52 protein-coding genes and 1 pseudogene (1 of these 53 only partly in view) are annotated in these 56,095 nt (G+C 72.2%); 12 read left to right on the plus strand and 41 right to left on the minus strand.

All coding sequences use genetic code 11. The features are described from left to right. The 6 genes and pseudogenes from IEZ01_RS35105 to IEZ01_RS21495 form a co-directional block, all read right to left on the minus strand. Window positions 1–797 (minus strand): annotated as a pseudogene (locus IEZ01_RS35105) (nicotinate-nucleotide--dimethylbenzimidazole phosphoribosyltransferase); the annotation flags it as partial. A 336-nt stretch (window positions 798–1,133) separates the two neighbouring features. Next, complete coding sequence (cbiE, locus tag IEZ01_RS21475) at window positions 1,134–2,360, minus strand: precorrin-6y C5,15-methyltransferase (decarboxylating) subunit CbiE (RefSeq protein WP_019884898.1); 1,227 nt, start codon at window positions 2,358–2,360, stop codon at window positions 1,134–1,136. A gap of 57 nt (window positions 2,361–2,417) precedes the next feature. Continuing rightward, window positions 2,418–3,083 (minus strand): GNAT family N-acetyltransferase, encoded by a 666-nt coding sequence (locus IEZ01_RS21480; RefSeq protein WP_019884899.1) that lies wholly within the window; start codon window positions 3,081–3,083, stop codon window positions 2,418–2,420. A 176-nt stretch (window positions 3,084–3,259) separates the two neighbouring features. After that, window positions 3,260–4,117: a MetQ/NlpA family ABC transporter substrate-binding protein gene (locus IEZ01_RS21485; protein ID WP_019884900.1), complete on the minus strand. Its 858-nt coding sequence runs from the start codon at window positions 4,115–4,117 to the stop codon at window positions 3,260–3,262. Between the two features lie 69 nt (window positions 4,118–4,186). Beyond that, window positions 4,187–4,855 (minus strand): methionine ABC transporter permease, encoded by a 669-nt coding sequence (locus IEZ01_RS21490; RefSeq protein WP_019884901.1) that lies wholly within the window; start codon window positions 4,853–4,855, stop codon window positions 4,187–4,189. Then, window positions 4,852–5,916: a methionine ABC transporter ATP-binding protein gene (locus tag IEZ01_RS21495; RefSeq protein WP_189203241.1), complete on the minus strand. Its 1,065-nt coding sequence runs from the start codon at window positions 5,914–5,916 to the stop codon at window positions 4,852–4,854. Before IEZ01_RS21495 ends, IEZ01_RS21490 begins: the two co-directional genes overlap by 4 nt. Before the next feature lie 644 nt (window positions 5,917–6,560). Between IEZ01_RS21495 and IEZ01_RS21500 the strand changes: the two genes are divergently transcribed. Then, on the plus strand, window positions 6,561–6,929 hold the full coding sequence (locus IEZ01_RS21500; RefSeq protein ID WP_019884905.1) for a hypothetical protein: 369 nt from the start codon (window positions 6,561–6,563) through the stop codon (window positions 6,927–6,929). Continuing rightward, window positions 6,922–7,344, plus strand: a complete 423-nt coding sequence (locus IEZ01_RS21505; RefSeq protein ID WP_019884908.1) for a hypothetical protein — start codon at window positions 6,922–6,924, stop codon at window positions 7,342–7,344. The genes IEZ01_RS21500 and IEZ01_RS21505 overlap by 8 nt, the downstream gene beginning before the upstream one ends. A gap of 7 nt (window positions 7,345–7,351) precedes the next feature. On the opposite strand, the gene IEZ01_RS21510 is transcribed toward IEZ01_RS21505, so the two are convergent. The 3 genes from IEZ01_RS21510 to IEZ01_RS21520 all read right to left on the minus strand — a co-directional run bounded on the left by IEZ01_RS21510 (window position 7,352) and on the right by IEZ01_RS21520 (window position 9,695). Continuing rightward, window positions 7,352–7,834 (minus strand): GNAT family N-acetyltransferase, encoded by a 483-nt coding sequence (locus IEZ01_RS21510; protein ID WP_019884909.1) that lies wholly within the window; start codon window positions 7,832–7,834, stop codon window positions 7,352–7,354. 38 nt (window positions 7,835–7,872) lie between these two features. Continuing rightward, window positions 7,873–8,424, minus strand: a complete 552-nt coding sequence (locus IEZ01_RS21515) for a sigma-70 RNA polymerase sigma factor region 4 domain-containing protein (RefSeq protein ID WP_052185739.1) — start codon at window positions 8,422–8,424, stop codon at window positions 7,873–7,875. A 113-nt stretch (window positions 8,425–8,537) separates the two neighbouring features. Beyond that, complete coding sequence (locus IEZ01_RS21520) at window positions 8,538–9,695, minus strand: glycerophosphodiester phosphodiesterase (protein ID WP_189203243.1); 1,158 nt, start codon at window positions 9,693–9,695, stop codon at window positions 8,538–8,540. Window positions 9,696–9,924: 229 nt separating this feature from the next. On the opposite strand from IEZ01_RS21520, the gene IEZ01_RS21525 reads away from it, so the two are divergent. Then, window positions 9,925–10,599 carry a lysophospholipid acyltransferase family protein gene (locus IEZ01_RS21525; RefSeq protein WP_019884912.1) on the plus strand — a complete coding sequence of 225 codons (675 nt, stop codon included), beginning with the start codon at window positions 9,925–9,927 and terminating at the stop codon, window positions 10,597–10,599. A gap of 131 nt (window positions 10,600–10,730) precedes the next feature. On the opposite strand, the gene IEZ01_RS21530 is transcribed toward IEZ01_RS21525, so the two are convergent. From IEZ01_RS21530 to IEZ01_RS21590, 13 genes are all read right to left on the minus strand, one after another. After that, window positions 10,731–12,275 carry an MFS transporter gene (locus IEZ01_RS21530; RefSeq protein ID WP_189203245.1) on the minus strand — a complete coding sequence of 515 codons (1,545 nt, stop codon included), beginning with the start codon at window positions 12,273–12,275 and terminating at the stop codon, window positions 10,731–10,733. Continuing rightward, window positions 12,272–12,823: a TetR/AcrR family transcriptional regulator gene (locus tag IEZ01_RS21535; protein ID WP_019884914.1), complete on the minus strand. Its 552-nt coding sequence runs from the start codon at window positions 12,821–12,823 to the stop codon at window positions 12,272–12,274. Before IEZ01_RS21535 ends, IEZ01_RS21530 begins: the two co-directional genes overlap by 4 nt. Before the next feature lie 135 nt (window positions 12,824–12,958). Continuing rightward, the gene (argH, locus tag IEZ01_RS21540) at window positions 12,959–14,386 is read right to left on the minus strand and encodes an argininosuccinate lyase (RefSeq protein ID WP_019884915.1); all 1,428 of its coding nucleotides are present in this window, start codon (window positions 14,384–14,386) and stop codon (window positions 12,959–12,961) included. 98 nt (window positions 14,387–14,484) lie between these two features. Further along, entirely contained in the window at window positions 14,485–15,678 is a 1,194-nt protein-coding gene (locus IEZ01_RS21545) for an argininosuccinate synthase (RefSeq protein ID WP_019884916.1), read from the minus strand. Between the two features lie 149 nt (window positions 15,679–15,827). Further along, complete coding sequence (locus IEZ01_RS21550; RefSeq protein ID WP_019884917.1) at window positions 15,828–16,400, minus strand: arginine repressor; 573 nt, start codon at window positions 16,398–16,400, stop codon at window positions 15,828–15,830. Window positions 16,401–16,407: 7 nt separating this feature from the next. Then, on the minus strand, window positions 16,408–17,607 hold the full coding sequence (locus IEZ01_RS21555) for an acetylornithine transaminase (RefSeq protein ID WP_019884918.1): 1,200 nt from the start codon (window positions 17,605–17,607) through the stop codon (window positions 16,408–16,410). Beyond that, the gene (gene argB, locus IEZ01_RS21560; RefSeq protein ID WP_019884920.1) at window positions 17,604–18,515 is read right to left on the minus strand and encodes an acetylglutamate kinase; all 912 of its coding nucleotides are present in this window, start codon (window positions 18,513–18,515) and stop codon (window positions 17,604–17,606) included. Before argB ends, IEZ01_RS21555 begins: the two co-directional genes overlap by 4 nt. Beyond that, complete coding sequence (gene argJ, locus IEZ01_RS21565; RefSeq protein WP_189203247.1) at window positions 18,512–19,663, minus strand: bifunctional glutamate N-acetyltransferase/amino-acid acetyltransferase ArgJ; 1,152 nt, start codon at window positions 19,661–19,663, stop codon at window positions 18,512–18,514. Before argJ ends, argB begins: the two co-directional genes overlap by 4 nt. Window positions 19,664–19,751: 88 nt before the next feature. Continuing rightward, complete coding sequence (gene argC, locus IEZ01_RS21570) at window positions 19,752–20,780, minus strand: N-acetyl-gamma-glutamyl-phosphate reductase (RefSeq protein WP_028797325.1); 1,029 nt, start codon at window positions 20,778–20,780, stop codon at window positions 19,752–19,754. A gap of 136 nt (window positions 20,781–20,916) precedes the next feature. Beyond that, window positions 20,917–23,139, minus strand: a complete 2,223-nt coding sequence (locus IEZ01_RS21575; RefSeq protein WP_019884924.1) for an NADP-dependent isocitrate dehydrogenase — start codon at window positions 23,137–23,139, stop codon at window positions 20,917–20,919. Window positions 23,140–23,244: 105 nt separating this feature from the next. Further along, a complete protein-coding gene (locus IEZ01_RS21580; RefSeq protein WP_189203249.1) occupies window positions 23,245–24,378 on the minus strand; it encodes a methyltransferase in 1,134 nt (377 codons plus the stop codon). 79 nt (window positions 24,379–24,457) lie between these two features. Then, window positions 24,458–25,042 (minus strand): histidine phosphatase family protein, encoded by a 585-nt coding sequence (locus IEZ01_RS21585; protein ID WP_189203251.1) that lies wholly within the window; start codon window positions 25,040–25,042, stop codon window positions 24,458–24,460. 189 nt (window positions 25,043–25,231) lie between these two features. Then, window positions 25,232–26,671 (minus strand): aminotransferase-like domain-containing protein, encoded by a 1,440-nt coding sequence (locus IEZ01_RS21590; RefSeq protein WP_028797327.1) that lies wholly within the window; start codon window positions 26,669–26,671, stop codon window positions 25,232–25,234. Between IEZ01_RS21590 and IEZ01_RS21595 the strand changes: the two genes are divergently transcribed. Next, window positions 26,670–27,566 (plus strand): DMT family transporter, encoded by an 897-nt coding sequence (locus tag IEZ01_RS21595; RefSeq protein WP_019884928.1) that lies wholly within the window; start codon window positions 26,670–26,672, stop codon window positions 27,564–27,566. The genes IEZ01_RS21590 and IEZ01_RS21595 overlap by 2 nt on opposite strands. An 86-nt stretch (window positions 27,567–27,652) precedes the next feature. After that, window positions 27,653–27,856: a DUF1918 domain-containing protein gene (locus IEZ01_RS21600; RefSeq protein ID WP_019884930.1), complete on the plus strand. Its 204-nt coding sequence runs from the start codon at window positions 27,653–27,655 to the stop codon at window positions 27,854–27,856. A gap of 29 nt (window positions 27,857–27,885) precedes the next feature. Here IEZ01_RS21600 and IEZ01_RS21605 read toward each other — a convergent pair whose 3' ends face one another. Further along, entirely contained in the window at window positions 27,886–29,175 is a 1,290-nt protein-coding gene (locus IEZ01_RS21605) for a glycoside hydrolase family 10-like protein (protein ID WP_040875103.1), read from the minus strand. A 168-nt stretch (window positions 29,176–29,343) separates the two neighbouring features. Here IEZ01_RS21605 and IEZ01_RS21610 point away from each other — a divergent pair, with 168 nt between their 5' ends. After that, window positions 29,344–30,204, plus strand: coding sequence for a 3-hydroxybutyryl-CoA dehydrogenase (locus IEZ01_RS21610; protein ID WP_106959780.1), 861 nt, complete (start codon window positions 29,344–29,346; stop codon window positions 30,202–30,204). Here IEZ01_RS21610 and IEZ01_RS21615 read toward each other — a convergent pair. The 10 genes from IEZ01_RS21615 to infC form a co-directional block, all read right to left on the minus strand. Next, window positions 30,189–30,719, minus strand: coding sequence for an NUDIX hydrolase (locus IEZ01_RS21615; RefSeq protein WP_078513255.1), 531 nt, complete (start codon window positions 30,717–30,719; stop codon window positions 30,189–30,191). The genes IEZ01_RS21610 and IEZ01_RS21615 overlap by 16 nt on opposite strands. A 66-nt stretch (window positions 30,720–30,785) precedes the next feature. After that, window positions 30,786–32,126 carry an NsdA family TPR-like regulatory protein gene (locus IEZ01_RS21620; RefSeq protein ID WP_019884934.1) on the minus strand — a complete coding sequence of 447 codons (1,341 nt, stop codon included), beginning with the start codon at window positions 32,124–32,126 and terminating at the stop codon, window positions 30,786–30,788. A gap of 309 nt (window positions 32,127–32,435) precedes the next feature. Then, window positions 32,436–33,485 (minus strand): PP2C family protein-serine/threonine phosphatase, encoded by a 1,050-nt coding sequence (locus IEZ01_RS21625; RefSeq protein ID WP_019884935.1) that lies wholly within the window; start codon window positions 33,483–33,485, stop codon window positions 32,436–32,438. 590 nt (window positions 33,486–34,075) lie between these two features. Further along, complete coding sequence (pheT, locus tag IEZ01_RS21630) at window positions 34,076–36,589, minus strand: phenylalanine--tRNA ligase subunit beta (RefSeq protein ID WP_019884936.1); 2,514 nt, start codon at window positions 36,587–36,589, stop codon at window positions 34,076–34,078. Further along, on the minus strand, window positions 36,589–37,728 hold the full coding sequence (gene pheS, locus IEZ01_RS21635) for a phenylalanine--tRNA ligase subunit alpha (RefSeq protein ID WP_019884937.1): 1,140 nt from the start codon (window positions 37,726–37,728) through the stop codon (window positions 36,589–36,591). Before pheS ends, pheT begins: the two co-directional genes overlap by 1 nt. 127 nt (window positions 37,729–37,855) lie before the next feature. Next, window positions 37,856–39,007: a sensor histidine kinase gene (locus IEZ01_RS21640; RefSeq protein ID WP_019884938.1), complete on the minus strand. Its 1,152-nt coding sequence runs from the start codon at window positions 39,005–39,007 to the stop codon at window positions 37,856–37,858. 54 nt (window positions 39,008–39,061) lie between these two features. Further along, window positions 39,062–39,919, minus strand: coding sequence for a TrmH family RNA methyltransferase (locus IEZ01_RS21645; RefSeq protein WP_019884939.1), 858 nt, complete (start codon window positions 39,917–39,919; stop codon window positions 39,062–39,064). A 133-nt stretch (window positions 39,920–40,052) separates the two neighbouring features. Beyond that, window positions 40,053–40,439: a 50S ribosomal protein L20 gene (rplT, locus tag IEZ01_RS21650; RefSeq protein ID WP_019884941.1), complete on the minus strand. Its 387-nt coding sequence runs from the start codon at window positions 40,437–40,439 to the stop codon at window positions 40,053–40,055. 105 nt (window positions 40,440–40,544) lie between these two features. After that, window positions 40,545–40,739: a 50S ribosomal protein L35 gene (rpmI, locus tag IEZ01_RS21655; RefSeq protein ID WP_019884943.1), complete on the minus strand. Its 195-nt coding sequence runs from the start codon at window positions 40,737–40,739 to the stop codon at window positions 40,545–40,547. A gap of 124 nt (window positions 40,740–40,863) precedes the next feature. Continuing rightward, the gene (gene infC / locus IEZ01_RS21660; RefSeq protein WP_019884944.1) at window positions 40,864–41,565 is read right to left on the minus strand and encodes a translation initiation factor IF-3; all 702 of its coding nucleotides are present in this window, start codon (window positions 41,563–41,565) and stop codon (window positions 40,864–40,866) included. Between the two features lie 331 nt (window positions 41,566–41,896). Between infC and IEZ01_RS21665 the strand changes: the two genes are divergently transcribed. Then, window positions 41,897–42,274: a DUF1844 domain-containing protein gene (locus IEZ01_RS21665; protein WP_028797332.1), complete on the plus strand. Its 378-nt coding sequence runs from the start codon at window positions 41,897–41,899 to the stop codon at window positions 42,272–42,274. Here IEZ01_RS21665 and IEZ01_RS21670 read toward each other — a convergent pair. Genes IEZ01_RS21670 through IEZ01_RS21680 form a run of 3 tightly spaced genes read right to left on the minus strand, consistent with a single transcriptional unit; the run spans window position 42,271 to window position 45,073 of the window. Next, entirely contained in the window at window positions 42,271–43,017 is a 747-nt protein-coding gene (locus IEZ01_RS21670; RefSeq protein WP_019884946.1) for an SseB family protein, read from the minus strand. The two genes, IEZ01_RS21665 and IEZ01_RS21670, sit on opposite strands and share 4 nt — an antisense overlap. Before the next feature lie 29 nt (window positions 43,018–43,046). After that, window positions 43,047–44,207, minus strand: coding sequence for a type VII secretion-associated serine protease mycosin (gene mycP, locus IEZ01_RS21675; RefSeq protein ID WP_189203253.1), 1,161 nt, complete (start codon window positions 44,205–44,207; stop codon window positions 43,047–43,049). Then, window positions 44,204–45,073 carry a hypothetical protein gene (locus tag IEZ01_RS21680; protein ID WP_019884948.1) on the minus strand — a complete coding sequence of 290 codons (870 nt, stop codon included), beginning with the start codon at window positions 45,071–45,073 and terminating at the stop codon, window positions 44,204–44,206. Before IEZ01_RS21680 ends, mycP begins: the two co-directional genes overlap by 4 nt. 749 nt (window positions 45,074–45,822) lie before the next feature. Between IEZ01_RS21680 and IEZ01_RS21685 the strand changes: the two genes are divergently transcribed. Then, window positions 45,823–47,025, plus strand: a complete 1,203-nt coding sequence (locus IEZ01_RS21685) for an alanine racemase (protein WP_189203254.1) — start codon at window positions 45,823–45,825, stop codon at window positions 47,023–47,025. A gap of 24 nt (window positions 47,026–47,049) precedes the next feature. Here the strand turns inward: IEZ01_RS21685 and IEZ01_RS21690 are convergent, their stop codons facing one another. The 4 genes from IEZ01_RS21690 to IEZ01_RS21705 form a co-directional block, all read right to left on the minus strand. Further along, window positions 47,050–47,940: a DUF2510 domain-containing protein gene (locus IEZ01_RS21690; RefSeq protein ID WP_019884951.1), complete on the minus strand. Its 891-nt coding sequence runs from the start codon at window positions 47,938–47,940 to the stop codon at window positions 47,050–47,052. 175 nt (window positions 47,941–48,115) lie between these two features. Further along, complete coding sequence (locus tag IEZ01_RS21695) at window positions 48,116–48,907, minus strand: 3-oxoacyl-ACP reductase (protein ID WP_189203255.1); 792 nt, start codon at window positions 48,905–48,907, stop codon at window positions 48,116–48,118. Window positions 48,908–48,912: 5 nt separating this feature from the next. Next, window positions 48,913–50,292 (minus strand): aldehyde dehydrogenase family protein, encoded by a 1,380-nt coding sequence (locus tag IEZ01_RS21700; RefSeq protein ID WP_019884953.1) that lies wholly within the window; start codon window positions 50,290–50,292, stop codon window positions 48,913–48,915. 8 nt (window positions 50,293–50,300) lie between these two features. Continuing rightward, window positions 50,301–51,665 carry a glutamine synthetase family protein gene (locus IEZ01_RS21705; RefSeq protein ID WP_189203256.1) on the minus strand — a complete coding sequence of 455 codons (1,365 nt, stop codon included), beginning with the start codon at window positions 51,663–51,665 and terminating at the stop codon, window positions 50,301–50,303. A 78-nt stretch (window positions 51,666–51,743) separates the two neighbouring features. Between IEZ01_RS21705 and IEZ01_RS21710 the strand changes: the two genes are divergently transcribed. The 3 genes from IEZ01_RS21710 (at window position 51,744) to IEZ01_RS21720 (ending at window position 54,880) form a co-directional block, all read left to right on the plus strand. After that, window positions 51,744–52,517, plus strand: a complete 774-nt coding sequence (locus IEZ01_RS21710) for a FadR/GntR family transcriptional regulator (RefSeq protein WP_019884955.1) — start codon at window positions 51,744–51,746, stop codon at window positions 52,515–52,517. Window positions 52,518–52,708: 191 nt separating this feature from the next. Then, entirely contained in the window at window positions 52,709–54,151 is a 1,443-nt protein-coding gene (eat, locus tag IEZ01_RS21715; RefSeq protein ID WP_019884956.1) for an ethanolamine permease, read from the plus strand. A gap of 42 nt (window positions 54,152–54,193) precedes the next feature. Then, window positions 54,194–54,880, plus strand: coding sequence for a gamma-glutamyl-gamma-aminobutyrate hydrolase family protein (locus IEZ01_RS21720; protein WP_189203257.1), 687 nt, complete (start codon window positions 54,194–54,196; stop codon window positions 54,878–54,880). 173 nt (window positions 54,881–55,053) lie between these two features. On the opposite strand, the gene IEZ01_RS21725 is transcribed toward IEZ01_RS21720, so the two are convergent. Further along, window positions 55,054–55,965 (minus strand): LysR family transcriptional regulator, encoded by a 912-nt coding sequence (locus IEZ01_RS21725; RefSeq protein ID WP_019884958.1) that lies wholly within the window; start codon window positions 55,963–55,965, stop codon window positions 55,054–55,056. A gap of 70 nt (window positions 55,966–56,035) precedes the next feature. Between IEZ01_RS21725 and IEZ01_RS21730 the strand changes: the two genes are divergently transcribed. After that, a protein-coding gene (locus tag IEZ01_RS21730) for a TDT family transporter (RefSeq protein WP_189203258.1) crosses the window boundary here: on the plus strand, window positions 56,036–56,095 show its 5' end (the start). It continues 1,086 nt past the right edge of the window; only the first 60 of its 1,146 coding nucleotides appear in the window; the start codon lies at window positions 56,036–56,038; its stop codon lies beyond the right edge, outside the window.

The following is a 56,095-nucleotide window of genomic DNA, read 5'->3' on the forward strand; positions in this document are numbered from 1 at the left end:
TCGACGGCTGCCACGGGCGCCATCGGTGCCACCGCCTCGACCGGCTGCGACGGCTGGGCGTCCCACGGGATGCCGCCCTGCGGCGGGATCTCGCCCAGCTGCGGACCGGGCAATACCGGCGCCTCCGGCGCGGGCGCGGGCGCGGCGGCCGGAACCGGGGCGACGGTCTGGACCGGGGCGGGCGCCGGAGCGGGTGCGGTGGCCTGGGCGGGCTGGGCCTCGCGGGGCACGTCCAGGTACTCGGATCCGACGGTCGCGGATCCGGCGACCCGTACGGGCGTCGGAGCGGCCGGGGTGCCGGCGGGGCCGCGGTCGGCCAGGGAGCGGACCACGCCGCCGGAGCCCTCGGCGACCGGCGGGCCCATGTGCAGCGGACGGCGGGCGGGCGGCGCCTGCGCGGCCGCCGGCGGCGGGACACGTACACCGCTGAGGTCGACGGAGCCGGAGTCCCGGCCGCCGGTCTCGTGAACGCCCGGCTCGTACGTCTCGTACACAGGGGTGGGCTGCGCCATGGCCTCGGGGGCCTGCGGGGCGGGCTGCTCGGCCGGGATCCCGCCGGCCACCGGCGGCACGGGCGCGGGAGCCATGGGGGCGGGCGCCTGCGGGGACACCATGCCGGGCTGCTGCTCGCTCCAGGCGCCCTGGGCGCCCGGCATCAGGAGCAGGTCGTCGTCCTCTGCTGCGTTCTCGGAGGGGTCCAGGAAGGTGTACGCGCCCGGTGCGGGGATGCCCGGCTGCTCGACCATGCCTGCGTTCTCCGGCAGCCCCTCGCCCGGGATCTGGCCGGTGTCGGTCATGCGTACCCCTCGCCCATCGGTTGTGCTCCTTCAGATCGCCCGTCAACAACAACGAGCATGCGCGCCGCGCGGCACGAACGGCTCGCGGACTTCCAGCATTGTCGCGGCCTTTCGCCCCCGTGGCAGCGAGATCCGCCACGGTGCGCTGTGGACTGCGCCACGTCGCGCGTCCCCCGGTTCTGCCGTCTTACACGCCGTATCACACCAGGGGTTCAAAAAGGGCCCCTTTTCCGGATATTGACCGGGGGCAGCCCCGGCTGAGCTGGGGCGAACCACCGAACACCGGGGCGCGGTACAACAATCGGCCAGCCTACCTGGCGTTGTGTGCCGTCACGGTCACGGGGCGCGGTCCGGACGGTGGCCGGAGAGGAGGAAGACGACCGCGCGTTCCCGCTCCGACCAGGCTTCCGGGTCGAGGGTGACGTGCTGGAGGAGCACGCATTCGACGGCGTAGCCGCCGTCCGCAAGAGCGGTTCCGATGGCCTCTGCCTCGTCGCGGGTGGTGGCGTGGGTGACGATCCGTTCGGGGCGGCGGTCGGCGCAGGCGGTGACGACGGGTACTCCCCCGCCGCCGATCCGTACGACGTCCGGTTCGGGCAGCCGCTCCAGGACGTGCGGGGCGCGGCCGGGGACGGCCTGGAGCTGTACGCCGAAGCGGCGGGCGGCGGCCTCGGTGCGGGCGCAGGCGGCGGGGTCGGCGTCGACGGCGATGACGGCGGCGCCGAAGCGGGCGGCTTCGACGGCGAAGGCGCCGCCGCCGCAGCCGATGTCCCAGACGAGGTCGCCGGTGCGGGGCCCGAGGCGGGCGAGCTGGGCGGCGCGCAGGCCTACGGAACGGCCGGGCTCCTGGGCGTCGGTGGAGTCGGAGCCGTACGCGTCCTCGGGGAGAGCCCAGCCGCGGGTTCCGGTGGGTCCTGGTTCATGGCCCATCAGCCAGGCGCCGCCCGGGCCGGTGGCCGCGGCGCCGCCGATGACGAGGACCACGTTGGGGTCGCGCCAGGCGTGGTCGGCGGCCTTGTCGGAGGTGAGGACGGTGACCTGTTCGCGTGCGGTGCCGAGCTCCTCGCAGATGACGAAGGTGCGGTGGACCCCGTCGAGGAGGAGGGCGAGTTCGGCGGGGCCGGCGCCGGGAGAGGTGAGGACCGCGACCTTGGGGTGGGCGCGGCAGACGTTGACGGCGCGGCGCAGGGTGCGCTGGTGGGCGACGACGATCCGGGCGTCGTCCCAGGGCATGGCGGCGCGGGCGAAAGCGGCGGCGACGGAGGAGACGGCGGGGACGACTTCGACCTCGAGGCCGTGTTCGGGGGCGCGCAGGGTGCGGACGACGCCGAAGAAGCCGGGGTCGCCGTCGGCGAGGACGACGGCGGTGCCGCGGTGGCCGGCGATGCGGCGGGCGGCCAGGTCGACGCTGCCGAGGCGGATCCGTTCGGCGGTGGGCGGTACCTCGGGCAGGGCGAGGTGGTGGCCGGCGCCGGCCACCAGGGTGGCGGCGGAGAGCGCGGACCGCGCGGCCTCGGTGAGGGGCGATCCGTCCCAGCCGATCACCGTGACCCGGTCGGCCATCGTCGCTGTCTCCTGAAAGTGTTGTCGCTGGTCGGGCCAGGCCGAGGTTACCCGGCCTCAGCTCCAGTCGGTGAAGGAGGAGTAGCCGGCGTCTGCCATCTGGTCGGTGACGCCTTCGAGGTCCTCGGGGAGCAGGCTCCAGACGATCAGGTCGGTCCTGATGTCGCTCCAGCCGCCGTCCGTGACGTCGTCGGGGCGGGTGCGGGCTATCCAGGCGTTGCGCAGGACGCCCTCGCTGATGCAGCCGATCTTCTGGGCGACCTGCTGGGCGGCGGTGTTGTCGGCGGCGGTGCGCAGTTCCAGGCGTTCGAACTTCTGGTCGCGGAAGAGCCATTGGGCGGCGGCGAGGACGGATTCGGTGGCGTATCCCTCGCCGCGGGCCCAGGGGGCGGTGACATAGGTGACTTCGGTGCTGAGGGTGCGCCAGTTGGTGTTCTTGAGGTGGATGGTGCCGACGAGGCGCTGGGTGAGGAACTCGGTGACGGCAAGGACCACACCGCGGCCTTCGGTGCGCTCCGCAGGAGCGATCCTGCTGACCCATTCCCGGGCGTCGGCCTCGGTGTAGGGGTACGGGACGGAGGTCCAGGCGGTGACCAGCTCGTCGTTCATCATCTCGACGTACGCGGGGATGTCGGCCTCTTCGTACGGGCGTAGCACCAGCCGGTCCGTGCTGATGGAGATGTCCGGGAACGCCGGAGAGGGGGTAGTCATGCGCAGCTCCATACCGAGGACCGTCCGTTAAGACCGTGAACGCACAGCATGCAACATGGGGCTGCCGGTGCGCATGGCCGGGTCCGGGGCGGGTGGGACGCGGCGGAGGCCCCGCGCATCGGACGGGATGCGGGGGGCCTCCTTCACAAGGACTGTACTGCGGGGCCTACTTGGCGATCGTGGCGGCCTTACTTGGCGACCGTGCCGAAGGCCGGGACGACGGCACCGTTCTTGTAGGTGTCCTCGATGTACTTCTTCACCTCGGGCGAGTTGAGGAGCTTGGTGAGCTTCTCCACGCGCGCGTCCTTCTCGTTGCCCTCCTTGACGGCGAGGAAGTTGGCGTACGGGTTGCCCTCCGCCTTCTCCAGGGCGAGGGCGTCGGCGGCGGGGCTGAGCTTGGCCTCGATCGCGTAGTTGCCGTTGATGACGGCGGCGTCGACGTCGTTCAGGGCACGGGGCACGGTGGCGGCCTCCAGCTCCTTGAACTCCAGGCCCTTCTTGTCGGTGATGTCGGAGAGCTTGCCGTTCGAGCCGACGCCGTCCTTGAGGGTGATCAGACCGACGTCGGAGAGCAGCTTGAGCGCACGGCCGCCGTTGGTGGTGTCGTTCGGGACGGCGATGGTCTGGCCGGCCTTGATCTCCTTGAGGTCCTTCAGCTTCTTGGAGTAGAGGCCGAGAGGCTCCAGGTGGACGTTGACGACGGGGACGATGGTCGTCCTGTTCTTCTTGTTGAAGTCGTCCAGGTAGGGCTTGTGCTGGAAGAAGTTGGCGTCGACCTGGCCGGACTGGGTGGCGGTGTTCGGCAGGACGTAGTCGGTGAACTCCTTCACCTCCAGCTTCAGGCCGGCCTTCTCGGCGAGGTTGTCCTTGACGAAGTTGAGGATGTCGGCGTGCGGCGTCGGGGACGCGGCGACGACGAGCGCCTTGGAGGAGTCTGAGCCGCCCTTGGCGGAGGACGGGTCGGAGGCCGTGCCGCAGGCGGTGAGGCCGAGGGCGAGAGCGGCGGAGGCGGCGGCGGCCGCGGTGAGCTTGATGTTCTTACGCACGAAAAGTGCCTCTTTCTGGTGATGCGGGTGGCGCCCGGACAAGGAGTGCGGGCTCTTTGGTGCCAGGTGTCAGGCGGTGCGGCCGCGGCGCGCGAGGAGCCGTACGGCGAGGTCACCGATGAGCTGGACAACGGTGACGATCGCGATCAGGACGACGACCGTGATCAGCATGAACTGGGTGTCGAACCGCTGGTATCCGTAGGTGATGGCCTTGGAGCCGAGGCCTTCGCCGCCGACCGCGCCGGCCATCGCCGAGTAGCCGATGAGCACGATGACGGTGGTGGTGACGCCGGACACGAGTGAGGGCAGGGCCTGCGGGAGCAGCACCTTGCGGATGATCGTCGGGATGGATCCGCCCATGGACTGGACGGCTTCGACCAGGCCGTGGTCGACCTCGCGGACCGCCGTCTCGACGAGTCGCGCGAAGAAGGGGATGGCCCCGACGGCCAGCGGCACGATCATCGCGGTGGGGCCGATGAAGGTGCCGACGACGAGGGTGGTGAAGGGGATCAGGGCGATCAGCAGGATGATGAACGGCAGCGAGCGGCCGATGTTCACGATCACGCCGACGACCTTGTTGAGGGGCCGGTTCTGCAGGAGGCCGCCCTTGTCCGTGAGGACGAGGAGGATGCCGAGCGGGAGTCCGCCGAGGACGGTGACCACCGTGGACCACAGCACCATGTAGAGGGTGTCGATGGTGCCCTGCTCCAGCAGGGGCTGCATCTCCGACCAGGTCACTTGGCACCTTCCTTGGCCAGTACGGGGCTCTGCGCGGCCTGCGCGGGGACGGTCGCGTCCGCTTCGACGATCTCGACCTGGAGGCCCTGCTCGCGCAGGAAGCCGACCGGGACGACGTTCTCCTCGTAGCGGCCGGGCAGTTCGATCCGCATCCGGCCGATCTGGCGTCCGCCGACGGTGTCCATGGCGGCGCCGAGGATGGAGATGTCGACGTTGTACGTGCGGGAGAGCTGCGAGATGACCGGCTGGGTGGCGGCCTCGCCGTGGAACGTCACGTCGACGACGGTGCGGTCGGGGCCGGTGGCGTCGCCGGTCACCGGGAAGAGCTCGGCGGCCAGTTCGGAGCCCGGGGTGGCGAGGAGTTCACTCACGGTGCCGGACTCGACGATGCGGCCCTTCCGCATCAGCGCGGCCGAGTCGCAGATCGTCTTGACGACGTCCATCTCGTGGGTGATGAGCAGGACGGTCAGACCGAGCTGGCGGTTGAGATCGCGCAGCAGCTGGAGGATGGAGCGGGTGGTCTCCGGGTCAAGGGCGCTGGTGGCCTCGTCGGAGAGGAGCACCTTGGGGTTGCCGGCGAGGGCGCGGGCGATGCCGACGCGCTGCTTCTGGCCGCCGGAGAGCTGGCCGGGGTAGGCCTTGGCCTTGTCGGCGAGGCCGACGAGATCGAGGAGTTCGAGGGCGCGGCGGGAGCGCTCGGCGCCGGAGACGCCGAGGATCTCCAGCGGGAGCTCGATGTTGTCCTCGACGGTGCGCGAGGACAGCAGGTTGAAGTGCTGGAAGACCATGCCGATGCTGCTGCGCGCGCGGCGCAGGTCCTTGCCGGCGCGGCGGCCGCGTCCGGCGAGGGCGGTGAGGTCGACGCCGTCGACGGTCACGGTGCCGGAGGTGGGGCGCTCCAGGAGGTTGACGCAGCGGATGAGCGAGGACTTTCCGGCGCCGCTCTGTCCGATCACGCCGAAGACCTCGCCTTCGCGGACATGGAGGTCGACGCCGTCCAGAGCGGTGACCTGGCGGCCTCGCGACTCGTAGACCTTGGTCAGGCCTGTTGTGGTGATCACAGGGTTTCCGTCACTGTCGAGTGCGCGGCGCGGTGTCCGCCGGCACGGGGCATTCGTGGACAGTCAGGCGCAGAATGGCTGCCGGCCGGTGGCCGGGTGGCAGCGCGTGCGCGGGGCGGGCTCGGCCGTACGCGGTGGGGGTTTCCATGGCGTACGGATCCGGCCGGGCCGTCGGTCTCGCTTCGGGGCGCGAGGCACAGGCGGGGGCCCTCAGAAGGCGCACATTCGACACATACAACGAGCACCGGGCGTCGTGATCGCCTCGGTCGCAAGGGTGCGGCTGCTCGTCGTGGTCATGGCTGCAAGTAAAGCAGACACGGGTACGACACCCGGCCGAGTGTCCGAATAGCGGACGCGTTCTCCTCTGTATACGGACGCTTCGCGGGCCGGCCCGCGAGGCCGCGCCAGGCCCCTGACCTGGGCTGACAAGGGAGGGCGGCCGGTGGTCGCGGCGGGTTTGTGGGTGCGGCCGCCGCGCGACTGTGGTCAAGACCACTGGGGGCCGACGCGGTGTGCTCATCGCGGCGGCGGCGTCCTGAGCGGCCGCGGCGCCGGCCGCGATCGCCTCCGGGAGCCGGCGCGGGCCGGGCCGGACGCGGGGGCCGAGCGCTTCGGGTCTTTTGGCGCGTAATACCCTCGGGCGCATGCTTGACGCCCTGACGGTCGCGGTCGCCGTGGCCGCGCTCGCCCTCGCCGCCTGGTGCGGCTTCGCCTTCACCCGCGACCAGCCCACCAAGGACTGGCACTTCATCGGCATGGCCGTGGTGACGGTCCTGGCGCTGGCCCAGCTGGTGACGGGGATCGTGCAGCTCGCGCGGGGCGAGGAGGCCGGCGAGGGTACGGCGATCTTCGTCGCGTATCTGCTCGGCGCGCTCTTCACGGTGCCCGTGGCCGGCTTCATGTCGCTCACCGAGCGCTCCCGCTGGGGGTCGGCGACGGTCGCCGCCGGCGCGGTGGTCCTCGCGGTGCTCGAGGTGCGGCTGTGGGACATCTGGGGAGGCGTCGATGTCTGAGCCGAACGCTGTCGGGCGGGCCCGGCTGGTCCAGGGCCCCGGCATGCTGCTCGTGTGGCTGTACGGGGTGATGTCGGTCGGCGCGGTCTCCCGCTCCGTCTACCAGATCGCCACCGAGTACGACCGGGCCCCGCTGGCGTACACCCTGTCGGCCGTGGCGGCCGTGGTCTACGCGTTCATCACGTACACGCTCTTCCGCGGCGGTGAGACGGCCCGCAAGGCGGCGCTGGTGTGCTGCGCCGCCGAGCTGGTGGGCGTCCTGACCGTGGGCACCTGGACGATGGCGGACCCGTCCGCCTTCCCCGATGCCACGGTCTGGTCCGACTACGGCCTGGGCTATCTGCTGATTCCGGTCCTGCTGCCGGTCACCGGCATCGTCTGGCTGCGCCGCTCACGCCGGACCGCCCAGGCCTGAGCCGGCCTCAGGCGGCCTTCTCCAGGGTGACGAGGGTGAGCCGGGGGCCGACCTCACGGGTGGCCACGGTCTCGTAGCCCTTGCGGCGGTACAGCCGCAGGTTGCCCTCGCTGCGGTGGCCGGTGAAGAGCTGGAACCGCTTCGCCGCAGGGGCGGGGTCCGCCGCGAAGTGCCGCTCGATCGCGTCGAGGAGCCTTCCGCCCAGGCCGTGGCGCCGCAGCCGGGGGTGCACGATGAGCTTGTCGATGCGGACCGTGCCGGTGTCGTCGGCGGTGGCCCGCACGGAGGCCACGATCTCGTCGCCGAGCCGCGCCACCAGGGCGTGCCCCTGGGCGAGTTCGGCCCGCAGCGCGTCGAGCGACTGGGTGAGGGGCTCGATGCTGTAGTCGCCGTACAGCTCGGCCTCGCTCTGGTAACACAGGTACTGCAGTTTGAGAATGTGCTCGGCGTCCTGCTCGTCCGCGGCTGAGATCGTCACGCTCATGCCCATGTGTGCATGCCTCCCGCTCACCTGGTCCACCGGTCGGTCTACCGCTCCTTTCCCCGGAGTTCAGGAACGGGAACCTCTGCAGCGAGCATTCTGCGCAGGCATCCCAGGCAACGGGAACGCATCGGCCCCAAACTCCCCTGTGAGATACCCAACTCTCCTGCGATTTCCCGGTAGGTGGGGTCGTTCGGCGACAGCATCGCAGTCAGCAGACTCGGGCAGCGTCCAGGCGTACGACGGACGGCCGCGCGCAGGACGCGGCGGCGCTCGGCGATCAGGGCGGCCCGTTCGGGAGAGTCCGGCGAGCCGTGCGGGTCCTGTGGTTCGGCGCCGCAGGGCCGTTCGCGGACGGCCGCGCGGCGGGCGCGGCGGGCCTCGGCGCGTACGGCGCGCCGCAGCCAGTCGGCGGGGTGTTCGGGGGCGCCGGGCCCCTGGAGGCGTTCCAGGAGCTGGAGCCAGACGGCCTGTTCGATGTCGTCGGGTTCCACGCCCGCGGCGGCGGCCTCCGCACGGGACTCGGCGGCGAGCAGCGGACTGAGGGCGCCGACCAGCTCGGGGGCATCAGGCAAGGGGTGTGGTTCGCTCAGCGTCATGCCGGGCACGACACGCGCGGGGCGCGGCTCGGTTGCCGCTCCGCCGCCAAACCCCCCGTACGGGCGCGCCGGGGAGGCGTCCGGGTGACGCCTCCCCCGCGGGCCGGGCCGGGTCAGCGGGCGGTGAAGTCCGCCGCCGCCAGCAGGCCGGTGTCCGGGTTGTCGGTGAAGATCCCGTCGATACCGGTCGCGAAGTACGCCTTGAGCGCGCCGAAGGCGTCGCCGTACGCCGCCGGGTCGGTGCCGCGGCGGAACTCGGCCGGCAGGAAGCTGTTCTCGTTGCGCAGGGTATACGGGTGGAGGATCAGGCCCTGCGCGTGGGCGTCACGGACCAGGGTGGTCGGCGTGGTCAGCCGGCCGTCCTTGTCCTTGGGGATGACCAGGTCGAGGGTGGGGCCGATGCCCTGCGCGTACGACGCGATCCACTTCAGGCCCGCCGGGGTGACGAGATCGGCGACCGTGCGCGGGTCGCCGGCCTCGACGAAGTCCCAGGGACGCGAGTCCGCCTGCCACAGGAGGACGACCTTGGGCGAGGCGACCAGCCGGGCCAGCCGCTGGATGCTGCTGGGCTCGAAGGACTGGAGGAAGACGGGCGAGTCCGCGCGGTGGCGGCCGTAGCGGCGCAGCAGCTTCGCGAGCGGCTCCTCGAGACCGAGGCCGAGGCCGCGGAAGTACAAGGGGTGCTTGGTCTCGACGTGCAGCCAGACCGGGCGGCCCCGGCGGCGGCCCTCCCGCTCGGCCCAGCGCAGCACCTCCTCGAAGGTGGGGATCTGCCAGCGCCCGTCGTAGAGGGTGTTCTCCTGGCGGGTGCCCGGGATGCGCTCCTTGGCGCGGAGGGTCTTGAGCTCGGCGAGCGTGAAGTCCTCGGTGAACCAGCCGGTGTATTCGGTGCCGTCGACGGTCTTCGTGGTCCGGCGGGAGGCGAACTCGGGGTGGCCGGCCACGTCGGTGGTGCCGGTGATGTCGTTCTCGTGGCGGCAGACGAGGTGGCCGTCCTTGGTGGGGACGAGGTCCTGCTCGATGACGTGGGCACCCATGTCGAGGGCGAGCTGATAGGAGCCGAGGGTGTGCTCGGGGCGGTAGCCGCTGGCACCCCGGTGCGCGATGACGGTGGGTACGGGCAGGTCGTGGCCGGGCGGGCGGTGACCGCGCCGGTCGGCGGCCTGGGCCGTGGGGCCGGCCGCGCCCAGTGCCGCGGAGCCGAGGACCGCGGCTCCGGCCGCCCCGAGGACGCTCCGCCGTCCCGGTGTCCTGCGCGCACCCTGTGTCATGAACTCTCCTTACGCCCGCGGGCCGTCCGTGTGATGTCCCGCACCTGTCAATCGTGGCCGACCATAGGCGACTACGCCTCACGGAGCGCAGACCTTGGACCAATGGCGTGGAAACTGATGTCAACACTGTGTATCCACTCGGTGAACCCGATGTGCGCGCGGAACCGACCCACGAGTATCGTCCTCACCTGCACAGACCCATACCGCCGCCCTGACACCGGAGGAACCGTTGTCCCGACTCGCCGTCATCAAGGCAGTGCTCGGACCGCTCATGCGCTTGATGTTCCGCCCCCGCGTCGAGGGCGCGGAGAACATCCCGGGGACGGGTCCGGTCATCCTGGCGGGCAACCACCTCACCTTCATCGACTCGATGATCATGCCGATCTGCCTGGACCGTCAGGTCTTCTTCATCGGCAAGGACGAGTACGTCACCGGCAAGGGCCTCAAGGGCCGCCTGATGGCCTGGTTCTTCACCAGCGTCGGCATGATCCCGGTCGACCGGGACGGCGGCCACGGCGGTGTCGCGGCGCTGATGACGGGCCGCCGCGTGCTGGAGGAGGGCAAGATCTTCTCCATCTACCCGGAGGGCACCCGCTCCCCCGACGGGCGGCTGTACCGGGGCCGTACGGGCATCGCGCGGCTGACCCTGATGACCGGGGCGCCGGTCGTGCCGTTCGCGATGATCGGCACGGACAAGATCCAGCCGGGCGGTGCCGGTCTGCCGCGGCCGGGCCGGGTGACGGTCCGCTTCGGTGAGGCGATGGAGTTCTCGCGGTACGACGGGATGGACCGGGACCGCTATGTGCTGCGGGCCGTGACGGACTCCGTGATGGCCGAGGTGATGCGGCTGTCCGGCCAGGAGTACGTGGACATGTACGCCACCAAGGCGAAGGAAGCGGCGTAGCCGCCGGATACGACGACGTGGGCCCCGGCCGGGAGTGACCGGCCGGGGCCCACGCGCGCGTGGCGGCGCCTTGAAGCAGGCGGCGGCCCGTGTTCGTACACCTCGCCCGGGCCCACGCGCGCGTGGCGGCGTCAGTGTTCGATGCCGTCGGCCAGCTTCTGGCCCTTCAGGAGGAAGAACGCGGCGACCGCGGTGGCCAGCAGGACGCTCGCGCCGACTCCGGCCGCCAGCCGCAGGCCGTCGACGAACGCCTCCTGGGCCGCGGCGAGCAGCTCCGCGCCCTGCTGGCGCGGCAGGGCGAGGGACGCCTCCACGGCTCCGCCCAGCGATTCATGGGCGGCCGACGCGGCGCCGGCGGGGACGCCGGCCGGGGTCACGAAGTCGCGGTAGACCCTGGTCACGACGGAGCCCAGGAGCGCGATGCCGAGCGCAGCACCCAGTTCGTATGCGGTCTCCGAGACGGCCGAGGCCGAACCGGCCTGCTCCTTGGGGACGCTGGAGAGGATGACGTCGGCGGTGACGGTGAACGAGAAGCCCGCTCCGATGCCGACGACGAGCAGGGCCGCGCCGAGCAGGGGGTAGCCGGTGGAGGCGTCGATCAGCGTCATCGCCGCGAGCGCGAGGCCCACCGCGGCGAGCCCGCCGGCGACCACGGACCGTACGGAGAACCGACGGGCGACGACGCCCGCGATCAGACCGGTCGCCACCGCGCCGATCGCGGCGGGCAGTTCGGCGAGTCCGGCCTCGAAGGGCTGCCTGCCCTGGACCAGTTGCAGGAACTGGCTGAGGAAGAACACCAGGCCGGACAGGCCGAGGATGGTCAGCAGATCGGCCAGGACGGCGCCGGAGAATCCCCGGTGGCGGAAGAGCCGCATGTCGAGCAGGGGTGTGGGCAGGGTCAGCTGCCTGCGGACGAAGCCGTACAGCGCGGCGGCTCCGACGGCCGCGGCGGCGCCCGCCTCCCAGTTCACGCCGTGGCTCGCGGCTTCCTTGATGGCGTAGACGACGCCGATCATGCCGATGAGGGAGAGGCCGACGCTGATCAGGTCCCAGGGGCCGGTGACCTTGTTCTTGGACTCGGGCAGCAGCTTGACGCCGACGAGGACGAGCACCGCCATCACGGGCAGGTTGATGAGGAAGACCGAGCCCCACCAGAAGTGTTCGAGCAGGAACCCGCCGACGACCGGGCCGACGGCCGCGCCGGCCGAGGCCATCGCGCCCCAGATGCCGATGGCGAGGCTGCGCTCCTTGGGGTCGTGGAAGATGTTGCGGATCAGCGCCAGCGTGGACGGCATCAGCGTCGCACCGGCGACACCGAGCAGGGCCCGGGCGAGGATCATCATCTCGGGGGTGGTGGCGTACGCGTTGAGCACGGAGACCGCGCCGAACGCGACGGCGCCGGTCAACAGCAGCTTCTTACGGCCGATCCGGTCGCCGAGGCTGCCCATCGAGACCAGCAGACCCGCGATGACGAACGAGTAGACGTCGCCGATCCACAGCAGCTGGGTGCCGGTGGGCTTGAGGTCCTCGCTCAGGAAGGGGGTGGCGAGGCCGAGGACGGTGGCGTCGACCGCGACCAGGAGGACGGCCAGCACCAGTACCGCGAGGGCGAGCCAGCGCCCGGGGCGGTACAGCGCGTCGTCCGTCCCGCTCGTGCGCTGGACAGTGCTGCTCATTTCTCCACACTCCGTCGTGCTCCGCCGAGCAACAGCTCGGCGATCATGTATTGGAAGTCGTTCTTGGCGACCCGGCCGTCCATGACGGCCCAGGCGCAGCTGCCGAGGAGCCCGTAGAGGGCCTCGGTGAGCCATACCGGCGAGAGATCGATCCGGAACTCGCCCTGTTCCTGGCCGCGCCGGAAGAGAGCCGAGACGCGGGCGTCGAGCCGGGCCCAGCCCTCGTTCACCTGGTCGCCCTCGAAGAGCTGGTTCTCGGTGACGAGGAAGGCGAGGAGCTCCGCGACGTTCTCCATCTCGGCGACCAGCCGCCGCAGGGCGTCGCCCGCTCCGCCTTCGTCGAGCCGGGCCCGGTCGAGCGCGGCCTCGAACTCCCGGATGCCGTACGCCTCCAGGGCCCGGACGAGCGCGTCCCGCCCGGCGAAGTGCCGGTGCAGGGTCGCGCGCCCGATCCCGGCGGCGCGGGCGACCTCGTCCATCGTCGCGGTCGACTTACGGGCGAGGAGGGCGGCGGCGGTGCGGAGCACCTGTTCACGATCCATGGCCATGAGACAACCATACACCTAATGAGACGTTGACGTCTCATTCGATATTCAGATGACTCATCCAGGGCCCCGGAAACGCCGAAAGGCCCCTCGCGGGGCCTTCCGTGGAAGTGGGTGGCGGCGCTGTGACCGCCGGGGTTACTTCTTGGCGTTCGCCCAGGCGTGCTGGATCACCAGGTCCGCCTTGAGCTCGACCAGCTGGGTGGCGACGGCCGAGGGGGCCGTGCCGCCCCGGCCGTTGCGGGAGGCGAGTGCGCCGGGGACGTTGAGGACCGTGCGGACCTCCGGGGTCAGGTGCTCGGAGATCTTGGCGAACTGCTCGTCGGTGAGGTCGTCGAGCTCGATGCCCCGCGCCTCGCACTCCTTGACGCACTCACCGGCGACCTCGTGCGCGACCCGGAATGGAACGCCCTGCTTGACCAGCCATTCGGCGATGTCGGTGGCGAGCGAGAAGCCGGCCGGGGCGAGCTCCTCCATCCGCTCACGGTTGACGGTCAGCGTCGCCATCATGCCGGTGAAGGCGGGCAGCAGGACCTCCAGCTGGTCGCAGGAGTCGAAGACCGGCTCCTTGTCCTCCTGGAGGTCACGGTTGTAGGCCAGCGGCAGCGCCTTCAGGGTGGCGAGCAGCCCGGTCAGATTGCCGATGAGCCGTCCCGACTTGCCGCGCGCAAGCTCGGCGATGTCCGGGTTCTTCTTCTGCGGCATGATCGACGAGCCGGTGGAGAAGGCGTCGTGCAGCGTCACGAAGGAGAACTCCTTCGTGTTCCAGATGATGATCTCCTCCGCGATGCGGGAGAGGTTCACCCCGATCATCGCCGTGATGAAGGCGAACTCGGCGACGAAGTCCCGCGAGGCCGTGCCGTCGATGGAGTTGCCGGCGGAGCCCCGCTCGAAACCGAGGTCGGCGGCGACCGCCTCCGGGTCGAGGCCCAGCGAGGAGCCGGCCAGCGCCCCGGAGCCGTACGGGGAGACGGCCGTGCGGGTGTCCCACTGCCGCAGCCGCTCGGCGTCCCGGGAGAGGGACTGCACATGCGCCAGCACATGGTGGGCGAAGAGGACCGGCTGAGCGTGCTGGAGATGCGTACGGCCGGGCATGGCGACGTCCGGATGTGCCTCGGCGAGGCCGACCAGGGCGTCCTGGAGGTCGGCGATGAGGCCGCCGATGATCCGGGCGTGGTCGCGCAGGTACATCCGGAAGAGCGTGGCGACCTGGTCGTTTCGGGACCGGCCGGCGCGCAGCTTGCCGCCGAGGTCCGGGCCGAGCCGCTCCAGCAGACCGCGCTCCAGGGCGGTGTGAACGTCCTCGTCGGCGATGGTGCCGGTGAACGAGCCGTCGGCGACGTCGGCCTCCAGCTGGTCGAGGCCGGCCAGCATGCGGGTCAGTTCGTCCTCGGTCAGCAGACCCGCCTTGTGGAGCACGCGCGCGTGGGCGCGGGAGCCGGCGATGTCGTACGGCGCCAGTCGCCAGTCGAAGTGGACCGACGCGGACAGCTTGGCGAGGGCCTCGGCGGGGCCGTCGGCGAACCGGCCGCCCCAGAGCCGGACGTCACCGTTGTTGCTGCTCACTGCTGTGCTCCTCGGGAGGGTGCTGCTGTGCCTTGGATGTGCCACCGCCTCCCCGGCGCGGAGGTACGGGGAGGCGGCCGGATGTCAACGTACGGGCGTTACGCGAGGTCGCGCTTGGCGGCGATCTTCGACGACAGGGCGAAGATGTCGATGAATCCCTGGGCCTTGGACTGGTCGAAGGTGTCGCCCGAGTCGTAGGTGGCGAGGTTGAAGTCGTACAGCGACTCGTCGGACTTCCGGCCGGTGACGACGGCGCGGCCGCCGTGCAGGGTCATCCGGATGTCGCCGGTGACGTGCTGGTTGGCCTCGTTGATGAAGCCGTCCAGGGCGCGCTTGAGCGGGGAGAACCACAGGCCGTCGTAGACGAGCTCGCCCCAGCGCTGCTCGACCTGCCGCTTGTAGCGGGCCAGCTCGCGCTCGACGGTGACGTTCTCCAGCTCCTGGTGGGCGGTGATCAGGGCGATCGCGCCGGGCGCCTCGTAGACCTCACGGGACTTGATGCCGACGAGACGGTCCTCGACCATGTCGATCCGGCCGATGCCCTGGGCTCCGGCGCGCTCGTTGAGCTGCTGGATGGCCTGCAGGACGGTGACCGGCTTGCCGTCGATGGCGACCGGGACGCCCTCCTTGAAGGAGATGACGACCTCGTCGGCCTCGCGGGCCACGGCCGGGTTCTGGGTGTACTCGTAGATGTCCTCGATCGGCGCGTTCCAGATGTCCTCGAGGAATCCGGTCTCGACGGCGCGACCGAAGACGTTCTGGTCGATGGAGTACGGGGACTTCTTCGTGGTGGCGATCGGGAGGTCCGCCTTCTCGGCGAAGGCGATCGCCTTGTCCCGGGTCATCGCGTAGTCACGGACCGGGGCGATGCACTTGAGGTCCGGGCCGAGGGCCTGGATGCCGGCCTCGAAGCGGACCTGGTCGTTGCCCTTGCCCGTGCAGCCGTGGGCGACGATGCCGGCGTTGTGCTTCCTGGCGGCGGCCACGAGGTGCTTGACGATGGTCGGCCGGGAGAGGGCCGAGACCAGCGGGTAGCGGTCCATGTAGAGGGCGTTGGCCTTGATCGCCGGGAGGCAGTACTCGTCGGCGAACTCGTCCTTGGCGTCCGCGACCTCGGCCTCCACCGCACCGCAGGCGAGCGCGCGCTTACGGATGACGTCCAGGTCCTCGCCGCCCTGGCCGACGTCCACGGCAACGGCGATGACCTCGGCACCCGTCTCCTCGGCGATCCAGCCGATGGCGACGGAGGTGTCCAGGCCGCCCGAGTAGGCGAGTACGACGCGCTCGGTCACGGGTTTCTCCTTACGGTGCATTCACTGATGGGTATAACTATGCAGTCCTCCGTATGTTTTGTCAACGCGGTCGTCCCCCCGGGGGAATGACGTAAGGGGCGGCCTCCCGGGAGGCCGCCCCTTACGTGGCGTACTGCTTGCTCAGGTGTTCAGCTGGTCGAGCGGTCGTTCTGTGCCAGGCGCAGCAGGTGGTCGGCGAGCGCCTGCCCGCCCACCGGATCGCGGGAGATCAGCAGCAGTGTGTCGTCGCCCGCGATGGTGCCGAGGATGTCGTGGAGCTCCGCCTGGTCGATGGCGGACGCGAGGAACTGGGCCGCCCCGGGCGGGGTGCGCAGGACCACGAGGTTGGCCGAGGCCTCGGCGGAGATCAACAGCTCCCCGGAGAGGCGCCGCATGCGCTCCTCCTTGGCGGACTCGCCGAGCGGGGCCTGCGGGGTGCGGAATCCGCCCTCGCTCGGCACCGCGTAGATCAGCTCGCCGCCGGTGTTGCGGATCTTCACCGCGCCCAGCTCGTCCAGGTCCCGGGAGAGCGTCGCCTGGGTGACGCTCAGCCCGTCGTCGGCGAGCAGCTTGGCCAGCTGGCTCTGCGAGCGGACCGGCTGGCGGTTGAGGATGTCCACGATCCGGCGGTGCCGCGCGGTACGGGTCTGCGGAACGGACGGCCCTCCCCCAGGCTCCGCCCGGGGGGACCCCCAGTCCTCGGTGTCCTGCGCGTCGGTCATCGTCGTCTCATTCTCCGGATCGTCCTTCGCCGTGGCTCTCGTCGAGGATGCCGGGCAGGGCCTGGAGGAAGGCGTCCACCTCCGCGTCGCCGACGATCAGCGGCGGCATGATCCGTACGACATCGGGGGCGGGGGCGTTCACCAGGACACCGGCACCCTGAGCCGCCTGCTGCGCCTGCGGCGCGCGGGGCTCGGTGAGCACGATACCCAGCAGGAGGCCCGCGCCACGGACATAGGAGACCAGCGGGTGGTTCAGCGCCTCGATTCCGTTCCTCAGCTTCTCGCCGAGCCGCTTCACCTCGTCGAGGGCGCCGTCGGCGGCGAGGGTGTCGACCACGGCGAGACCGGCGGCGCAGGAGACCGGGTTGCCGCCGAAGGTGGTGCCGTGGTGGCCGGGCCCGAACAGGTCGGCGGCCGCGCCGAAGGCGACGGTGGCGCCGATCGGCAGACCGCCGCCGAGCCCCTTGGCGAGGGTGACGACGTCGGGTTCGACGCCTTCGTGGCCCTGGTGCTCGAACCAGTGGCCGGTCCGGCCGATGCCGGTCTGCACCTCGTCCAGGACGAGGAGGGTGCCGGTGGCGCGGGTGATCTCGCGGGCGGCCGTCAGATAGCCGGCCGGAGGCACGACGACGCCGTTCTCACCTTGGATCGGCTCGATGACGACCATTGCCGTGTCCTCGGTGACCGCGGCCCGCAGCGCCTGCACGTCCCCGTAGGGGACATGGGTGACGTCGCCGGGCAGCGGCAGGAAGGGCTCCTGCTTCCCGGGCTGGCCGGTCAGCGCGAGCGAGCCCATCGTCCGGCCGTGGAAACCGCCCTCGGTGGCGACCACGTGCCGGCGGCCGGTGAGCCGGCCGATCTTGAAGGCGGCTTCGTTGGCCTCGGCGCCGGAGTTGCAGAAGAAGACCTTGCCCGGGCGGCCGAAAAGCTGGAGCAGCCGCTCGGCGAGGGCGACCGGCGGTTCGGCGACGAACAGGTTCGAGACATGGCCCAGCGAGGCGATCTGCCGCGACACGGCCTCCACCACGGCCGGGTGGGCGTGGCCGAGCGCGTTGACGGCGATACCGCCGACGAAGTCGAGGTACGCGTTGCCGTCGGCGTCCCAGACCGTGCAGCCCTCGCCGCGGACCAGGGGGAGCCGCGGGGTGCCGTAGTTGTTCATCAGCGCGCCCTGCCAGCGCTCGGTCAGATCCTGGTTGCCGCTCATGATTCCCCCAGCTGGCCCGGCTGGTCCGCTACGACCATCGTGCCGATGCCCTCGTCCGTGAAGATCTCCAGCAGGATCGAGTGCTGGACCCGTCCGTCGATCACGCGCGCGGTGGTGACCCCGTTGCGGACGGCGTGCAGACACCCCTCCATCTTCGGAACCATGCCGCTGGACAGCTCGGGGAGCAGTTTCTCCAGCTGGCTCGCCGTGAGACGGCTGATCACCTCGTCGCTGTTGGGCCAGTCCTCGTAGAGCCCCTCGACGTCCGTGAGGACCATCAGGGTCTCCGCGCCCAGCGCCGCAGCGAGTGCCGCAGCCGCCGTATCAGCATTGACGTTGTAGACATGTCCGTCGTCCTGGGAACGGGCGATCGAGGAGACGACCGGGATCCGGCCGTCCTCCAGGAGCGCCGCGATGGCGCCGGTGTCGATGGCAGTGATCTCACCGACCCGGCCGATGTCGACCTGCTCGCCCTCGATGACCGGCTGGTGCTTGGTGGCCGTGATCGTGTGCGCGTCCTCGCCGGTGAGACCGACCGCGAACGGGCCGTGCTGATTGAGCAACCCGACCAGCTCCCGCTGGACCTGGCCGGCTAGCACCATCCGTACGACGTCCATCGCCTCCGGCGTCGTCACCCGCAGACCGGCCTTGAACTCGCTGACCAGACCGTGCCGGTCGAGCGCGGCGCTGATCTGCGGGCCGCCGCCGTGCACCACGACCGGCTTGAGGCCGGCGTGCCGCAGGAAGACCACGTCCTGGGCGAAGGCCGCCTTCAGCTCGTCGTCGACCATGGCGTTGCCGCCGAACTTGATGACGACGGTCTTGCCGTGATGGCGGGTGAGCCAGGGCAGCGCCTCGATCAGCGTCTGCGCCTTGGGCAGGGCGGTGTGTTTACGGGTCTGGCTCATGAGGAGTACGCGCTGTTCTCGTGGACGTAGTCGGCGGTGAGGTCGTTGGCCCAGATGACGGCCTTCTCGGACCCGGCGGAGAGATCGGCGGTGATCGTGACCTCCCGGTAGCGCATGTCGACGAGGTCGCGATCCTCACCGACGGAGCCGTTCTTGCAGACCCAGATGCCGTTGATGGCGACGTTGAGCCGGTCCGGGTCGAAGGCGGCCTTCGTCGTACCGATCGCGGAGAGCACCCGGCCCCAGTTGGGGTCCTCGCCGTGGATGGCGCACTTGAGCAGGTTGTTCCGGGCGATAGAGCGGCCCACCTCGACGGCGTCGTCCTCGGAGGCGGCGTTGACCACCTCGATCCGGATGTCCTTCGAGGCGCCCTCGGCGTCGCCGATCAGCTGCCGGGCGAGATCGTCGCAGACCTCGCGGACGGCCTCGGCGAACTCCTCGTAGGCGGGCGTGACCCCGGCCGCGCCGGAGGCCAGCAGCAGCACGGTGTCGTTGGTGGACATGCAGCCGTCGGAGTCGACCCGGTCGAACGTGACCCGGGTCGCGCCCCGCAGCGCCTTGTCCAGGTCCGCGGAGCTCACGTCGGCGTCGGTGGTGAGGACCACGAGCATGGTGGCCAGGCCCGGGGCGAGCATGCCCGCGCCCTTGGCCATGCCGCCGACCGTCCATCCGTCCTTCGTGACGACCGACGTCTTGTGGACGGTGTCGGTGGTCTTGATGGCGATGGCGGCCTTCTCGCCACCGTGCTGGGAGAGCTCGCCGACGGCCTTCTCGACGCCCGGCAGCAGCTTGTCCATCGGCAGCAGGACACCGATCAGGCCCGTGGAGGCGACGGCGACCTCGCCGGCGCCGATCCGGAGGACCTCCGCGGCCTTCTCGGCCGTGGCGTGGGTGTCCTGGAAGCCCTTCGGGCCGGTGCAGGCGTTCGCGCCACCGGAGTTGAGGACGACGGCGGTCACCTCGCCGGTCTTGAGGACCTGCTCGGACCAGAGGACCGGGGCGGCCTTGACGCGGTTGGAGGTGAAGACACCCGCGGCGGCACGGCGGGGCCCGGTGTTGACCACGAGGGCCAGGTCCGGGTTGCCGTTCTCCTTGATCCCGGCGGCGATACCCGCCGCCGTGAACCCCTTCGCTGCGGTCACGCTCACTGTGCTGCTCCGTTCGCTTCTCCGGCTCCGCAGCACAGGGGCGCGGGCATCGTCGTCGTCTGCCGACCGGCGGCTGCTCGTCCGTGGCTCACGGCGCAACTCCAGTCGTGGAAAGTCCCGTTGCCTCGGGGAGCCCGAGGGCGATGTTCATGCTCTGCACCGCGCCGCCGGCGGTGCCCTTGGTGAGGTTGTCGATCGCGCTGATCGCGATCACGCGGTGCGCCGCCTGGTCGTAGGCGACCTGGATCTGGACGGCGTTCGAACCGTAGACGGACGCCGTGGCCGGCCACTGGCCCTCCGGCAACAGGTGTACGAACGCTTCGTCGGCGAAGGCCTTCTCGTACGCGGCCCGGACCGTCTCCGCGGTCACGCCCGGCTTCGCCTTCGCCGAGCAGGTGGCGAGGATGCCGCGGGCCATCGGGGCGAGCGTCGGCGTGAAGGAGACGGAGATCCGCTCGCCCGCGACGCCGCTGAGGTTCTGGATCATCTCCGGGGTGTGCCGGTGGCCGCCGCCGACGCCGTACGGCGACATCGAGCCCATGACCTCCGAGCCCAGCAGATGCGGCTTGAGCGCCTTGCCCGCGCCCGACGTACCGGTGGCGGCGACGATCACGGCGTCGGTGTCGACCAGGCCGTTCGCGTACGCCGGGAACAGCGCGAGCGAGACGGCCGTCGGGTAGCAACCGGGCACCGCGATGCGCCTGGACCCCTCCAGCGCGGCGCGGGCGCCCGGCAGTTCGGGAAGGCCGTACGGCCAGGTGCCGGCGTGGGCGGAGCCGTAGAACGTCTCCCAGTCGGCGGAGTCCTTCAGCCGGAAGTCGGCACCCATGTCGACCACGAGCACCTCGTCGCCCAGCTGCTCGGCGACGGCCGCGGACTGGCCGTGCGGCAGCGCCAGGAAGACCACGTCGTGCCCGGCCAGGACCTCGGCAGTGGTCGGTTCGAGGACACGGTCCGCCAGCGGCAGAAGGTGGGGTTGCAGGGAACCGAAACGCTGGCCCGCGTTGGAGAAGCCGGTCAGGGCGCCGATCTCGACCCCGGGGTGGCCCAGGAGGAGACGCAGGACTTCGCCGCCCGCGTATCCGCTCGCTCCCGCCACTGCTGCACGTACCGTCATCGAACCCTCCTCGTCGATGGCATGACTATACGCAGTGCCGCAGTTTTATGCAAAGGCTTTATGCAAGGGAATACAAGAGATCCGCCCCGGGCGGACGGGAGTCCATCCGGGGCGGATCATGCCATCACACGGCGGTTCAGGCGAGGGACGCGAGCGCCTGGTTCAGCGTCGCGGACGGCCGCATGACCGCCGAGGCCTTGGCAGCGTCGGGCTGGTAGTAGCCACCGATGTCCGCCGGGGAGCCCTGCACCGCGATCAGCTCGTCGACGATGGTCCGCTCCTGCTCGGCCAGCGTCTTGGCCAGCGGCGCGAACGCCTCGGCGAGCTTGACGTCGTCCGTCTGCTTCGCCAGCTCCTGGGCCCAGTAGAGCGCCAGGTAGAAGTGGCTGCCGCGGTTGTCGATGCCACCGAGGCGGCGGCTCGGCGACTTGTCCTCGTTGAGGAAGGTGCCGGTCGCACGGTCCAGGGTGTCGGCGAGGACCTGGGCTCGGGCGTTGCCCGTGGTGGTCGCCAGGTGCTCGAAGGAGACGGCCAGCGCGAGGAACTCGCCGAGGCTGTCCCAGCGCAGGTAGTTCTCCTTGACCAGTTGCTGGACGTGCTTCGGGGCGGAGCCGCCGGCGCCCGTCTCGAACAGACCGCCGCCGTTCATCAGCGGGACGACCGACAGCATCTTGGCGCTGGTGCCCAGCTCCAGGATCGGGAAGAGGTCGGTGAGGTAGTCACGCAGGACGTTGCCGGTGACCGAGATGGTGTTCTCGCCGCGGCGGATGCGCTCCAGGGAGAACTTGGTCGCCTCGACCGGGGACAGGATCTCGATCCGCAGACCGTCGGTGTCGTGGTCGGCGAGGTACGTCTTGACCTTCTCGATCAGGACGGCGTCGTGGGCGCGGCCCTCGTCCAGCCAGAAGACGGCCGGGTCGCCGGTGGCGCGGGCGCGGGTGACGGCGAGCTTGACCCAGTCCTGGATCGGCGCGTCCTTGGTCTGGCAGGCGCGGAAGATGTCGCCCTCGGCGACCTCCTGCTCCAGGACGGTGTTGCCGGCGGCGTCGACGAGGCGGACGGTGCCGGCCGTGGCGATCTCGAAGGTCTTGTCGTGGGAGCCGTACTCCTCGGCCTTCTGCGCCATCAGACCGACGTTCGGGACCGAGCCCATGGTCGACGGGTCGAAGGCGCCGTGGGCGCGGCAGTCCTCGATGACGGCCTGGTAGACACCGGAGTAGGAGCTGTCCGGCAGGACGGCGAGCGTGTCGTGCTCCTGGCCGTCCGCGCCCCACATGTGGCCCGAGGTACGGATCATGGCCGGCATGGAGGCGTCGACGATGACGTCGGACGGCACGTGCAGGTTGGTGATGCCCTTGTCGGAGTCGACCATGGCGAGGGCCGGGCCCTCGGCGAGCTCGGCCTCGAAGGAGGCCTTGATCTCGGCGCCCAGGTGGGGGACGCCGTCCAGGCCCTTGAGGATGGTGCCGAGGCCGTCGTTGGGGGACAGACCGGCGGCGACGAGCGCCTTGCCGTACTTCTCGAAGGTCTGCGGGAAGAAGGCGCGCACGACGTGACCGAAGACGATCGGGTCGGAGACCTTCATCATCGTGGCCTTGAGGTGCACGGAGAACAGCACGCCCTCGGCCTTGGCGCGGGCGACCTGCTCGGAGAGGAACGTACGCAGGGCGGCGACGCGCATGACGGACGCGTCGACGACCTCGCCGGCCAGGACCGGTACGGACTCGCGCAGCACGGTGACGGCGCCGTCGGCGGCGACGTGCTCGATGCGCAGGGTGCCCTGCTCCGCGATCACCGTGGACTTCTCGGTGGAGCGGAAGTCGTTCTGGCCCATGGTCGCGACGTTGGTCTTGGACTCGGCCGACCAGGCGCCCATGCGGTGCGGGTGCGCCTTGGCGTAGTTCTTGACCGAGGCCGGGGCGCGGCGGTCGGAGTTGCCCTCACGCAGGACCGGGTTGACGGCGCTGCCCTTGACCTTGTCGTAGCGGGCGCGGATCTCGCGCTCCTCGTCGGTCTTCGGGTCGTCCGGGTAGTCGGGCAGCGCGTAGCCCTGGCCCTGGAGCTCGGCGACGGCGGCCTTGAGCTGCGGGATCGACGCCGAGATGTTCGGCAGCTTGATGATGTTGGCCTCAGGGGTCTTCGCCAGGTCGCCGAGCTCGGCGAGGGCGTCATCGATCCGCTGGTCCTCGGCGAGGTACTCCGGGAACTGGGAGATGATGCGGCCGGCCAGCGAGATGTCCCGCGTCTCCACTCGGACGCCGGCCGTCGAGGCGTACGCCTGGACCACGGGCAGGAACGAGTACGTCGCCAGGGCGGGGGCCTCGTCAGTGTGCGTATAGATGATGGTCGACTCTGTCACCGGGTGCTCCGCTCCACGTCTCCACGTCTGCAACATTGCTCGACATCAAGATATCTCGTGATCGACCCCGATCCGACAGGGCCACCCGTCATATGTTCGTCCCGGTCAGCGCTTGACGGCCTTGAGGACCACGAACTTGGGGTCGCCCGCGATCAGCTCGCTGTTGCCGAAGACGCGGCGCAGTGTGACGTGGTAGCCGAGGTGGCGGTTGCCGATCACCCACAGTTCGCCGCCGGGGCGCAGGGCCCGGCGGGCGTCGGTGAACATCCGGCGGGCCGTGGCGTCGGTCGTGGCGTGGTGGCTGTGGAACGGCGGGTTGTTCAGGACCAGGTCCACCGAGCCCGGCGCCACGTCGGAGAGGCCGTCGCCGACCCGGAACTCCGCCTTCGTGCCCGGTGCGGCGCCCGCCCGGAAGGTGGCCTCGGCGGAGGCGACCGCCTGGTAGGACTCGTCGACGAAGAGGAGCTCGGCGTCCGGGTCGGTGAGCGCGGCGGCCAGGCCGACGACGCCGTTCCCGCAGCCCAGGTCGACGATCCGGCGCCCCGGCGCGCCAGGGCCGGGGAGGTGGCGGAGGAAGAAGCGGGTGCCGACGTCCAGCCGGTCGGCGCAGAAGACGCCGGCGTGGTTGACGGCCGTGCGGCCCGAGACGGCGGAGGAGTCGCCGTCGAGGGTGTACGTGCACGGCCAGGGGCTGGGCCCCGGCGTGATCGAGGGGTCGGGGGTGGCGAAGATCAGGCGCGCCTTCTTCACCGCCAGCGAGGTGCGGGTGGGCCCGATGATCCGCTCGAAGAGCTGGAGCGTGGAGGTGTGGATCTCCTTGACCATGCCCGTACCGACGACGACCGTGCCCTCGTGCAGGGCGGGCGCGAGCCGGTGGAGCTGGTCCTCCAGGAGCGCGTGGCTCTTGGGGACCCGTACGAGCAGCACGTCGATCCGCTCCGGCGGCGGGTCCTGGGTGGTGAGCAGCCGTACGGCCGAGGGGTCCACGCCCGCCCGGGCCAGGTTGGCCCGGGTGGCCTCGCGGCCCAGGAAGGAGTCGGAGATCTGGACGGGCGACAGCGCGGCCAGCGCCGTGACGAGGGCGCCCCACCGGTCGCCGAGGACGACCACGGTCCCGGAGGGAGAGACCTCCTCCAGATGCCGCAGCAGATACTCGTCGGCGGCGTCCCAGGCCCGGAGGGTGTCGCGCGGGTCCTCGGGGAAACGGGTGAGGTCGAACTCGCCCCATGACGTGGTCAAACGGTTCATCGTGCCCTCAGGCTACGCCACGGCCGACGGCCGCCCGCCCGGCGCGGTGCCGGACCTGGTCGGCCCGGCCCTAGATCGCGTGAAGGGCGCCCGCTTCGAGGCACAGACTCCAGTGGCGGGGCCGGCCCGTCAGGGTCACCGTCGACAGCGGGCGGACGTCGACGTTCCAGTACGTCAGCGGTGGCGCCTGCAGGGCGTAGACCAGCGCGGCCCGTACGACGGCGGGTTCGGCGACGGCGACGATGGCGCCGTCGGCGGTGGGGCGGGTCTCCAACCACCCTCCTATCCGGGTGATGAAGGACAGCAGGGGCTCGCCGCCGTGCGGGGCCGCCCAGGGGTCGCCCAGCCAGGCGTCGACCGCGGCGGGGTCCTGGGCGGCGACCTCGGCGAGGGTGTACCCCCGCCAGCTGCCCATGTCGCAGTCGCGCAGGGCGGGCTGGGCGAGCGGGGCGTAGCCCAGGGCCCGGCCGGTGTCGCGGCTGCGGGCGGTCGGCGAGCAGTAGCGCAGCTCCGCCGCGCCGAGCGGGATCAGACTGGGGGCGGCGAGGCGCACGTCGTCCCAGCCCACCTGGTCGAGCGGCCGGTCGTCGTCGAACCGCTCGGCCAGCCGGGAGGAGCTGCGCGCGGCGGCGACGAGCGTGACCCGAAGACCCATGGCCGCGATCGTGAGGCCGGGGACGGTGCAGGTCAAGGGGTCGGGCGGAACGGACGAAGGGTCAGTTCAGGCCAGAGTTCCTCCACGTCCCGGGATCCTCACGTGGCAGGGAGACCGACCCTCGCGTAGACGCCGTCGGCGTCGTCGGTCGCGGACATGATCCGGGGCGCGCAGAGCGGGGCGGGATGGCTATGGACGGGCCAGTTCGTCGACGGCGGTCCGCAGCCGTCGTACGCCCTCGGCGATCTCGGCCGGACCCGCCACGCCCGCGAAGCTGAGCCGCAGATGGCCGGCCGGGGGTTCGGCGCAGAAGTAGGGGCGGCCGGGGGCGAGGGCGACTCCGGCGCGCAGGGCGGCGGCGAGCAGGGCGGGTTCGTCGAGGGTGTCGGGGAGGCGGAGCCAGAGGTGGTAGCCGCCGGAGGGGATGTGCGGCAGGGCGAGTTCGGGCAGGTGGAGGGCGAGGGCGCCGGCCAGGGTGTCTCGGCGGGTCTTGAGTTCGGCGGCGACGGAGCGGAGGTGGCGGGGCCAGGCGGGCGATCCGACGAGTTCCAGGGCAGCTTCCTGGAGGGGGCGGGGGACGAAGAAGCTGTCGACGACCTGGATGGCGCGCAGTCGCTCCAGGACCGGGCCGCGGGCGGCCAGGGCGCCGACCCGCAGGCTGGGGGAGGTGGCTTTGGTGAGGGAGCAGACGTGGACGACGACGCCGTCGGGGTCGTCGGCGGCGAGAGGGGCGGGCAGCGGCCCGGAGTCGTCGTGGACGAGCCGGCGGGCGAAGTCGTCCTCGACGACGAAGGCTCCGGCGGCCCGGGCGATCCGGAGCACCTCGGGGCGGCGGGGTCCGGCGAGCGCGGCGCCGGTGGGGTTCTGGAAGAGGGGCTGGCAGACGAAGACCCGGGCGCCGGTGGCGCGGAAGGCGGCTTCGAGCAGGTCCGGGCGGACGCCGTCGGTGTCGGTGGGGACGGGCACGGGCCGCAGTCCGGCGGCGCGGGCGACCGCCAGCATGCCCGGGTAGGTGGGGGATTCGACGAGGACGGGGGCGCCGGGCGGGGCGAGGGCTCGCAGGGCGGTGGTGATCGCGGACTGGCCGCCGGCGGTGACAAGGACCTCGGCGGCGGTGACCGTGCCGCCGATCTCGCGGGCGAACCACTCGCGCAGTTCGGGCAGACCGTCGACGGGGGGCCTCCCCCACGCTCCGGGGCGCCGCCCGGCCCGGGCGAGGGCGGCGGCCATGGCGCGTTCGGGCTGGAGGGAGGGGTGCAGATAGCCGCCGTTGAACTCGACGACGCCCGGTGGCGGGGCGGAGAGGGTGACCAGGACCCCGGAGCCGTCGACGGCCCGGGGGACGAGCTCGGTGGCGGCGTCGGCGCTGAGGGTGACCTCCTGCCAGGAGGTGTCGCCGGGGGCGGCGGTCGCGGTGCGGGGCTGGGCCCGGAAGACGCCGGCGCCGGGGCGGGTGACGACCAGGCCCTCCGCGGCGAGCTGGGCGAGGGCTCGCGAGACCGTGACCGGCGAGACCCGGTAGCGCTCCACCAGGTAGCGGCTCGACGGGAGCTTTCCACCCGGCGAGTAGCGGTCGAGCTCAGCTTTAAGAGAGTTCGCCAGTTCAGCCACGCTGCTACGCTCTTGCATGACAGCACAGGATAGCGCTACTCCCACCACGACGATAGCGGTCAGCGGCGGCACGATTCTCGCCGCGCTGGGTGTCGTCTGCTTCTCGCTGACCTTCCCCTCCACCGTCTGGGGCCTGGAGAGCTTCGGGCCGTGGTCGCTGGTCGCCGTACGGTCCACGCTCGCGGCGCTGATCGCCGGCGGCTTCCTGCTCGCCCTGCGGGTCCCGCTGCCGGAGCGGCGGCACTGGGCCGGGCTCGCGGTGGTCGCCGGCGGTGTGGTGGTGGGCTTCCCGCTGCTGACCACGCTGGCCCTGCAGACGTCGACCACGTCGCACGCGGCCGTGGTGGTGGGACTGCTGCCGCTGACGACCGCCGCTTTCGCCGCCGTACGCACCGGCCGGCGCCCGTCGCGGACCTTCTGGGCGGCCGCGCTTGCCGGAGCCGCCGTGGTGATCGCCTTCACCGTCCAGCAGAGCGGCGGGGCGCTGACCACCGGCGACCTCTACCTCTTCGGGGCGCTGCTGGTGTGCGCGGCCGGCTACACCGAGGGCGGCCGGCTCGCCCGGCTGATGCCGGGCTGGCAGGTGGTCGGCTGGGCGCTGGTCGGCTGTCTGCCGCTGATGGTGGCGGGTTCCGCGGTCGGCCTGGCCTACGAGCCGGTGCGCCTGACCGCGCACGGGGTGATCGGCCTGGTCTGGGTCGCGGCCGGTTCGACCTTCTTCGGGCTGTACGTCTGGTACCGCGGCATGGCCGCGATCGGCATCCCCAAGGCGAGCCAGCTCCAGCTGGCCCAGCCGCTGCTCACCCTGGTCTGGTCGGTGACCCTGCTCGGTGAGGAGCTCTCCCCGGCGGCGCCACTGGCGGCCGCCGCCGTCCTGGTGTGCATCGCGGTCACCCAGCGGGCCCGCGGCTGACCGTGCGCCCTGAAGTGACCCGGGTCACAATGGCGGACGTAGACTGCGAAATGTAGGAAAGGCCGGGCCCGAGGAGGTTCCTCCCGATGCAAGCGAGCGTGGGCGACAAGTTGCTGGTGCACGGCCGGACCGTCGGTCAGCACGACCGTACGGCCGAGATCCTGCAGGTACTGGGCGAGAACGGCACACCGCCATATCGCGTCAAGTTCGACGACGACGGCCATGAGGCCCTGATGTCACCGGGCCCCGACAGCGTCGTACGCCACCACAAGGAGACCGGACCAGCCTGACGGCCGGCCGCGGCTCCGACGGTCAGCGATCAGCGGGGAGGACGGACCCTGGTCGGGTAGTGGTCGGCCACGACCGTGGCCATCGCCCCGATCCGGTCCGCCGCGACCTCTTTCGCGGCGAAGAAGCAGTGGCCGCGGACCTCGCCGTACGCCTCGGCGAGGGTGAGGTGGCGGGAGAGCTCGGCAGGCTCCTGCCACTTCGACGGCTGGGCGGGGTCACCCGCCTTGTACAGCGCCTCCCCGACGTAGAGATGGACACCGGTGCCCCGCACGACCTCGTTCCACCAGGGCAGGAGCTTGGCGTAGTCCGCCGCCTTGAGGCCGATGTGCCAGTACAGCTGGGGCATGACGTAGTCGAGCCACGCCTGGCGGACCCATTTGCGGGTGTCGGCGTACAGGTCGTCGTAGGTCTGGGCGCTCGCGGTGTCGGAGCCGAGCGGGTCGGTGGAGGCGTTGCGCCAGACGCCGAAGGGGCTGATCCCGAAGGCGACGCCCGGCTTGATCTCCTTGATCCGTCCGGCCATCTCCTGGACCAGCAGGTCGATGTTGTTCCGCCGCCAGGACGCGCGGTTCGCGAACCCCCCGCCGTGGAGGGTGTACGCCTCGTCGTCGTCGAAGGTCTGCCCGGCCACCGGATACGGGTAGAAGTAGTCGTCCCAGTGGACGGCGTCGATGTCGTAGCGGCGGACCGCGTCGAGCATGGCGTCCTGGACGAAGGCGCGGACCTCGGGCAGACCGGGGTTGTAGTAGAGCTTTCCGCCGTACGCGACCGTCCACCCCGGGTGCAGCCGGGCCGGGTGGTTCGCGGTCAGCCGGCCGGGGTCGGTGTGGTTGGCGACGCGGTAGGGGTTGAACCAGGCGTGCAGCTCAAGACCCCGGGCGTGGGCCTCCCGTACGGCGGTGCCCAGCGGGTCCCAGCCGGGATCACGGCCCTGGACGCCGGTGAGGCATTCGGCCCACGGCTCGTACGGGGACGGCCACAGGGCGTCGGCGGTCGGCCGGACCTGGAGGACGACGGCGTTGAGGCGGCGCTCGACGGCGGTGTCGAGGTGGGCGACGAGTTCGGTCTGCTGCTGGGTGGCGCTCAGTCCGGTGCGTGAGGGCCAGTCGCGGTTGAAGACCGTCGCGAGCCACATGCCGCGGAATTCGTCCTGCGTGTCCGCCCGCCCGCCGGCCGGCCCCGCCTCACTCCGGTGCGCCGCCACCGGCGTCGCCGTGCGGGGCGCGGCGCTCGCCGCACCGCCCAGGGACAGCGCGGTGACGGCGCCCGTGGCGGCCGTCACAAAGTCGCGTCGATCAATTCTGCCGGTCTGCCGCATTTGCGACCCTCCGCTGGTCGGATGTGTGCTGTTTGTCCGGAAAGCATGCCCGCCCCGGGCGGCCCGCCACACGCAACGGCGGAGTAACGTCGTGGGGTCGAGGCGGGCGCCGGAATCACACGGAGACCTGCCGCAGGGAATCAGGAAAGGCACGAGGTGACGGACTCAATGGCCGACATTGCACGCGTCGGAGTGGTGGGCTGTGGCCAGATGGGCGCGGGCATCGCGGAGGTGTGCGCTCGCAGCGGCCTGGAGGTGAAGGTCGCCGAGACCACCGGCGAAGCGCTGGAGATCGGCCGTACCCGGCTGCAGAACTCCCTGTCCAAGGCCGCCCAGCGCGGCAAGATCACCGAGGAGGAGCGCGACGCGACCCTCGCGCGGCTCAGCTTCACCACCGACCTCGGGGAATTCGCCGACCGCGACCTCGTCATCGAGGCCGTCGTGGAGAACGAGCAGGTCAAGACCGAGATCTTCCAGATCCTCGACCAGGTCGTGACCCGCCCGGACGCGATCCTCGCCTCCAACACCTCCTCCATCCCGCTGGTGAAGCTGGCCGTCGCCACCTCGCGGCCCGACCAGGTCATCGGCATCCACTTCTTCAACCCGGCGCCGGTGCAGCAGCTCGTCGAGCTGATCCCCGCGCTCACCACCTCCGAGGGCACGATCAGCCGTGCCCAGGTGATGGTCGAGAAGATCCTCGGCAAGCACGCGATCCGTGCCCAGGACCGCTCGGGCTTCGTGGTGAACGCGCTGCTCATCCCGTACCTCCTCTCCGCGATCCGGATGTTCGAGTCCGGCATCGCAAGCCGTGAGGACATCGACAACGGCATGGAGATGGGCTGCGCCCACCCGATGGGCCCGCTGAAGCTCTCCGACCTGATCGGCCTGGACACGGTCGCCTCGGTGGCGGACTCCATGTACGCCGAGTTCAAGGAGCCGCTGTACGCCGCTCCCCCGCTGCTCCAGCGGATGGTGGACGCCGGACGCCTCGGCCGTAAGACCGGCTCGGGCTTCTACCCGTACAGCTGAGTCCACAGCAGCAGGAGACCGGCCGCCATGGCGGCGGCCGGTATCTCGCCGCGCGCGATCATGTCGGGGACGAGTTTGAGCGGCACCCACTCGCGGCGGGAGGACTCGAAGTCGTCCTCGGGATGGCCGGTGTAGGTGGCCCGGTCCGACCAGTAGAGGTGGTGGCGGGCGTCGGAGAGGCCGTTGGACGGCTCCACCGTGAGCAGATGGCGCAGCGGGCCGGGGCGCCAGCCGGTCTCCTCCTCCATCTCCCGCGCCGCGGCGGTGGCGATGTCCTCGCCGTCCTCGACGACCCCGGCGGGAAGCTCCCAGCCCCAGCTGTCGGTGATGAAGCGGTGCCGCCAGAGCAGCAGGACCTCGCCCGCCGCGTTGACGGCGGTGGCCACGGCGACCGGCCGCAGCCGGATGAGGAAGTGGTCGAGGTGCCGGCCGTCGGGGAGTTCGACATCGGCGAGGTTCACCCGGAACCAGCGATTCCTGTACACAGTCTGTTCGCTCAGGTTCGTCCACTGCACGGTTGTGCCACCTTCCGCTTGTGTAGGTGGCAGCATCGGAGCAGCTCGGTGCGGACAGCGGAACGCTCACAAGGGAACGCGCAGGGCTCCGTCGATGAGTTCGGCCGCTTCTCGCGCATCGGCGCAGCCGCTGGCGACCAGATGCTCCCGTACCTCGCGCAGCCGGTCCCGTAGCCGCTGCGACTCCATTCCCCGTACCCGGTCCGCCATTTCGGCGGCCGTGCGGGCGGCTTCGTCCGGTTCCCCCTGGCGCAGCTGGATCCGGCTGAGAATGGCGAGCCGGTGGACCCGGCCGCGGTCGTGGGCCGGTGTGCCGACGGCGGCGACCGCGTGTTCGCGGGCCGCCGGAAGGTCGCCCAGGCTCAGGAGCGCCTCGGCGACTTGTACGTTCACCAGACCGGGCTGGACATAGCCGGTCTCGTCGGGTTCATGGCATGGCCTGATCCGTTCGGCCTCCTGTTCCGCCCGGCGGATGCAGCGCAGCGCGCTGCCGCCGTCGCCGAGGTGGGCGTACGCCTTGGCCTGCATCGCGTACAGATCGGCGGCGAGCGCGGGGGTGATCTCCCGCCCGGCGGTACGCAGCGCGGCCTCCGCGAACGCCACGCCCTGGCGGAACTCCCCCATGAACAGGGACTGGTTGACCAGCAGCGCGATCACATAGGCCCCCAGGCCCCGGTCGCCGCTGGCCTTCGCCAGGCGAAGCGCCTGGTGGAAGTAGCGCTGAGCCAGGCCGTGCGCGTCGGAGTCGTACGCGCAGATGCCCGCCACCGACACCAGTCCGCCGGTGGCGCGGTGCAGCCGGCGGCCGAGGCTGTCGTCGTAACGGCCGCGGAGCAGCGGCGCCGCCTCGGCGTTGAGGAATCCGACGATCCGGGCGCGGGTGGCGATCCCGCCGGCCCGGCGGTACATCAGCTCGTAGTGGGCGCGGGCGGCCCGGAGCATGGTGATGTCGGCGTGCTGGACGCGTGTCTGGCCGTCGCGGGAGACATCGGCGTCCTCGGGAGGGTTCTCCCACTCCCAGACGGGCATCACTGCGGGCGTGCCGGTCACGGCGGGGGCGCCGAGGATGTGCGGGCGCTGCTGTTCGTCGGAGCGCCACAGGGCGGTGGCCCGTTCGACGAAGCCGCGCAGCGGGGTGCCGTGCGGCTCCGCGGCGCCGCCGGGGACGCCGAGGCCGATGTCGTCGAGGGTGACGGGCCGGTGGAGCCGAATGGAGAGCACTTCGCAGATCAGGTCGGGGACCTGGCCGCGGGGGCGCTGTCCTTTGAGCCAGCGGCCGACGGCGGTGTGTTCGTAGCGCAGGCTGAGGCCTCGGACCCGGCCCCGCTGGTTGACGTGCGCGGCGAGGCCGGCGTGGGAGATGCCCGCTTCGTCGAGCAGGGCGTCGAGCAGGGTGTTGGGCTGCATGGTGGCCCCTTCGATGCCTCGGTGCCGTCAGGGTAGTGGAGGAGGGTGCGTACGGACCCCGGCGTGTGCGGGCCGGCCCCGGTGTGCGCGGGCGCGGTTCGCACGGGGTGTGAACGCAGTGCCCGTGACCGTGCCCCGTGTGCTCTCCCGCCGGGCGCCGAGCGCCGGTTGACTGAACTGCCTCGAAAGGAGGCGGCCGGGCCGTCGGCTCCCCCTCGAACAGTGCGACGGCCCGCTCCGTGCCGTCCGTCCTGCTGGTCTGCCCGACACTCCGCGGCAGGACGGACGGCCCCGACCGCTGAAGCCGGCCTAGCTCCGCGAGGGTGCCGTCCGGGCGCGGCAGGGACCGGTTTCGGGGAGCTGTGCGGGCACCCGCGAGCGGTCGTTGCGTACGGCGAGCAGGGCGACGTCGTCGGTGACCCGTCCGCCGGTGTGCCGCAGCAGCGCGGCGTGGACGCGGTGGACGACTGCGGTGGGCGACACGGGCGTACCGGCCGCGGCTTCGCCGAGGACCGTGGCGAGCGGGAAGAACCGGCCGCGGGGGTCGCGGGCGTCCTCGGCGCCGTCGGTGTGCAGGAACAACGCCTCGCCTGGCAACAGCCGTGGGCAGCGGTGCGGGTGCAGCTCGGCGGGGAGCGGAAGGACACCGAGCGGGGGCAGCGTGTCACCGGCTTGGACCGGGTGTGCGCCGCGGTGGAGCCGGTACGGCCAGGGGTGGCCGCAGTTGAGGGCGAGGACGTCGCCCTCGGGGCGGATCTCCAGAAGCAGGACGGTGACGAACTCCTCGGCCGCCGGGTGCTCGGGCGCGCGGGCGCCGGAGGCGGGGTGCTCGTCCCGGGCGCGCTCCCGCAGGTGCCGATGGTGGGCCCGGTCCATGCGCCGCAGCACACCGGCGAGTTCGGTTTCGTCGTGGACGGCCTCGCGGAAGCTGCCGAGGAGTGCGGCGACGGCCCCGATCGCGGCGAGGCCGTGGCCTCGGACGTCACCGATGACGACCCGGACGCCGTGCGGGGTGGCGACCGCGTCGTAGAGGTCCCCGCCGATCTCGGAGGCGCGGGAGGCGGAGAGCTGGGTGGCGGCGAGAGTGAGCCCGTCCAGTCGCGGGGGCGGCGGGCGGAGCAGGACGCGCTGCGTGGCCCGGGCGACCTCGCGGACCTGGCGCAGCTCGCGGGCGAGGCCGCGGCGGATGCCGAGAACGAGTCCCGTGCCGACGGTGAAGAAGACGGCGCTGGTGGCGATGCGGGTGGCGAGCCCCTCCTGCTGGGCGAGGGGACAGGCGAGCTTCCACGTGACGGCGGCCGCGCCCCAGAGGGTGGGAAGGGCCAGCGGGCCCAGTCGGCGCCAGCTGCTTCGGATCATTCCGGTGGCCCCCCTCCAGGCCCTGGGTTCACAGGGCCGCCTCTGTGGCCGGGTCGATTCTGTCGATCGTCCGGGACGGGGCGGAAGGTGCGCCAGAGATCTCACCCGAATGAGTGAGATGGGCGAGCGTGACAGGAAAGGGGCCGCCACGGGTGGTCGGGGGTGCCCTTTCGGGCCGTACGGGCGGGTCGGGCGCCGCGGAGTAGGACGCTGGTGCGCCTGGGCGGGAGGGGGCGCCCCGGGGAAGTCCCGGGGGTGCCCCTTGGGGCCGTAGCCCGGAGTTCGGCCCCGGTGCGCCCGCGCCGGCGGGCACGGAAAGGGCCACCCCGGCACGCACCGGAAGGGCTGCTTCGGGCACGACGGTACGTCGCGGAAGGGCCGCCTCGGATCGTACGAGCCGTCGGACGCCACGCAGGACGGCCGGGTACGCCCGCACCGGCGGGCACGGAAGGGGGCGACCCGTCGCACTCCCCCAGACAGGCCGACTCCGGCCTACGAGCCGTCCAGCGCCCGGAGTTCGGCGGCGGCGGGCGCGGAAAGGGGCCACCCCGGGCAGTCCCGGAGTGGCCCCTTCACCGTCCTGCGGCCCGTCAGGCGCCGCGGAGGACCGCTCCCGCGCGTTCCGTGGCCAGTGCCACGGCCGCGTCGCGGGCGGCCGAGGCCTCCTCGACGGTCAGCGTGCGGTCCGTGGCGCGGAAACGCAGCGCGTACGCCAGGGACTTGCTGCCCTCGCCGATCTGGTCGCCGGTGTAGACGTCGAACAGGCGGATGGACTCGAGGAGTTCACCGGCGCCTTCGCGCAGGGTCCGCTCCACCTCGGCGGAGGGGACGTCCTTGGGCACGACCAGCGCGACGTCCTGGGTCGCCACCGGGAAGGTGGAGATCCGCGGTGCCTGCACGGCGCCGGCGGAGGCCTGCTCGACGGTGTCGAGGTCGATCTCCATGGCGCACGTACGGGCCGGCAGGCCGAAGGCCTTCACGACGCGCGGGTGGAGCTCTCCGGCGTGGCCGACGACCTTCTCCGCGCCGTCGACGACGACGGCGAGCTCGGCGCAGCGGCCGGGGTGCCACGGACCGTACTGGCCCTGACGCACGATCAGTTCGGCACCGGCCTCACGGGCGACGGTCCGGGCGGCCTCGACCGCGTCGGCCCAGTCGGACGGGCGGCCCTTGCCCCACCAGCCGGCCTGCTCGCGGGAGCCCGCGAGGACGACGGCGGCGTGCCGCGGCTGCCGGGGCAGGACGGCGGTGAGACCGGCGATCTCCTCGTCGGTGGGACGGCGGTCGGCGGGGATGCGGACCGCGACGTCGGTCCCGTCGGCCGGGTGGAAGACCAGCCCGGTCTCGAAGAGCGCCAGGTCGTGGCTGCCGCGGCCGTCGTTGCGCCGCAGTGCGCCGAGGAGGCCGGGCAGCAGCGTCGTGCGCAGCGCCGGCTCCTCGTCGGAGAGCGGGTTGACGAGGGTGACGACGCGGCGGGCCGGGTCGTCGGCGTCGAGGGCGAGCTGGTCGAAGACCTGCTCGCCGATGAACGGGTAGTTCAGGGCCTCGACGTACCCGGCACCGGCCAGCGCGCGGCCGACCCGGCGGTGGCTGCGCTGACGCTCGGTCAGGCCCCGGCCGGCGGGCGGCTTGGGCAGCGTGGAGGGCAGGTTCTCGTAGCCCTCCAGCCGGATGACCTCTTCGGCGAGGTCGTTGGGGGCGACGAGGTCGGGGCGCCAGGACGGCACCGTGACGACCAGCTCGTCCTGCCCGTAGACGTCGCAGCCGACCTCCTGGAGGCGGCGGACGACGGTCTCGCGGCCGTAGGAGACACCGGCGACCCGGTCGGGGTGGTCGGCGGGCATGGTGATCGTGTGCGGCCCGGAGGGGGCGACGATCTCCGTGACGCCGGCCTCGGCGGTGCCGCCCGCGAGGAGGACGAGCAGGTCCACCGTGCGCTGGGCGGCGGCGGCAGCGGCCTGCGGGTCCACGCCGCGCTCGAAGCGCCGGGACGCCTCGGAGGACAGCTTGTGCCGGCGGGCGGTGCGGGCGATGGAGAGCGCGTCGAAGTGCGCGGCCTCGATGACGACCTCGGTGGTGGCACCGGCGGCGTCGTCGTGGTCGGCGATCTCCGTGTTGGCGCCGCCCATCACACCGGCGAGGCCGATGGCTCCGCGGTCGTCGGTGATGACGAGGTCCTCGGCGTCGAGGACGCGCTTGACGCCGTCGAGGGTGGTGAACTTCTCGCCGGCCTCGGCGCGGCGGACGCCGATGGTGCCCTCGACCCGGGAGCGGTCGTAGGCGTGCAGCGGCTGGCCGAGCTCGAGCATCACGTAGTTGGTGACGTCGACGGCGAGCGAGATCGGGCGCATGCCGGCCTTCTGTAGGCGGCGGCGCAGCCAGATCGGGGAGCGGGCCTCGGGGTCGAGGCCGGTGACGGTCCGGGCGACGAAGCGGTCGCAGCCCATCGGGTCGCCGATCGTGACCGGGTAGCCGTACGAGTTCGGCGCGGGCACGTCGAGGAGGGCCGGGTCGCGCAGCGGCAGCCCGTAGGCGGTGGCCGCCTCGCGGGCGACGCCGCGCATGGAGAGGCAGTAGCCGCGGTCGGGCGTGACGGCGATGTCGAGGACCTCGTCGAAGAGTTCGAGGAGCTCGGTGGCGTCGGTGCCGACCTCGTGCTCGGGCGGCAGCACGATGATGCCGTGGCTGCCGTCGTCGCCCATGCCCAGCTCGTCGCCGGAGCAGATCATGCCGCGGGAGACCCGGCCGTACGTCTTGCGCTCGGCGATCCGGAAGTCGCCGGGGAGGACGGCGCCGGGCAGGGCCACGACGACCTTGTCGCCCTCGGCGAAGTTCCGGGCGCCGCAGATGATCTCCTGCGGCTCGCCAGTTCCGTTGGCCTGGCCGACATCGACGGTGCAGAAGCGGATCGGCTTCTTGAACTCGGTCAGTTCCTCGATGGTGCGGACCTGTCCGACGACGAGGGGGCCGGAGAGCCCGGCGCCGAGCTGCTCGACGGTCTCGACCTCCAGACCGGCCGACACCAGCTTGGCCTGCACGTCGCGGCCGGTCTCGGTGGCCGGCAGGTCGACGTACTCCCGCAGCCAGGAAAGCGGGACCCGCATCAGATCTCCATCCCGAACGGCCGGGTGAACCGGACGTCACCCTCGACCATGTCTCGCATGTCTTCGACGTTGTGGCGGAACATCAGCATCCGTTCGATGCCGAACCCGAAGGCGAATCCGCTGTACTTCTGGGGGTCGACGCCGCAGGCGACGAGCACCTTGGGGTTGACCATGCCGCAGCCGCCGAGCTCGATCCAGCCCTCGCTGGAGCAGGTGCGGCAGGGGCGCTCCGGGTTGCCGACGGACTCGCCGCGGCAGACGTAGCAGAGCATGTCCATCTCGGCGGACGGCTCGGTGAAGGGGAAGAAGTTGGGGCGCAGCCGGGTCTTCATGTCGGGGCCGAAGAGCGCCTGGACCATGTGGTCGAGGGTGCCCTTCAGGTCGGCCATGGTGAGGCCCTCGTCGACGGCGAGCAGCTCGATCTGGTGGAAGACCGGGGTGTGCGTGGCGTCGAGCTCGTCGGTGCGGTAGACCCGGCCGGGGCACACCACGTAGACCGGGGGTTCCCGGTCGATGAGGGTGCGGGCCTGGACCGGGGAGGTGTGCGTCCGCAGCACGATGCCGGACTCGTCGCCGGTGGTGACCTTGCCGTCGGCGGTGGTGCCCTGGACGAAGAAGGTGTCCTGGGTCTGCCGGGCCGGGTGGTCGGGGACGAAGTTGAGGGCGTCGAAGTTGAACCACTCCGCCTCGACCTCGGGGCCCTCGGCGACCTCGTAGCCCATGGAGACGAAGACGTCGGAGACGCGCTCCATGAGGGTGGTCAGCGGGTGGCGGGCGCCGGACGGGGTGCGGTCGTAGGGAAGGGTGACGTCCACCGCCTCCTCGACCAGCACGCGGGCGTCGCGCTCGGCCTCCAGCTCGGCCTGGCGGGTCGCCAGGGCCTTGCTGACCTGGCCGCGGGCCTGGCCGACGCGCTTGCCGGCCTCGGCCTTGGCCTGCGGCGGCAGCGCGCCGATCTCCCGGTTGGCGAGGGCGAGCGGCGAGGTGCCACCGGTGTGCGCGACCTTCGCGTGCGCGAGCTCGTCGAGGTCGCCCGCGGCGGCGAAGGCGGCGAGCGCCTCGTCCCGCATGCGCTCGATCTCTTCCGGTTTCAGTGCCTCGACCTCAACCGGGTCGTACGACTTATTGGGTGCGGACATCTCTTCCCGTGCTTCCGTTTGGCTGGCTGGGCTGCCCCGCTCGACGACTGGGGCGCAAACGTGCCAAAGGTCGAGTCTAACGGGGTGCGAGGATGCGAATGAGCCCGTGGGCTGCTCGGACGCTCTCTCAGGGTTGCTGGAGATAGGCCGGGGCGCCGACGGGCAGGATAAATCGGAACTCGGCGCCACCGCCGGGTCCGCGGCCGACGGTGATCGTGCCGCCGTGCGCCTCGACGATGCCCTTGACGATATAGAGGCCGAGACCGGTCCCGCCACGCTTGCTGCCCCGCCAGAAGCGGGTGAAGACACGGCCCATCGACTCCTCGGGGATGCCGGGGCCTTCGTCGCTCACGGTGACGGCCGTTCCCTTCTCTGTCCGTCCGGCGCTGCTGACGTGCGCCGGTGCCACGTCGATGGTGACGGTTCCCTCGCCGTGGCGCACCGCATTTTCGAGCAGGTTGCCGAGGATCTGGTCGATCTTGTCGGGGTCGGCCCACAGGTCGGGCAGGCCGGGCCGGACACGGACGAAGAACCGGTCGGGCGACTGGCCGCCGGTGGTGTGCGCCTGGATGTGGCGGCCGACGGCGGCGGCGATGTCGACGGGCTGGCGGCGGACCTCGAGGCGTCCGGAGTCGATCCGGGAGATGTCGAGGAGCTCGGCGATCAGCCGGGTGACGCGGTTGGCGTCGGCGTCGACGGTCTCCAGCATGAGCCGCTTCTGGTCGTCGGTGAACCGCTCCCACTTGGCGAGGAGGGTGGCGGTGAAGCCCTTGACGGAGGTGAGCGGGGAGCGCAGTTCGTGGGCGACGGTGGCGATGAGCTCGGCGTGGCTGCGTTCGTTGCGGCGGCGGGCCTCGGTGCCGCGCAGCGAGACGACGACCCGGCGGACCGGTCCGGTGGGGTGCTCGCGGACGTAGCGGGCGGAGACGAGGACCTCGCGGCCGCCGGGCAGGAGCAGGTTCCGCTCGGGCTGGCCGGTACGGGTGGCCAGGCCGCCGTACGGGTCGGTGAGGGCCCACCAGCGGCGGCCCTTGAGGTCTTCCAGCGGCAGGACCTGGTCGAGGGCGCGGCCGAGGGCCTGGTCGGCCGGGAGCGCGGTGATCCGGGCCGCGGCGGCGTTGAAGCAGACGACGTGCCCGGTGGCGTCGGCGACGACGAGACCGTCGGGCAGGTCGTCGGGGTCGATGCCGGCCGGGCGGACGTCGAGGGGGTCGCCGTCCGCGGCCGCGTTCCGCGGGGTGTGCGTGGTGTGCGTGGGCCGGTCCGTGCCGACTGTCATCCCCGTACCCCACCTCTCCGTGAAGCGCAGTGGGCCCCCGAGCCCGTCACCCTACTAGCTGGACGCGACGGAGCGGCACCCTCCGGGGGCTCGCTGGGCGCGTGCGGAGGCGTAGAGGCAGACGGCGGCGGCGGTGGCGAGGTTGAGGCTTTCGGCCTTGCCGTGGATGGGGACGCGCACGACCGCGTCGGCGAGTGCGCGGGTCTCCTCCGGGAGCCCCCAGGCCTCGTTGCCGAAGACCCAGGCGGTGGGGGTGCCCATGGTGCCCGCGTCGAGTTCGGCGTCGAGGTCGTCGTCGCCCGCTCCGTCGGCGGCGAGGATGCGCACGCCGGCGGCCTTGAGGCCGGCGACGGCCTGTTCGACGGGGACGCCGACGGCCACGGGCAGGTGGAAGAGGGAGCCGACGGAGGCGCGGACCGACTTGGGGTTGTAGAGGTCGACGGAGGCGTCGGTGAGGACGACGGCGTCGGCGCCCGCGGCGTCGGCGCAGCGCAGGACGGTGCCGGCGTTTCCGGGGTCGCGTACGTGGGCGAGTACGGCGACGAGCTTGGGCCGGGCGGCGAGGATCTCCTCGAACGGCGAGTCGAGGAAGCGGCAGACCCCGAGCAGGCCCTGGGGGGTGACGGTCTGGGAGACCTCGGCGAGGACGGCGTCGGAGGCGTGGTGGACGCGGGCGCCGGTGGCGCGGGCGGCGTCGATGATGTCGGCGTACCGCTCGGCGGCCTCGACGGTGGTGAAGAGCTCGACGAGGGTGGGCTCGCCGTCGCTGCCGCGGTGCTCGACTGCCTCCCGGACGGCCTGCGGGCCCTCGGCGATGAACCGGCGGTCCTTGCCCCGGAAGTTGCGCTTGGCCAGCCGCCGGGCGGCGACGACGCGCGGGGAACGCGGGGAGATCAGCTCGGGGGTGCCCATGGTGTGCGGCTCACTCTTCCTGCCGGGGTCCGGGGTCGTCCCCGGGAAAGCACAGTCGTACGAGAGGTGGAACGCGCCGGACCCGCAGGCGCTGGGCCTGCGGGTCCGGGCAGAAGTACTGCGGCCTGGAAGATCAGGCGGCGGCCTTCGGGGCGTTGACGTCGGCCGGGAGGGCCTTCTGCGCGACCTCGACGAGGGCGGCGAACGCGTTGGCGTCGTTGACGGCCAGCTCGGCGAGGATCTTGCGGTCCACCTCGATGTTGGCGGCCTTCAGACCCTGGATGAGGCGGTTGTACGTCATGCCGTTCAGGCGGGCAGCGGCGTTGATGCGCTGGATCCACAGCTGACGGAAGTCGCCCTTGCGCTTCTTGCGGTCGTTGTAGTTGTAGACCAGCGAGTGGGTGACCTGCTCCTTGGCCTTGCGGTACAGGCGCGAACGCTGGCCGCGGTAACCGCTGGCCTGCTCGAGGATCGCCCGGCGCTTCTTGTGGGCGTTGACTGCCCGCTTGACGCGTGCCACTTGTTAACTCCTTGTAGCGGGGCCGCGGTTGGACTCACACGACCCGGAAACGAATTGGTCCCGGACTGGGCCGGAGGCCCTCGGTCACCGAGGGCGGAAGGTCAATCAGATGCCCAGCATCTTCTTGATCTTGGCGGCGTCACCCGGGGCCATCTCGGCGTTGCCGGTGAGGCGACGCGTCAGCTTGGACGACTTGTGCTCGAGCAGGTGGCGCTTGCCGGCGCGCTCACGCAGCACCTTGCCGGAGCCGGTGATCTTGAAGCGCTTCTTGGCACCGCTGTGCGTCTTGTTCTTCGGCATCGCGCCGTTCTCTCCTCGTCAGTGGCGCTCCCACCGGTGCCAGGCACCGGTAACCGGGAGCGTCAGATCTTGGTGTGGTGTGTCCGGGCGGGGCCGGGGGGCGCCTGGATGGCCGCCCCTCCGATCACGCCTCGGGGTTCTCGGCCTCGGCGTCGGCCGGAGCCTCCGCCTGGGCCTCGGCCGGAGCCTCGGTCGCCTCGGACGAGCCGCCCTGACGCTCGGCCTTGCGTGCGGCCTGAGCCTCACGCGCCTCGGCCATGGCCTCGGTCTTCTTCTTGTGGGGGCCAAGAACCATGATCATGTTCCGGCCGTCCTGCTTCGGGTTGGACTCGATGAAGCCAAGCTCCTCGACGTCCGAAGCGAGGCGCTGGAGCAGCCGGAAGCCCAGTTCAGGGCGGGACTGCTCACGACCACGGAACATGATCGTGATCTTGACCTTGTCGCCCTGCTTGAGGAACCGGACGACATGACCCTTCTTGGTGTCATAGTCGTGCGGGTCGATCTTCGGCCGGAGCTTCATCTCCTTGATGACCGTGTGCGCCTGGTTCTTACGCGCCTCACGGGCCTTCATGGCCGACTCGTACTTGAACTTCCCGTAGTCCATGAGCTTGCACACGGGCGGACGGGCGTTCGCCGCGACCTCGACCAGGTCGAGGTCGTACTCCTGTGCAAGCTCCAGGGCCTTGGCAAGCGGAACAATTCCGACCTGCTCGCCACTGGGACCGACAAGTCGCACCTCTGGAACGCGAATCCGGTCGTTGATGCGGGGCTCGGCGCTGATGGATCCTCCTCGGTAGCACCACGCGACCGCCTGGCGGACGGACACGTAACGTCTGTTCTTTGAGACCAACCGCGCCGGTACACGAAAAATGCCCCGACGGGACACAGGCGGGGCTCCAAGGAAATACCGGAGCACCGCCACGGCGTACCGCGGGGCGCACATCGGGCGGCTCCATCGTCCGTACGGAACGATGGTCGCCACCTGACCGGTGACCCGCCGCCCCGGAGGGCGGCCAGGTGGGAGATCGGAGCCTCCACTTGTGGGCCGGGCACGCAGGTGTCCGGCCGGTCGTTACACAAGGTTAGCAGCTTCGGCCCGCGGGGGCGAACGGAAGGCCGGGACGGCGTCCGGCGGGGCGGGGCATATCGTGTGGGGCATGAGTGAGACGCCCTCCACGCCTTCCGGAGAATCCCCCGAATCCCCCGACTTCGACGCCATGACCCGCGACATCGCGGAGGTCCCGGCCGTCGAGGTGATCGTGACGGTCGCCGTCAACCTGATGAGCGCCGCCGCGGTGAAGCTCGGGCTGACCGAGGAGGGCGAGGAGCACAAGGACCTGGACGAGGCCCGCAAGCTGGTGCACGCGCTCGCCGGTCTGCTCGACGCGAGCACGACCGAGATCAGCTCGTTCCACGCGGCGCCGCTGCGGGACGGCCTGAAGTCGCTCCAGCTCGCGTTCCGCGAGGCGTCCATCGTCCCGGACGAGCCGGGCAAGGGCCCGGGCGAGAAGTACACCGGGCCGGTCTACGGCTAGTCGTCCGACCCGCTCTTCCGTAGGTAAAGGGGCTCGCCGGGAGGCGTGGCCGAGGCCGGCAGCAACGCCAGGTCGAGGCCGCGCACCAGGCGGGCCCTGAGTGTTTCGTCGGCGGCCAGGGCGCGGGCGACCCGCTGGGCCGCCTCGGCCGGGGCCGCGTCCGGGGCGAGGACGAGGGCGAGGGTGGCGTCGGCGCTGCCCGGGCCGAGGTGGGCGCGCAGGACGGCGGGCTCGGCGGCGACGGCTTCCCGGACGGCGGCGACGACGGCCGGGTCGGCGATCGGGTCGGTGCTGGTGCGGCCCTCGGCGAGGGCGAGCAGGGCGGGGCCGGTCAGCTGGTACGGCACGGGGCCCGCGAGGTCGAGGACGAGCGTGTCGGCCTTCTCGTGCGCGGCGGCCTGGAGGGCCTGGTGCAGGGGTACGGCGACGGGGCGGGCGGCCGGGTCCCAGCGGGCCAGGGACGCGGTGGAGGTGAAGGCGGGCAGGGCGCGCCGGTCACCGGCGGTGAGGGTGGGGACGGCCATGTCGCTGGTCTTCTCGCGGCGCAGCCCGTTCTCGTCGGTCTCCACCTCGCCGAGGACGGCGACGACGGGGACGAGGAGCCGGGCGTCGCGCAGGGCCTCCAGCACGGGGCCGTGTGCGGTGCGGTCCTCGGCCCAGGCCGCGAGGGCCGCGGTGAGCCGCGGGTCGGCGGTGCCGTCGTCGTCGGAGAAACCGGGGTCCGGGATGTTCTTGAGCGCCACCCGTCGAGCCTAACGGGTGGCCCCCGGCGTCAGACGCGGCGGCCTCGGCGCCACAGCAGCACGGCGGTGATCAGGAACACGGTGCCGACGGCGGCCGCCGCGGGGGCGAGCAGTCCGGGGGCGGAGTCGTCGGCGACGGCGCGGGCCGGGCCGGGGCCGAAGTACTGCTGGCGGTAGCCGGCCGTGGCGGCCTTGGGGTCGCCGGGGCGCAGGGAGCGGGCGGCCTTGAGGGCGGCGGCAGGGTCGACGGTGCCGTACCCCTTGGCGTCGCTGCGGCCGCCTTCGGGGCGGCCCCGGGCGGTGTCCCGCAGCAGCTTCTTGATCTGGGCGGGGGTGAGGTCGGGGTGGGCGGAGCGGACCAGGGCGACGGCGCCGGAGACGAAGGCGGCGGCGGCGCTGGTGCCCCAGCCGGAGTAGTACTTGCGGTCCGGGTCGGGGATGACGATGTCGACGCCGGGGGCGGAGACGGTGGCGTACCAGCGGCGGGTGGAGAAGGCGGCGTGGGTGCCGAAGCGGTCGACGGCGGTGACCGCGATGACGCCGGGGTAGGCGGCCGGGTAGGAGATGTGGTCGCCCTTCTCGCCGCCGTTGCCGGCGGAGGCGACGACGACGGCGCCCTTGGCGAGGGCGTACTGCACGGCGGCGTCCTCCCCGGCTTCGGGGTGGGCGGATTCACTGTCGTCGCCGAGGGAGAGGTTGATGACGTCGGCGCCGTGGTCGACAGCCCAGCGGATGCCGTCGGCGAGGGCGCTGCCGCGGGTGGCGCGGGCCTTCTTGCGGGCCGGGTCGCTGCCTTCGAGGATCACGCGGACCGGCAGGATCTTCGCCTCGGGGGCGATGCCGAGGACACCGTCCTGGCGGCCGGGGCCGTGTCCGTGGCCGGCGATGATGCCGGCCATGGCGGTGCCGTGGCGGGCCCAGGAGCGGTCGCCGCGGCCCGCGCCGAAGCCGATGAGGTCGTGGCCGGGCAGGACGTTGCCCGTGAGGTCGGGGTGGCCGGCGTCGACTCCGGTGTCGAGGACGGCGACGGTGACCCCGCGGCCCTTGGCGGTGCGCCAGGCCTCCTGGGTGTGCAGGGCCTCAAGGCCCCACTGCTGGGTGCGGATGCCGTCGGCGTGGGCGGGGGTGGCGGCGGGGAGCACGGCGAGGACGGCGGCGGTGAGGACCGCGGCGGCGCGAAGGCGTCTCACTGGGGATCCTTCGTGGCCGTGGCGACGGTCTTGCGCAGGCCGCGTTCGATCCGGTCGGTGATGCCCTTGGCCTCGTGGCCGAGGCCGGACTGGGCGGGGGCGGTGGTCTGGCCGGCGGCCATGGCCTCGTCGGCGGGCTGTGGGTCGGTGACGGGGCGGGCGTCGGCGAAGCCGGAGACGGAGTAGACGACGACCGGCACGTCGGTGAGGACGCGCACCCACCAGCTCGCCCGCTGCCGGTCGCCGAACCCGGCGGCGACGGTGCCGGGGGCGGGGAGCGTACGGGGCATCAGGTCGGCGCGTTCCTGCAGGCCGCTCTCGGCGAACCGGGTGTTCAGCGCACGCATGGCGTCGGGCTCGGCCTCGGTGAAGACCATGCCGACGGTGGTGACGTGGCTGGAGGTGGCGTCGGTGTAGGTGGCGCGCAGGACACGCAGGCAGCCGACCGGCTGGAGGGTCTTGACCAGCAGGGGGTCGAGAGCTCCGGCGCACGGCCCGTCGGGGGCGACGGCGATCCGGGTCCAGACCCGGTCGGCGCCGCCCGGACCGGCGCCGTCGCCCTTGAGGGTGGGCGGGAAGAGCCGGTCGACGGGGACGCTGTGCCAGAGAGTGCGGGCTTCGCCGTAGCCGGCGGGGCGGGCGGGCCCGGCGGCGGAGTCGCCGGTGAGCCAGCTGCCGGTGGCGGCCCCGGCGAGCAGCCCGAGCCCGAGGACGACGCAGACCACGGCGGCGGCGGTCACCCCGGGCCGCCGCTTGCGGCCGGAAGCGGCCGGAGGCCGGGACGGCGCGTCGTACGGGGACGGGGGCTCGTACGCGGGTACGGGCCGCAGCCGGGTCGTCGTCTCGACCGGCGCCTGCGGGGGCACCTCGGGCGGCAGCGGGCCGGGGTGCGTGGGGCGGGGCGGGGTGCTGGGCGCGGGGGCGGTCGGGGGCGCGGCGGGAGCTGCCTCACCGGGCGCGCGGCGCGGCGGAGTGCTCGGCGCGGGCGATGTCGGGCGGGGCACGGGCCCCGTTGTGGGCATACGTTCCGCACGGCTGGGGGTCCCCCCGGACGAAGTCTGGGGGTGGGTGGGTACAACGCCCACGACGGCGGGCGCGCCCGGCGGGGTGCTCGGCGCGGCGGGACGGGGCGGGTACGGGGGCGGGGCGGCAGCCGGGGCGGGAGGCCGCGGCGGGGCGGCTGGGGCGGCACCCGGCAAGGGTGCGGCGGGGGCTGGCCCACTGGGCGCGGGGGTCCGGGGCGCGGACTGGGCGCTCGGCCGGTACACGGACGGCGCGGGGCGCGGCGGGAGGCTCGGCGCGGGCGCGGACGGCGCCGGGGGCGTGGTGCTCGGGGCGGCCGGGGTACTGGCGCCCGGCGGGGGGTCCGCGGGGAGGAGGGCCTCCGTGATGCGCGAGGCGGGGCGTCGTGCCTCCGTGCTCATCACGCCCCCCTGGTCGCCGTCGTGCCTTCCGTCCCGCCCGCCGATCGCCTTCCGGGGCAGGCCGGTTCGGCGGTGCGGCCCCGTCACTCTACGGGTTGCGGAGCGCCCGGCGGCAACGCGAGTGACGGGGCGGGGCATCTGACCGGTACGTCCCCCTACCCTCGGGTAATGCGGTCTGGCAAGCTCGGGCCATGACTCCCCGTGCCGCCGACCGAGCCCGGTACGACCGGGCCACCGCCCACCTTGACGCGCCGCTGGCCGTGGTGGATTTGGAGGCGTTCGACGCGAACGCGGACGATCTCGTGCGCCGGGCCGGCGGGAAGCCGGTGCGGGTGGCGAGCAAGTCGGTGCGCTGCCGGGCGCTGCTGGAACGGGTGCTGGCGCGGGACGGGTTCGTCGGGATCATGTCGTTCACGCTGGACGAGTCGCTGTGGCTGGCCCGGGCCGGCTTCGAGGACGTCCTGCTGGCCTATCCGTCCGTGGACCGGGGCGGCTTCGCGGAGCTGGCCGCCGATGCCAAGCTCGCCGCGGCGGTGACCGTGATGGTGGACGATCCGGCGCAGCTGGAGCTGATCGACCGGGCGCGGGGCGGCGGGGCCGAGGAGATCCGGGTCTGTCTGGAGCTGGACACGTCGCTGCGGCTGCTGGGCGGGCGGATACGGGTCGGGGCGCGGCGCTCGCCGCTGCGGGAGCCCGCGCAGCTGGCGGAGCTGGCCCGGTCGGTGGCGCGCAGGCCCGGGTTCCGGCTGGTGGGGCTGATGGCGTACGAGGGGCATGTCGCCGGGGTCGGGGACGCGCTGGCGGGGCGGCCGGTGCGGTCGCGGGCGATCCGGCTGATGCAGACCGCCGCGCGCCGGGAGCTGGCGGCCCGCCGGGCGGCGGTGGTCCGGGCGGTGCGGGCGGTGGCCCCGGATCTGGAGTTCGTGAACGGGGGCGGCACGGGCAGCGTGCAGCACACCGCGGCGGAGGAGGCGGTGACCGAGATCGCCGCCGGTTCGGGACTGTTCGCGCCGAGGCTCTTCGACAACTACACGTCGTTCTCGGCGCGTCCGGCCGCGCTGTTCGCGCAGCCGGTGGTGCGCCGGCCCGGGGTGGGCGTGGTGACCGTGCTCGGCGGCGGCTATCCGGCGTCGGGGGCGGCGGGCGTGGACCGGCTGCCGGTGCCGTACCTCCCGGAAGGGCTGCGCTACGACCCCATGGAGGGGCCGGGCGAGGTGCAGACGCCGCTGCTCGGGGCCGCCGCCGACGATCTGCTGGTCGGGGACAAGGTGTGGTTCCGGCACGCCAAGGCGGGCGAGCTGTGCGAGCGGTTCGACCGGCTGCATCTGATCGAGGGCGACCGGGCCACGGGCGAGGTGCCGACGTACCGCGGCGAGGGCCGTACGTTCCTGTAGCCGGGCCGTACATGCCCGGGTCGGTCAGGGGCCGATGCTGCTGCCCACCCCGCCGCCGGTGGAGCTGCCGATGGGCTTGATGCCCCGCATGATCTCGTCCATCGCCGACAGCGGCGGGCCGTCCGGTCCGGCGTCGAAGGCGAAGCGGACGACGACCGGTGACTCGCTGCCGAGGGACGAGGGGAAGACGAGGGACTGGACGTATCCGCCGGGGCCCTTGCCGGTGATCACCCGCCAGCGCACGAGGTAGCCGGTGCGGCCGGCGACCACGGCGGGGCGGGCGGCGACGACGGTGTGGGAGCGGATGCCGCCGTGGATGCGGTTGCCGAGGGCGTCCTCGCCGTAGGCGGCCTTGGCGGCCGTGGCGATGTCTTCCTTGGCGAGGGCCTCGGGGGTGGTGGCGGCGGTGCCGGAGACCGAACGGGAGGAGACCGTGCCGCGGTCGCAGTACCGGCTGGTGTCGCCCGGGCACTCGTAGCTCTCGTCGGTGGTGACGGTCGCGACGTCGTCGAGGGTGTTCTCCGGTTTCTTCCAGCCCTTGAGGATGGGCAGGGTGATGCCGTTGAGCTGGTCGGTGACGTGGGTGGGGTCCTCGGTCGGCGAGGGTGACGGTGTCGGCGCGGCGGCCGAGGTCACCGCCGGCGCGGGGGCGCTGGAGGTGGCGACGGGCGGCGGGGGCTCGTCGCCTCCGCCGTTCAGGAGCAGGACGCCGCCGATGACGGCGGGGACGACGAGCAAGGCCCCGATCACGGCGGCCGTGCCGCGCCCGGACGGGGCATTGGGCGCCGGCCGCACCGGCATGGCCAGGGTCGCCGGGAGGGGGCGGGTGTGGGCGGTCCAGGCGGCGCCGTCCCACCAGCGTTCGGTGCCGGGGGCGCCCTGGTCCGCGTACCAGCCCGGAGGGGGTCCCCCCATGCCGCCAGGCGTGGAGGGCGGGGTCGTCATGCTCATCCGGTCACCCTAGAGGGCGACTTCGGGGCCCGTACACCGGCCTGGGGAGCACGGCGGCCGGGCGTCCGGGGACGCCCGGCCGCCGGTGGGGGGTGTGGGGGGTGGGGAGGGGTGGCGGCGGTCCGGGGAGGGACCGGGGTTAGAGCGGCGTGACGTACGCGCCGGAGATACCGCCGTCGACGAGGAAGTCGGTGGCGTTGATGAAGGAGGAGTCGTCGCTGGCGAGGAAGGCGACGGCGGCGGCGATCTCGTCGGCCTCGGCGAACCGGCCGACGGGGATGTGCACCAGACGGCGCGCGGCCCGCTCGGGGTCCTTGGCGAACAGTTCCTGCAGGAGCGGGGTGTTGACCGGGCCCGGGCACAGGGCGTTGACGCGGATGCCCTCGCGGGCGAACTGCACGCCGAGTTCGCGGGACATGGCGAGCACGCCGCCCTTGGAGGCGGTGTAGGAGATCTGGGAGGTGGCCGCGCCCATGATGGCGACGAAGGAGGCGGTGTTGATGATGGAGCCCTTGCCCTGGCGCCGCATGTAGGGGATGGCGGCCTTGCAGCAGAGGTAGACGGAGGTGAGGTTGACGTCCTGGACGCGCTTCCACGCCTCGAGACCGGTCTCCAGGATGGAGTCGTCGTCGGGGGGCGAGATGCCGGCGTTGTTGAAGGCGATGTCGACGCTGCCGTAGGTGTCGTACGCGGTCTTGAAGAGCGCCTCGACCTCGTCGGGGTCGGTGACGTCGACGCGGACGAACGTTCCGCCGACCTCCTCGGCGGCGGCCTTGCCGGCGGTCTCGTCGACGTCGCCGCAGACGACGTGGGCGCCCTCGGCGGCGAGGCGGCGGGCGGTGGCGAGGCCGATGCCGCTGCCGGCGCCGGTGATGACGGCGGTACGGCCGACCAGGCGGCGGCAGACGGTCTCTTCGGTGCGGTCGGTCATGTGGTTCAGGCCTCCGTGCTGATGAAGACGTTCTTGGTTTCGGTAAAAGCGGTGAGGGCGTCGGGGCCGAGCTCGCGGCCGAGGCCGGACTGCTTGTAGCCGCCGAAGGGGGTCCAGTAGCGCACGCTGGAGTGGGAGTTGACGGAGAGGTTGCCGGCCTGGACGGCTCGGGAGACGCGCAGGGCGCGGCCGATGTCCCGGGTCCACAGGGAGCCGGAGAGTCCGTAGTCGGTGGCGTTGGCGAGCCGTACGGCGTCCTCCTCGTCCTCGAAGGGCAGGACGACGGCGACGGGGCCGAAGATCTCCTCGGTGGCGCAGGGGGCGTCCTCGGGCAGGCCGGTGAGGACGGTGGGCGGGAACCAGAAGCCGGGTCCTTCGGGTGCGGTGCCGCGGATGCCCGGGAGGTCGTCGGTGACATAGGACCGTACGCGGTCCAGTTGCACGCGCGAGATCAGCGGCCCCATCTGGGTCTTCTCGTCGGCCGGGTCCCCGACGACGATCTCTTCGACCGCGGGGGCGAGCAGGTCGAGGAAGCGGTCGTACACGCCGCGCTGGACGAGGATGCGGGTGCGGGCGCAGCAGTCCTGGCCGGCGTTGTCCAGGAAGGCCATGGGGGCGGCGGCCGCGGCGGTTTCGAGGTCGGCGTCGGCGAAGACGATGTTGGGGCTCTTGCCGCCGAGTTCCAGGGTCACGCGCTTCACCAGGTCGGCGCTCTTCGCCATGATCTGCTTGCCGACACGGGTGGAGCCGGTGAAGACGATCTTGGCGACGCCGGGGTGTTCGACGAGGGCGTTGCCGGTGACGGCCCCTTCGCCGGGCAGGACCTGGAAGAGGTGCTCGGGCAGCCCTGCCTCAAGGGCGAGTTCGGCCAGGCGCAGGGCGGTGAGCGGGGTGGTCTCGGCGGGTTTGAGGATGACCGCGTTGCCTGCCGCGAGGGCGGGGGCGGTGCCCCAGGCGGCGATCGGCATGGGGAAGTTCCAGGGCGCGATGACGCCGACGACGCCGAGGGGTTCGAGGAGAGTGATGTCGATGCCGCCGGCGACGGGGATCTGGCGGCCGCTGAGGCGTTCCACTCCCCCGGCGGCGAAGTCGAGCAGGTCGCGGACGTTGCCGGCTTCCCAGCGGGCGTTGCCGAGTGTGTGGCCGGCTTCGCGGACCTCCAGGAGGGCGAGTTCCTCGATGTGGTCGTCGACGACGGCGGCGAAGCGGCGCAGCAGCCGGGCACGGTCGGCGGGCGCGGCGGCGGCCCAGCCGCGCTGGGCCGCGGTGGCCCGTACGACCGCGACGTCGACGTCGGCGGCGGAGGCACCCGGGACGGTGGCGACGGTCTCCTCGGTGGCCGGGTTCAGTACGTGAAGGAGGGAGGGGGGGTGCTCGTACGACACGTCGTTCCTCACATGCGTTCGAAGGAGCGGCGAAGCTCCCAGTCGGTCACCGCGGCGTCGAAGGCGTCGAGTTCCACGCGGGCCATGTTGCGGTAGTGGGCGACCACCTCGTCGCCGAAGGCGGCCTTGGCGATGGGGCTGGTCTCCCAGAGTTCGGCGGCCTCGCGCAGGGTGGTGGGGACGTGCGCGTAGTCGCCGGTGTAGGCGTTGCCCTCGCAGGCGTCGGGGAGTTCGAGCTGCTGCTCGATGCCGTGGAGTCCGGCGGCGATGAGGCCGGCGACGGCGAGGTGGGGGTTGACGTCGCCGCCGGGGAGGCGGTTCTCGAAGCGCATCGAGCGGCCGTGGCCGACGACGCGCAGGGAGCAGGTGCGGTTGTCGTAGCCCCAGGCGACGGCTGTGGGGGCGAAGGAGCCGGGCTGGAAGCGCTTGTAGGAGTTGATGTTGGGGGCGTAGAGGAGGGAGAAGTCGCGCAGGGCGGCGAGCTGTCCGGCGAGGAAGTGACGCATGACCGGTGACATGCCACCGGGTCCGTCGCCTGCCATCACATTGCGCCCCGTACCGTCCTGGAGCGAGAGGTGGATGTGGCAGGAGTTGCCTTCGCGTTCGTTGTACTTGGCCATGAAGGTGAGCGAGACGCCCTCCTGCGCGGCGATCTCCTTGGCCCCGGTCTTGTAGACGGCGTGCTGGTCGCAGGTGACGAGGGCCTCGTCGTACTTGAAGGCGATCTCGTGCTGGCCTGGGTTGCACTCGCCCTTGGCGGACTCGACGGTCAGGCCGGCCGCGGCCATCTCGTTGCGGATCCGGCGCAGCAGCGGCTCGACGCGGCCGGTGCCGAGGACCGAGTAGTCGACGTTGTACTGGTTGACCGGGGTCAGGTCCCGGTAGTTCGCGTCCCAGGCCTGCTCGTAGGTGTCCTTGAAGACGATGAACTCGAGTTCGGTGCCGACGTGGGCGGTCCAGCCGTGTGCGGCGAGGCGCTCCAGCTGGTGGCGGAGGATCTGGCGGGGGGCGGCGACGACGGGTGAGCCGTCGTTCCAGGCGAGGTCGGCGACGAGCATCGCCGTGCCCTCGTTCCAGGGGACGCGGCGCAGGGTGGTCAGATCGGGGCGCATGGCGAAGTCGCCGTAGCCGCGATCCCAGGAGGACATGGCGTAGCCGTCGACGGTGTTGAGGTCCACGTCCACGGCGAGGAGGTAGTTGCAGCCCTCGGTGCCGTGCTCCAGTACCTCGTCGAGGAAGAAGGGTGCGGCGAACCGCTTGCCCTGGAGCCGCCCTTGCATGTCGGGGAAGGCCAGGACGACTGTGTCGATCTCACCGGTCGCGACGAGGGCACGGAGCTCCTCGACGGCGAGCGGGGGTTTGCGGTCTGCCACGGGATGGTGCCTCCTTGGGTCAGCCGGGAGCCATAAGGTATTGCCGAAGACCATTGCTTGGGAAGGGGAAACGGCAACGTGACCAGGACGAGTGATACGGCGGGCGCGGCGGCGGACGGCGCGGGCGACCACGCCACCGAGGGACCGGACCGGCTGACACCGGTCCTGCGGCCGGTGCGGGCGGGCAACGGTTTCGAGGAGGCACTGGAGCAGATCCTGCAGGTCGTACGGCTCGGACTGGTGCCCGGCGGGGAGCGGCTGCCGGCCGAGCGGGAGCTGGCGGAGCGGATGGGGATCAGCCGGGTCACGCTGCGCGAGGTGCTCAAGGTGCTCCAGGAACAGGGGCTCGTGGAGAGCCGCCGTGGCCGGTACGGCGGGACGTTCGTGCGCCGGCGCCCGCAGACGGCCGGCGAGGAGGAGCTGCGCCGCCGGATCGCGGCGGTGGACATCGAGGACACGCTGCGTTTCCGGGAGGTCCTTGAGGTGGGCGCGGCCGGGCTGTGCGCGGCGCACGGGCTGCCCGAGGAGGGCGCCGAGCGGCTGCGTACGGCGCTGGCGGCGACCCACGACGCGGAGCTGGGCGACTACCGCAGGCAGGACACGCTGCTGCATCTGACGATCGCCGAGCTGTCCGGGTCGCCGACCCTGACGGCTCAGTACGCGGCGGTCCGGGCGACGGTGAACGACCTGCTGGACTGCATCCCGCTGCTCGTACGGAACCTGGAGCACTCCCAGCACCAGCACACGGCGCTGGTCGAGGCGATCCTCGACGGCGACGCGGACGGGGCGCGTGAGGTGATGCGGGAGCACTGCGGGGGTACGGCGGCGCTGCTGCGCGGCTTCCTCACGTGAGGGGCGGGCGGGCTCGGGGGCGGGCGGGCTCCCCCACCGGAAAGGCGCGCGGTCTTCGGGCTTCCTCACCTGGAAGGCACGCGGCCACCCGCCGTCACGTAACCCGAAAGTAACGCACGGGTCTTGCGTTCCAGCCACCCCGGCGCAAAGGTATGGTCCCATTCCATTGGGCCCGACGCGGGAGCTCTGCCATGACGCTGGAAGACACCACCGGGAGCGCCACACCACCCGACGACTACCTCAAGCGGCGGGCCCTGCGGCGCGGCAGCGCCGGCTGGCTGCTGCTCACCGGACTCGGCGTCGCCTACGTCGTCTCCGGCGACTTCTCCGGCTGGAACATCGGACTGTCCAAGGGCGGCTTCGGCGGACTCGCCGTCGCCACCCTCCTGATGGGCGCGATGTACGCCTGTCTGGTCTTCGCGCTCGCGGAGCTGTCGGCGATCCTGCCCACCGCGGGCGGCGGATACGGCTTCGCGCGCCGGGCGCTCGGCACCTGGGGCGGCTTCCTCACCGGCACCGCGATCCTCATCGAGTACATCCTCGCCCCGGCCGCGATCTCGATCTTCATCGGCGACTACGTCGAATCGCTGGGCCTCTTCGGCCTGGAGTCCGGCTGGCCGGTCTACCTCGCCTGCTTCGCCATCTTCATCGGGATCCATCTCTGGGGCGTCGGCGAGGCCCTGCGCTTCAGCCTGATCGTGACGGCGATCGCGGTGGCCGCGCTACTGATCTTCGCGCTCGGCGCGCTCGGCGACTTCCAGGCCGGCGGCCTCGACGACATCCCGGTCGACGAGAACGCCTACGGCGCCAACTCCTGGCTGCCGTACGGGCTGCTGGGGATCTGGGCGGCGTTTCCGTTCGGCATGTGGTTCTTCCTCGGGGTCGAAGGAGTGCCGCTCGCCGCGGAGGAGGCCAAGGACCCGGTCCGCTCGATGCCGAAGGCGCTCGCCCTGTCCATGTCGATCCTGGTCCTGCTCGCGGTGGTGACCTTCTTCGCCGCGACCGGCGCCCAGGGCGCGGCGGCCATCCAGGAGGCGGGGAACCCGCTGGTGGTGGCGCTCCAGGGGGACGGCGAGCCGACGGCGCTCAGCCGCTTCGTCAACTACGCGGGCCTGGCCGGGCTCGTGGCGTCGTTCTTCTCGCTCATCTACGCCGGTTCGCGGCAGCTCTTCGCGCTCTCCCGGGCCGGTTACCTGCCCCGCTTCCTCTCCCTGACGAGCCGTCGCAAGTCGCCGTACCTCGGTCTGCTGATCCCGGGCGCGATCGGTTTCGCGCTGGCGGCGGGCACCGGGAACGGGGCGCGGATGCTGAACATCGCGGTGTTCGGCGCGACGATCAGCTACGCCCTGATGGCGCTCTCGCACATCGTGCTGCGGCGCCGCGAACCGCACCTGGAGCGGCCGTACCGCACCCCCGGCGGGGTGGTGACGTCGTCCGTGGCGTTCGTCCTCGCCCTGTCGGCGCTGGTGGCGACGTTCCTGGTGGACCGGGAGGCGGCGTTCATGGCACTCGGGGTCTATGCGATCGCCCTCGCCTACTTCGCGTTCTACAGTCGGCACCGCCTGGTGGCCGGTGCCCCCGAGGAGGAGTTCGCGGCGCTGGCCGCGGCCGAGGCCGAACTGACGCGTGACTGACCCTCTCCGTACTTCGTACGGACCGTTCTGGAGGCACGACCCGTGACCCTGCCGCTCATCGGTGTGACGACCTATCTGGAGGATTCCGCCCGCTGGAGCGTGTGGGACCTGCCGGCGGCGCTGCTGCCGGCCGGGTACCCGCGGCTCGTGCAGGCCTCGGGAGGTCTCGCGGCGATGCTCCCGCCGGACGACCCGGCCCGCGCGGCCGAGGCGGTGGCCCGGCTGGACGGCCTGGTGGTGGCAGGCGGCGCGGACGTGGAGCCCGTACGGTACGGGGCCGAGCCGGAGCCCCGTACCGGCCCGCCCGCCCGGGAGCGGGACTCCTGGGAACTGGCCCTGATCGACGCCGCTCTCGCCGCCGACACCCCGCTGCTCGGGATCTGCCGCGGCATGCAGCTGCTGAACGTGGCGCTCGGCGGCACGCTCGTCCAGCACATCGACGGCCACGCGGTCGAGTTGGGCGTCTTCGGCAGCCACTCCGTGACGCCGGTGCCGGACACGCTTTACGCCTCACTGGTGCCGGAGGCCACCTCCGTCCCCACGTACCACCATCAGGCGGTCGACCACCTCGGCAAGGGCCTGACGGTCGGCGCCTACGCGGAGGACGGCATGGTCGAGGCGGTCGAACTCCCCGGCGAGCAGTGGGTCCTGGGCGTTCAGTGGCACCCGGAGATGGGCGAGGACCGGCGGGTGATGCGGGGCCTGGTCGCCGCGGCGGGCGCGCGCTGAAGGCGCTGGGACGGGTGGGGGCGGGTGCGCGGGCGCCCGGCGATGGGTGCTCCGTCCCGCCGCCCGGCCTCATGCCACCCCGCCCCGGGCGCTCCGTGCCGCCGCCGGCGTCATGCCGCCCGGTCCCGGGTGCCCGAGGAGCGCGGCTCCACCGCCGCCGGGCCTGCGGCCCCCTACGTACGGGTCAGGGCGAGCAGGTCCCGTGCCGGGCCCGTCGGGCGGGGGCCCGTCGGCCAGACCGCGCGCAGGTCGCGGGTGAGCCGGACGCCTTCGACCGGGATCTCGACCAGGCGGCGGGAGGCCAGCTCCTCGGCGACGGCCAGTTCGCTGAGGACCGCCGGCCCCGCGCCGCTGACGGCAGCCGCCTTGACCGCGGTGGTGGAGGCCAGTTCGAGCAGGGGTTCCGCGAGGCCGCCGTGGGCGGCGAGGGCCGAGTCGAGGACCTGCCGGGTGCCGGAGCCGCGCTCGCGCAGGATCAGCGGGGTGGCCGCCACCTCGGCGGGGGCGACCGGGCCCCGGCGGCGGGCCCAGCGGTGGCCGGGGGCCGTGACGACGGTCAGCCGGTCGTGGGCGACGACGACCCCGTCGAGGCCCTCCGGCACGGCCAGGCCCTCGACGAACCCGAGGTCCGCCTCGCCGCCGAGGAGCCGGGCCGCGACGGCCGAGGAATTACCGGCCAGCAGCGAGACGGCCGTGCCGGGGCGGGCCTGGCGCAGGGCGATGAGCCACCCCGGGAGCAGGTATTCGGCGATCGTCATGGAGGCCGCGACGCGCAGCCGTGAGTCCCGGCGGTCGCGCAGCGCCTGGGCGCCCGCGTCGAAGGCCTCCGCCGCCTCGACGATCCGCCGGGCCCAGTCGGTGACCAGGGCGCCCGCGTCGGTCAGCCGGGAGCCGCGGGGCGAGCGGTCCACGAGGGCGACGCCGAGCTGCCGTTCCATGGAGCGGATCCGGCTGCTCGCGGCGGGCTGGGTGATCCCGGTCTCCTTGGCCGCCCGGCCGAGGCTGCCGTGCCGGGCGACGGCGAGGAGCAGTTCGAGGGCGCCGAGGTCGGGGACCCGGTGGGACAGGGGTGCGTCGCTGCTCATAAACCCAGCTTATGACGGCATAGAGCGATGATCCCTGGTCGGGGCCCGGACCCGGCGAGACGGTGGGGGCATGGCAACAGTCGCTCAGCCCCGTACGTACCGCACCGCCGCACCCCCCAGGGCCAAGGCG

It is taken from the genome of Streptomyces purpureus (assembly GCF_014648195.1).
Lineage (GTDB): Bacteria > Actinomycetota > Actinomycetes > Streptomycetales > Streptomycetaceae > Streptomyces > Streptomyces purpureus.

Coding starts and splice junctions, on each gene's coding strand:
- cbiE (WP_019884898.1), bottom strand. CDS start 2,360: ATGGCCGACCGGGTCACGGTGATCGGCTGGGACGGATCGCCCCTCACC.
- IEZ01_RS21480 (WP_019884899.1), bottom strand. CDS start 3,083: ATGGAGCTGCGCATGACTACCCCCTCTCCGGCGTTCCCGGACATCTCC.
- IEZ01_RS21500 (WP_019884905.1), top strand. CDS start 6,561: ATGCTTGACGCCCTGACGGTCGCGGTCGCCGTGGCCGCGCTCGCCCTC.
- IEZ01_RS21505 (WP_019884908.1), top strand. CDS start 6,922: ATGTCTGAGCCGAACGCTGTCGGGCGGGCCCGGCTGGTCCAGGGCCCC.
- IEZ01_RS21510 (WP_019884909.1), bottom strand. CDS start 7,834: ATGGGCATGAGCGTGACGATCTCAGCCGCGGACGAGCAGGACGCCGAG.
- IEZ01_RS21515 (WP_052185739.1), bottom strand. CDS start 8,424: ATGACGCTGAGCGAACCACACCCCTTGCCTGATGCCCCCGAGCTGGTC.
- IEZ01_RS21520 (WP_189203243.1), bottom strand. CDS start 9,695: ATGACACAGGGTGCGCGCAGGACACCGGGACGGCGGAGCGTCCTCGGG.
- IEZ01_RS21530 (WP_189203245.1), bottom strand. CDS start 12,275: ATGAGCAGCACTGTCCAGCGCACGAGCGGGACGGACGACGCGCTGTAC.
- IEZ01_RS21535 (WP_019884914.1), bottom strand. CDS start 12,823: ATGGCCATGGATCGTGAACAGGTGCTCCGCACCGCCGCCGCCCTCCTC.
- IEZ01_RS21550 (WP_019884917.1), bottom strand. CDS start 16,400: ATGACCGACGCGCAGGACACCGAGGACTGGGGGTCCCCCCGGGCGGAG.
- IEZ01_RS21555 (WP_019884918.1), bottom strand. CDS start 17,607: ATGAGCGGCAACCAGGATCTGACCGAGCGCTGGCAGGGCGCGCTGATG.
- argB (WP_019884920.1), bottom strand. CDS start 18,515: ATGAGCCAGACCCGTAAACACACCGCCCTGCCCAAGGCGCAGACGCTG.
- argC (WP_028797325.1), bottom strand. CDS start 20,780: ATGACGGTACGTGCAGCAGTGGCGGGAGCGAGCGGATACGCGGGCGGC.
- IEZ01_RS21585 (WP_189203251.1), bottom strand. CDS start 25,042: ATGGGTCTTCGGGTCACGCTCGTCGCCGCCGCGCGCAGCTCCTCCCGG.
- IEZ01_RS21595 (WP_019884928.1), top strand. CDS start 26,670: ATGACAGCACAGGATAGCGCTACTCCCACCACGACGATAGCGGTCAGC.
- IEZ01_RS21590 (WP_028797327.1), bottom strand. CDS start 26,671: ATGCAAGAGCGTAGCAGCGTGGCTGAACTGGCGAACTCTCTTAAAGCT.
- IEZ01_RS21600 (WP_019884930.1), top strand. CDS start 27,653: ATGCAAGCGAGCGTGGGCGACAAGTTGCTGGTGCACGGCCGGACCGTC.
- IEZ01_RS21605 (WP_040875103.1), bottom strand. CDS start 29,175: ATGCGGCAGACCGGCAGAATTGATCGACGCGACTTTGTGACGGCCGCC.
- IEZ01_RS21610 (WP_106959780.1), top strand. CDS start 29,344: ATGGCCGACATTGCACGCGTCGGAGTGGTGGGCTGTGGCCAGATGGGC.
- IEZ01_RS21620 (WP_019884934.1), bottom strand. CDS start 32,126: ATGCAGCCCAACACCCTGCTCGACGCCCTGCTCGACGAAGCGGGCATC.
- IEZ01_RS21625 (WP_019884935.1), bottom strand. CDS start 33,485: ATGATCCGAAGCAGCTGGCGCCGACTGGGCCCGCTGGCCCTTCCCACC.
- pheT (WP_019884936.1), bottom strand. CDS start 36,589: ATGCGGGTCCCGCTTTCCTGGCTGCGGGAGTACGTCGACCTGCCGGCC.
- pheS (WP_019884937.1), bottom strand. CDS start 37,728: ATGTCCGCACCCAATAAGTCGTACGACCCGGTTGAGGTCGAGGCACTG.
- IEZ01_RS21640 (WP_019884938.1), bottom strand. CDS start 39,007: ATGACAGTCGGCACGGACCGGCCCACGCACACCACGCACACCCCGCGG.
- IEZ01_RS21645 (WP_019884939.1), bottom strand. CDS start 39,919: ATGGGCACCCCCGAGCTGATCTCCCCGCGTTCCCCGCGCGTCGTCGCC.
- rpmI (WP_019884943.1), bottom strand. CDS start 40,739: ATGCCGAAGAACAAGACGCACAGCGGTGCCAAGAAGCGCTTCAAGATC.
- IEZ01_RS21665 (WP_028797332.1), top strand. CDS start 41,897: ATGAGTGAGACGCCCTCCACGCCTTCCGGAGAATCCCCCGAATCCCCC.
- IEZ01_RS21685 (WP_189203254.1), top strand. CDS start 45,823: ATGACTCCCCGTGCCGCCGACCGAGCCCGGTACGACCGGGCCACCGCC.
- IEZ01_RS21690 (WP_019884951.1), bottom strand. CDS start 47,940: ATGGGGGGACCCCCTCCGGGCTGGTACGCGGACCAGGGCGCCCCCGGC.
- IEZ01_RS21695 (WP_189203255.1), bottom strand. CDS start 48,907: ATGACCGACCGCACCGAAGAGACCGTCTGCCGCCGCCTGGTCGGCCGT.
- eat (WP_019884956.1), top strand. CDS start 52,709: ATGACGCTGGAAGACACCACCGGGAGCGCCACACCACCCGACGACTAC.
- IEZ01_RS21725 (WP_019884958.1), bottom strand. CDS start 55,965: ATGAGCAGCGACGCACCCCTGTCCCACCGGGTCCCCGACCTCGGCGCC.